Genomic DNA, 49,489 nt, shown 5'->3' with positions numbered 1-49,489 from the left:
AGCGCCACCTTGCCAAGGTGGAGGTAGCGAGTTCGAGCCTCGTTGCCCGCTCCAGATCGATGCCCACACGAAAGTGTGGGCATCGAAATCTAAAAAAAGTGTGGACTTTTCCGGAGAGTTCGCATATAATATAGAAAAGCTGGTGACATAGCCAAGTGGTAAGGCAAGGGTCTGCAAAACCCTGATTCCCCGGTTCAAATCCGGGTGTCACCTCCATAAAAATAACCACACCGTTAGGTGTGGTTATTTTTATGGAATCCTGGGATATTTCAAATGCTCGGGGCAAGTGAATTGCCCCTGCGCCAAGGTTTTGGCCTGTGGCCAAAACGCTTGTACGGCGCAAACGCGCCGCCCCGCCGTGCGGGGACCCGGTCGTGTCCGGCATCTATACTTTGCTGACAAGACAAGAAGAAAGACACGCTGAAAAGCGTGTCTTTCTTCTTTTTATCGAAGAGAAGCGTGTCGGATGGGAGAGATGCAGCGGGCAGATTGCTTTTTGACTGGGAACGGGATATAGTGATTTTATGGAAAATCTTGCTGTCCAGTATGCTGTGCTGGGGAAAGAGAGGAGATTTCTATGGAAGAGAACGTAAGAAGAGAACGAATCCGGGGGATTCCACAGCCGGGTGAACTGCGGACGGTGTCGGCAGCTTTGCTGGCGGCGGGGCCGGTGATCGATCAACTGCTGGCCGGAGTGATCGAGGACTATCGGGCCAGGGGGTCGCTCTTTTTATGCCTTTTGGCTGTGGCCGGAGGTATCCTGCTGCTGACGGCCCGGAACCGGAAAGCAGCGCTTGCTGCCGGTGGAGTACTGACATTGCTGAGTGCTGCCGTATTGACCAATCAGCTGGCAATACTGGTGTCTCTGGCTGCCTGGGCGATCTCTTTCCGGGGAGTATCCTGGAACAAAATCCCGGGGGCTGTTCCGGACCGGCTCCGCATGCCGGTACTGAACCTGGCTGCCGCAGTACTGGCGGCAGTGAGCGGACTTTTGTGCCTGCAGGAGATTCACTCTCTTCCCATTCGGCTGCTTCCCACAGTGATATCGGCGGCGGGCGCCGTACTTCTGTGCGGTAATGTGGAGGCGGAGACGTTCCTGCCCCGGCAGCGGGAGCAGCAGAACGGTCAGAGAATCCGGTACCGGTCTGTCCCCGGAGCCGGCGCACTGCGCGCGCTGGGGGCGGTGCTGATCCTGGCCTGCGGTGTGTGGCGGATCATCAATCTCATCGGGCTGATGAGCTCATTCGATGTGCCGGTGCTGAACCTGCTTTGGCCTGTACTGACCGCTGCGGCAGGCGTTTTTCTGCTGCTGCGCGATCAGAGGGAGAGGTGGCTTCTGCCTGCTGCGGCGGTGCTGACGGTCTGTCAGGTGCGGGAACTGTTGAGCCTGCGGCAGATGGTCCTGTATTCGGATCAGATGAGCACCGTCCTTCAGCAGACCCAGCGGGCGGCCCTGCTGTTCGGCTGCGAGCTGCTGGTGCTCATCAGTGCGGTGGGCGTGACATGGAATGCCCCGGTGGGAAAGCGGCAGGTTCCGGTGCTCAATGTGATCGCGGCGGCACTGGCGGCCGTTGGCGGAATCTGGGAGGCGTTTTATCAGATCTCCGCCGTCGCAGGGCATATGGATGGAGCAAACATCCGGAATTTGCTGCTGGCTCTGCTGCTGTACATAGGGCTGGTGCTGCTGAACCTCTCAATGGAGGTCCGGGAGTTGGCGGCAAGAGAGCGGAAGATGGACGGAGAAAAGTACCGCCACGGTCTGTCCGGCTTTGTCCACGGGTTTTACAGCGACGTGGGAGGCAAATTACAGCTGCTGGCCAAGATCTGCGGCTTGATCTATTTGATCCTGGGCGTCGTAGGTGCTTTTGTGATGGCATTGAGTGTCGTACTGCTGTTGCTGCAGCTCTTTGGACTGATCCCGCCCTACTTCAGCCCGGTATCTGTGCTGCTGAGCGGACTGATTACGGTGGTGAGCGCTCTGATTCTGGCGGTGGGCACCTGGCCGCTGTATGCCTTTGGGCAGATGGCCGCCAATGTGCATGCCATACGCAAGAGTGGGGTGGACCATGCCGGTGCCGGGGAGGCCGCTGTTTTGCAAGCCGGTGCGTCTGCGGACGGTGATAACCCCGACGAGCTGCCGGAGCTTTGATGGGAGGGGCACCATGAGTGATCGCTATATCCGGCGCTTTGCGCTGCCGGAGCGGCTGTACACCGCCGGTGCGCCGGTGGTGCTGGCAGCCGGTGTACTGCTGGAGGACACCAAGCTGCCCCGGCTGGTGGCTCAGCTGAAGTGGAAAAGCATTGACGACCTCCGCATCACGTCGCTGACGATATCAGTCCGCTGCCTGGCCGGAGACGGCGCCGGGACAATGTTTACCTATGCGGGATTGGGCGCTGTCCGGGGGCAGGCTTTTGGCCGGTACACGGCGGTGGTACTGCCCTGGGGAGACCAGCAGAGCATGGACGTTCGGGCGGTGTCAGCGACCTTTGTCGATGGGAGCGTGTGGAAGGCGGCGGAGGATGCCCGCTGGGAGAGCCTTCCGGCCTTTATCGCCCTGGATAAGGCGGTGGAGGAGCCGGAGCTGCTGGCGCTGAGCCGGGGCCTTCCCAGCAGCCGGTATGCCTATTGGAGCGACAAGAGCCTCTGGTACTGCCCCTGCGGCGGCGTGAACCGGTTGGTGGAGTCCCGCTGTCACCGCTGCGGCTGTCAGAGGGATACTGCCGAGCGTCTGGCTACTGCTGCAGGTCTTGCAGCGCTGCGGCAGGAGCGGGCGGAAGACCAAGCGCGCCAGGCCCGGGAACAGGAGCGCCGGGAAGAGGAGGCCCGGGCGCAGGCGGAAGAACGCCGCGAAGCGGCCCGACAGCAGATGGAGGACCTCAAATCCCGGCTCCATCTGAAAAAGACCCCGCCGGAGTCGTCCGGTGGTGTGTCGGGGACACCTGACGAAACGTCAAAAACACCTCCTGCTCCACGTTCCGCCGGGGCACCGGCGGAATCCGCTCCCCTGCTTTCCAACGGAGCGGAGCCCGCGCCATACCCCGAGGAATCCTCCCTCCCGGAAGAGAAATCCTCTGCTTGCGGGAAAACCGCCATCTCCGGCAGTGCTGCCGGGCGTACAAAGAAGCCCGGTGCGGGGAAAAAGCGCGGCAGGATTGCAGCGGTCGTTGCGGTGGCCCTGCTGGCCGTGGCTGGGGCGGTGCTGCTGCCACGTCTGGGCGGCGGTGACGGCATTGGCGCGCAGGAGCTGCATGTGACCGCCCCCGGTGACGGAGAGACCGTGACCTTTACCGTGGAGGAGGACACGGAGGGCGTATGCACCGTTACGCCGGAGCTGGTGCGTGAGCAGTTCCCGGAGGTGGAGTACATCAACCTGGAGGGCGTTCCCAACATGGGCGGAGACATCGACACCTACCTCATCGACAGCTTCCAGATGGCCATGCTGGTCACCAGCCGGGGCCAGTGGGGCTCCGAAGGGGAATGGGGCAGCTTCAATGCCAATACGGACCCGGACAGCCCTTTGTGTCTGCTGCTCTTTGACAGCAACACCCACCTGATGGGCCACGCCGTAGGCGTGCCGGAAAAGGCGGGAAACGGAACCTGGCAGTTACAGGTGACGCTTTGCGACTACGACTTCACGGCGCTCTATGAAGAGCAGATGGCCCTGTTCGACGCCCAGCGGGAAGAGACCTTTGCAAACTATATTGCCCCGGAGGACATTGAAAACTCCGGCGCCAAGTATTTCCTCACCGGCTACGATACCAGCCGGGGCCCCACGCTGCTGCCTGGCGATTCCCAGGCATATCACCTGTGGGCGGAGTACACCTCTCCGTATGTAGAAAAGCACAGCCGGGAAATGGACCGGCTCCATTTCCGGCTCCCCCGGGATGACCGGTGGCGCTGTTTTTTGCTGCTGGACGGCGACCATCAGCTGCTGGGCTATACCATGATGGACTCCACCGGCAGCGGCGGACAGGCCGGCGGGGACAGCGATATTACGCCCACCGGCTCCGTGGAGCTGGTGCTTGAGGAAAAGAGCGACGGGAACTGCGAGATCACCGAGGAGCTGCTGCACCGAGTGGTGCCGGAGATGTCCTTTTTCAACTTTGAGGGCTACGCGCCGGATCTGGGCGGCGATGTGAAGGCCTATGTGACCGACAGCCTTCACATGGCCTGGCTGGTGACCTCCGGCGGCACGGCAAACGGAGGGCACCTGTCTGCCACCTGGAATCTCTCGGAGGACCATATCTTCACGCTGCTGCTCTACCGGGACCTGACCACCCTGTGCGGCTACTTTGTGGGCGCCCCGGAGAATTTGGGCGGCGGAAAATGGCGTATGGAGATCACTCTGTGCGACTACGATTTTACAGCTTTGTACCAAGAGCAGTCCGCAGGCTATACGGCCTCGCCCCAGCTGCCGGAGATCTCCCAGTACGACCTTGCCTCCTGCGGTGCGGCCTTTTACATCGAGCCGGTTTCCCAGCTCTCCGGCAGCGACGATTTTACCAACCGGGTGCGCCTCCAGAGCCTGTGGAGCCGGGCTACTTCGCCCTATATCAGCCGGTTCTGCGCGCCCATCACGGACCTGCCCAACAGCGCCCGGCACGCCGCAGCGGAGCGGCCCCAGGTGTATTTGCTGCTGGACGATGCCATGCAGTACATGGGCTATGTGACCGTCACAGACGGGGAGCGGGTAGAGAATATGGAGTTTTCCTTTCCCTCCGGGGTCCGTACCGGCGCGTCGCTGGACCTGACGGCGGATGGGGAGTACTGCACCGTGACGCTGGAGCAGGTGCAGCAGATGGTGCCCCAGGCCCGGTTCATGGAGTTTCGGGGCATGCCGGACCTGGGCGGCGTGGAGGAATATCTGAAAGTCAGCGACCAGATGGCCTGGCTGGTGGCCTCTGACGGGAAACGGTCCATGAATCAGACCTCCGGCCGGTTTTCCGTTCAGGGCGGCCGGGCCCCATTCCGGGTGCTGCTTTTGTACAGTGACGCGACCACCTTATGCGGCTATTCCTTCGGCCAGCCCCGTCATCTGGGCGGGGACAGCTGGCGCATGGAGATCACCCTTTGCAACTACGACTTCTCCAATCTTTATGAGCAGCAGAAAAACGCCTTCTCCCAGGCGGCGCTGCCGGAGTACATTGCCCCGGAGCAGGTGGAGCGCAGCGGCGCGGCCTGGTGCGTGGATGGCTTCTATCTGAGCGATGATGGAAATTTCTCCCGGGCGGTGCAGCAATACGGCCTTTGGAGCCGGGAACAGTCCGTGGGAAAGGAGCGATTCTGCAAGCCGGTGGAGGATCTGGATGTGCTGATGCCGTCGGGGCGCTCTGATGGCGAGACTGTCTATGCCTATGTGCTGCTGCTGCTGGATGAGCAGTATGACCCGGTAGGCTACACCATTCTGACCAATTGAGAAAAACGCCCGGGCCCCATAGGCCCGGGCGTTTCTGCGCATATCAAAGTGTGCCATCCTTGGGCACGTCATGGCCGGACGTATGGTTCTTTCGCTCCAGGAAGGGGAGTTGGACGCCCTTCTTTTTCAGGCGGCGCACCACTACGATGGCCGCCACGGCCAGGATCACCAGCCACACCCAGCCGTAGGCCAGTATGACCAGCAGGTCCTCTGCAAAGTGCAAGAAGCCCCGCCCACCGGAAGCAAGGGCCGCGGCCAGCCGTCCGCCAAGCGTTGCGGTGGGCTCTTCCACGTTGGAGAGCTTGCCCACCTCCTGCAAGGAGATGGTGACCGTGGCGTAGTCCACCTGGGCGTCATAGTGCTGCAGCGTGCCGGAGAGACTGTCGATCATCTGCTCTGTCTCGGAAATGGCGGACTCGATGGTGATGATGTCGGCCATGTTCTCCGCCTGGGCCATCAGGCTCTGGAGCCGCTCCAGCTTGATGCGCTGGGTCTCCAGGCGTCCGGCGGTGTCGTAGTAGGACTCGGTCACATCATCCACGTACTCCTGGGTGTAGAGCAGGTGGCACAGCTCTCCCGCCTGGGTGAGAAAATCACGGTACTTCTCCACCGGTACCCGCACGGTCAAATCCGCGTAGCGGTAGGAGCTGGAGTGGTTGCTGACGGACGAGGACGATATCCATCCCCCGCAGCTGTCCACCAGCTCCGTCAGGGAGGAGACGGCCTCGTCAAAGCCGGTGGTCTCCAGCTCCAGCGAGGCGGTATAGATGCGCTTGGAGCCCTGTACTGCATTGCTCTCTTCTCCACTGCCCTCTGCGGCGGGCATCATGCTGCCATTGCCGGTACCGTAGTCTGCCGACGCGTCCATGCTGTAGCTTTCCGCTGGTGCTTCTGCTGCGGCTGTCTCCTGGGGCATGGAGGCGGCGGATTCGCTGCCGCAGCCGGATAGCAGGCCCGTGGCCAGCACCAGCATAAGCACCCAGACAAAACCCTTCTTTTTCATGGTGAACCCTCCTTTTTATGGTGTGGAAAGACCCTTTCAACCGTAGAGACGGGAAAGGTGGAAAATGGTTCCGCCTGTTGGCGGGGCAGACAAACTTTTTTGGAAGCGGTTGCCTTTTTCCGCGGTTGGCAGTACAATAGGAGCGCAAATATTACCTCAGAGGGGAACTACATCATTTGGAGGAGATCGTCATGACATACAAAGAAGTACTCGATCAGGCCCGCACCTGCATGGGCCCCTACTGCAAGTCCTGCCCTGTCTGCAACGGCCTGGCCTGCAAGAATACCGTGCCCGGCCCCGGTGCCAAGGGCATCGGCACCGGCTTTATCCGCAACTATCAGAAGTGGCAGGAGCTGTGTGTGAACATGGACACCATCTGCGAAAATAAGCCGGTGGACACCTCCTTCACCCTCTTCGGCCAGAAAGTGGACATCCCCGTGTTCGCGGCCCCCGTTGGCGCCGTTACCAAGCACTACGGCGACAAGTACACGGACCTGGAGTATAACGACATTCTGGTGCCTGCCTGCGCCGAGGCCGGCATCGCCGCCTTCACCGGCGACGGCACCGATCCCGCGGTTATGGAGGGTACGGCCAAGGCGCTCGTCAAGACCCACGGCTGCGGCGTCCCCACCATCAAGCCCTGGAACTTGGAGACCGTCAAGGAGAAGCTGGACCTGGTGAAGGCCGCCAATCCCTTTGCCATTGCCATGGACATCGACGCCGCGGGACTGCCCTTCCTGCAGAACATGACCCCGCCCGCCGGCAGCAAGACCGTGGAGGAGCTCAAGCAGATTGTGGCCTGGGCGGAGAAGCCCTTCATCCTCAAGGGCATCATGACCGTTGCCGGCGCCAAGAAGGCCCTGGAGGCCGGTGCCAGCGCCATCGTGGTGTCCAACCACGGCGGCCGCGTGCTGGACCAGTGCCCCGCCACCGCCGAGGTGCTGCCTGCCATCGTGGACGCCGTGGGCGACAAGATGACCGTGCTGGTGGACGGCGGCATCCGCACCGGTATGGATGTGTTCAAGGCCCTGGCCCTGGGCGCCGACGCGGTGCTCATTGCCCGTCCCTTTGTGAACATGGTCTACGGCGGCGGCGCCGAGGGCGTGAAGATCTATGTGGAAAAGCTCAAGGCCGAGCTGGCCGATACCATGGCCATGTGCGGCGCCCACTGCCTGGCGGACATTAACCGCTCCATGATCTACGGCTACTAAGCTGGGGATCACCCAATTGATGCAAAAGCCGCCCTGTGCCTTTGGCACAGGGCGGCTTTCTTCAAAAAGGCGGGGCCGCTTACGCGGCCCCGCGGAATGAGAGCTTACAAAATGGGAGACTGGAGGTTCTCGTCCTTGATGCCGTGCTTTTCCACGTATCCGGTGAGCATCAGCGTCAGCGCGCCGTCGCCGGTGACGTTGCAGGCAGTGCCGAAGCTGTCCTGCAGGGCGAAGATGGCCAGCATCAGGGCGGTGCCGGCGTTGTCAAAGAGCAAAATGCCGGTGATGAGGCCCAGGGAGGCCATGACCGTGCCGCCGGGGACACCGGGGGCGCCGATGGCAAAGATACCCAGCAGCAGGCAGAAGAGGATCATGGTGCCCAGGCTGGGCAGGGCTCCGTAGAGCAGCAGGGAGATGGTCATGACGAAGAACACCTCCGTCAGAACGCTTCCGCACAGGTGGATGTTGGCAAACAGGGGAATGCCGAAGCTGACCATGTCCTCCCGCAGCACCTTGCTCTTGCCGGCGCAGCGCAGGGCAACCGCCAGCGTCGCCGCGCTGGACATGGTGCCCACGGCGGTCAGGTAAGCCGGGCCGTAGTGGCGGAGGACCTCCCAGGGGTTCTTGCCGGAGTAGGCACCGGCCAGCAGGTACAGCACCGCCAGCCAGATGTAGTGACCGGCCATGACGATGAGGATGATCTGCAAAAAGGCGGGCAGCTGCCGGGTAATCATACCCTCATAGCTGAGGTTGCAGAAGGTGGTGGCGATGTAGAACGGGAGCACGGGGATGATGATCTTGCTGACGATATCCAGCACGATGGCCTGGAATTCTGCCAGCAGCTCAATGGTGCGCTTGGACTTGGTCCAGGTGGCGGCAAGACCCAGCAGCACGGAGAGCACCAGGGCGCTCATGACGCTCATGATCTGGGGAATGTCCAGCTGGAACACTACACCGGGCAGTTCCTTGAGGCCTGCCACACTGGTGTCAATGGACAGATGGGGGATCAGCGCGTAGCCCGCGCCCATGCTCATGAAGGCCGCGCAGATGGAGGAGACGTAGGCGATCACCACGGCCACACCCAAGAGGCGGGAGGCGTTGGCGCCCAGCTTGGTGATGGAGGGCGCAATGAATCCGATGATAATCAGCGGCACGCAGAAGTTGATGAGCTGGCCCATGATGTACTGCAGGGTGACAACCACCTTCATCACGTTCTCCGTGAATACGGTACCGCACAGCACACCCACAAGGATTCCCAGAATCAATCGGAACGGGAGACTGCCAAAGAGCTTTTTCATACGAACGTTACCCCTCTCATATACACATTTTTTCGCACCCCGCGGGCGCGGCGGATCTTGCCCCTCCTTCCCTGGTTTCCAGCGGCCCGGCCGCTGTGATTTTATTTCATCATACTCCTTCCGCCTGGCGGAGTCAACGGCATTTCCGCCGGGGGGAGAGGCCGCGGAACCGCTGCTGGCCCAGGCGGAGCAAAGAGGCGGCGCACAGCGCAAATGGTTGAAAAAACCAGAACCAAATGGTATGATACGAAAATATGGAACAGGGCCGCTTTCGGCGAAACAGCAGGGCTGGCTGGAAAAAGGAGGACCATCTGCATGAAAAAGGTGGAAGAGCTGGACGCGGCGCGGGTGGTGTCCATGCTGGCGGTCATTGCCATTCATGTGACCGCCCCTTATATCGGGGCGGGGAGCCGCTTTTTGCTGGGCGGGATGAACCTGGCGTATGTCATGAACCAGGCGGCCCGGTTTGCCGTGCCGCTGTTCGTGCTGCTCTCGGGTGCGTCGCTGGGACTGGGAAAGCCGCTGCCGCCTGCAAAGTTTTACCGGCGGCGGTTCGGGAAGCTGGGGATTCCCTACGTGTGCTGGTTTGTGGCCTATACCCTGTATGAAAACCAGTCCCTGACCCCCGGCATTCTGGTGCGCCGGTTTTTGCTGGGACAGGCGGCGCCCCACCTGTATTTTATTACGATTATATTCCAGCTGTACCTGCTCTATCCGCTGCTGCGCCGGTGGATGGAGCGGTCGACGCCCGGCTGTCTGCTGGGCGCGTTTCTCGTCACCTACGGGGTGGAAAAGCTCATCGTGGTGCAGCGTGGGGGATTTTCCGTCATCCCCGGCCCCCTGCGGCCCTATCTGTGGCAGCTGTTTCCCACGTGGCTTTTCTACTTTGTGCTGGGCATGGCGGCCACCCGGGAAAACCTTGGCCGCCTGCAGCAGTTTGCGGCCCGGCACAGAGCGGCCATTGCTGCGGCGGCGGTGGTGTTCACCGGATTATATGTGCTGGAGAGCAAGGCCACCGGGGACATTGAGGCCATCAAGAGTACGCTCAACGTCCATACCCCTCTGGTGCTGCTGGCAGTATTTGCCCTGTGGCCGCCCCTGGCTGCCCATCTCAGGTGGCTGCGGCCGGTGACGGCGTTTCTGGCCCGCCATTCCATGACGGTGTACTTCGGCCATGTGCTGATTCTCACGCGGCTGCGGATGGAGCCGGTGTTTGCCGTCGGCATGCGGGGGATGCTGCTGCAGCTGGCGGCGGTGACGGCGCTGGCCATACCGGGTGCCTGGTGCGTGGATACAGCTGTGGGCGCGGTCCGGTCGGTATTTCTGCGTCAGAGCCGGGAGAAGATCTCAGCCCGGTAATCAAAAAGAGCCCTGCGGCATCTGCCGCGGGGCTCTTTTCAGATTCGGGTAAAGACGTGAATGCGGAAGTCCGTGCGGACAGTAAGCGTCTCCAGCGCCGCCAGACGGTCCACGCCGTCCCTGGGGGTTTTCCAGAAGTAGGGAGTCATCTGGAACAGGGCGTGGATGTCCTCCTGGGAGGGAAGCGTCACTGCGTGCTCCACCGGCACGATCTCCTCATACCGGAAGCCGGGATAGGGCGTCTCCTTTTCCTCGTTGGGATAGGGAGTGTCATAGAGCACCTGCTTCATCTCCCAAAGGTGCATGGGGCCGGGCACCACGTAGAAAAAGGAACCGCCGGGGCGCAGAACCCGGGAAAATTCCTCAATGGCCAGGGGAGAAAAGCAGTCCAGCAGCAGATCCACGGACTGGTCCGCCACCGGCAGATGATAGGAGGAGGCCACGGCGAACTCAATGTCCTTCTCCGCCTTGGCGGCATAGCGCAGGATGAACTTGGAGATGTCGATGCCGGCCATGCGGGGCGCTTTCCCCGCCTCTTTGAGGGCACGGTACACGCCGCCGGTGTAGTACCCTTCACCGCAGCCGGCGTCCAGCACGGCGGGAGCGGAGGCGGTATGGCGCACCGCCAGGTCGCACAGGGTGTCTCGCAGAGGGGCGTAGTAGTCCTTGGACAAAAATGCCCGGCGGGCTGCTGCCATGCCCTTGTCGTCGCCGGGGGCGGCGGAGTGCTTGCGGTTGGGGGGCAGCAGATGGGTGTAGCCCTCCCGGGCGGTATCAAAGCTGTGGCCCTGGCTGCAGCACAGGGCGCCTCCGGCGCGCTGCAGCGGCGCACCGCAGATGGGACAACAGAAAAAGCTCATGCGATACTCCTGGTTACGTCATTGATCCATTTCCGGCTGCGCAGGCGGACGATGCCCCAGGGACACTTGAAGAAGTTCTCCGCATACAGACCGAGGCACACGAAAATCAAAGGGGCGTCCAGCACCAGCGCTGTCAGGGCGGCCAGAGGCACCGCCGTCAGCCACAGGGGCACCAGGTCGATGACGGAGGCCATGGCGGCGTCGCCGCCGGCCCGGAGCACACCGGTGATATTGGAAATGTCAAAGGATTTGAGAGGCATGGTGAGCAGGTACACCACGCACATGGTGGCCGCTGCCTCCGTGGCCGTGGGGGACAGGGAGAACAGGGGATAGAGGTAGGGAATGAACACCCCGGGCAGCGCGATGCCCAGGGCGGCACCCAGCAGTACGCCCAGGCCCAGAGCCACCAGCAGCAAACACCAGCTCAGATCATAGATCTCGTCCTTGGAGGCGCCCTCGCCGATCCGTTTGCCGATGATGACGGCGGTGGCTCCCGCCAGACCGAAGCAGGAGACGGTGGAGAACTTGTCGATGTTGCCCATGATGGCGTAGGCGGCCAGCATGTCCGCGCTGATGGCCATGTGGCCCATGATGACGGTCATCATGGTGGTGCCCAGCCCCCAGAGCGTTTCGTTGAGCAGTACCGGCGTGGCGTACTTGACGTACATACGCACTGTGGCGGCACCGGGCCGGAACAGGGCGCGGGGAATCAGCGGGACCCGACGGCTGCGGGCGGCGTAGCACACCACGATCAAAAACTCCACGATGCGGGAGGTCAGTGTGGCAATGGCGGCGCCGGTAACGCCCAGCGCCGGAGCGCCCAGATTGCCGAAGATAAAGCAGTAGTTCAAAAAGGTATTGAGCAGCATGGACGTGGCGAACACCAGCATGCCGAACAAGGGGTTTTCCGCGCTGCGCTGCATGCTCACATACACGCTGCTGACGGCGTTGAAGATGTAGGAAATGCCCACGATGCGCAGATAGGGGGAGCCCTCAGTGATCAAAAGGGCGTTGTCGGTCACCAGAGAGAGAATCGTCTGCGGGAAAAAGAACATGGCTGCCGCCGTACAGGCGGCGATGGTAAAGCCGGCGTACATGGCGATGCCCATGCAGCGGTTGATGGCCAGCATGTCCCCCTTGCCCCAGAACTGGCTGACCAGAATGGTCAGTCCGCTCATGAGGCCGAAGATAATGACCTGAACCAGGTAAATGGGGGCGTTGGCGGCGGTGACGGCGGAGAGCTGGGTGTCTCCCAGCAGACCTACCATGAAAGTGTCCACAAAGCCCAGGGAGGTGGTAATCAGGTTTTGCAGGATCAGCGGCAGAGCCAGCAGGAAAAGCCGCTTATAGAAGCCGGCCGGGCGGCGGAGATAACGTAACATGTCGGGTTGTTCCTTTACTTGGTTATCGTATGGTCCCGGCTGCTCAGAGCATGGGCATGCGGGTGTCGTGGTGGCGGGCAAGGGCAGCGGCGCACGCGTCGATGTCGGCGGTGGTGGTCTCCGGGCCGAAGCTCAGACGGATGACGCTGCCGGCGGTCTTTTTGGGCAGCTTCAGCGACGCCACCACATGGCTGGGCTTGCCCTTGTGGCAGGCAGAGCCGGCGGAGATGCAGATGCCCTGGCTGCCCAGGTCGTTGACGATGTTCTGACTGGGCCAGCCCACCATAGCGATGGACAAAATGTGGGGCGCGTCCCCCTGGCCGATCAACTGCACATCCGGCAGCTGGGCAAGCTTTTCACGGGCGTAGTCCCGGATCTCCTCCAAATGGTGGGGGTGCTCCTTCAAAAACGCCTGGCGCAGCTCCACCGCCTTGGCAAAGCCGGCAATCTGGGCGGTGGCCTCCGTGCCGGAGCGCAGTCCGCTCTCCTGACCGCCGCCGGGCAGCAGGGGCCGGGGATTGCGGACCCGCTGGCCGATATACAGCGCACCGATGCCCTTGGGACCGCCGATCTTATGGGCGGAGATGGTGACAAAGTCCGCCCCCAAGGACTTGGGGGTGAACGGGACCTTCATAAAGCCCTGAACAGCGTCGGTGTGCAGCAGCGTCTGGGGATTTTTGGCGGCCAGCCCTTTTGCAATTTCGGTGATGGGGTACACGCAGCCAAGCTCGTTGTTGACCAGCATGCACGAAACCAGGGCCGTATCCGGCCGGACGGCGTCCAGAACGGCCTCGGCGCTGATGCGGCCCGTAGCAGGCTCGGGAGCCACATAAGTGACCTCCCAGCCCTGCTTTTCCATCCAGCGGCAGCTTTCCAGCACGGCGCTGTGCTCCACGGCGGTGGTGACGATGTGTTTGCCCACCCGGCGGTTTTGCCAGCAGCCGGCGGTAATGGCCCAGGCGTCGCCCTCGGTGCCGCAGGAGGTGAAGTACAGCTCTCCGGTCTGGCAGCCCAGGGCCTTTGCCACAATGGCCCGCCACGCCTCTACCTGCTTTTTCATCTCCAGCCCCATGGGATATTGGGAACTGGGATTGCCGAAGCGCTCCGTCAATACCGCATACATCTCGTCCGCCACGGCCCGGGGGACCGGTGTGGTGGCGGCGTGATCCAGATAAACCATAGCAAGGCTCCTTTCATTGGGGGTTGCCCAACGGAGAAAATCAAAGTATAATGAATAAAAAACAGCCTAACCATTATATAAAGAATTCCAGGAAAGTGCAAGGAGATTCCATGAAAGTTGCCTTTTACACCTTGGGGTGCAAAATGAATCAATATGAGACCCAGGCCATGGAGCAGCTGCTGCGCGGCCGGGGCCACCAGGTGGTGGACTTTGCGGACGCGGCGGATGCCTATGTGGTCAATACCTGCTCCGTCACCGCCGTCAGTGACCAGAAGTCCAGGAAAGTGCTTCACCGGGTGCGGCGGGAGCATCCCGGCGCCCTGCTGGCTGTATGCGGGTGTTATCCCCAGACCCACGCCGAGGAGATGCGGACGCTGGATGTGGACCTGATTTCCGGCACCGGCGATCGGGCGGGGTTTCTGGACCTTCTGGAGGAGGCCGCCCGGGAGCGGCGGCTCATCGAGTCCATTGACCGCTCCTTTGACCGGCGCACCTTCGAGGTGCTGCCCGCCGGCGGAATGGACAACCGCACCCGTGCCATGCTGAAGGTGGAGGACGGGTGCGTAAACTTCTGCTCCTACTGCATCATCCCCTACGCCCGGGGGCCGGTGCGCTCGGCACCGCTGGACGTGGCGGTGGACCAGGCCCGGCAGCTGGCACACCAGGGGTACCGGGAGATTGTCATCACCGGCATTGAAATCTCCTCCTGGGGCCAGGATCTCAAGTGCGGCAAGAGCCTCATCGACCTTTTGGAGGCGGTGGCGGCGGCAGTACCCGGCGTGCGGCTGCGGCTGGGCAGTCTGGAGCCCCGCACGGTCACGGAGGAGTTCTGCCGCCGGGCGGCGGCCATCCCCACGCTGTGCCCTCAGTTCCACCTTTCCATGCAGAGCGGCTGCGACGCCACCTTGCAGCGCATGAACCGCAAGTACGATACGGCGCGGTATTTTCAGTCCGTGGAACTTTTGAACCGTCATTTCCACCGCCCTGCCGTCACCACGGATATGATCGTGGGCTTCCCCGGTGAGACGGAGGAGGAGTTTTCCACCACGCTGGACTTTATCCGTAAGTGCGGCTTTGCCCAGATGCACCTGTTCCCCTACTCCATCCGTCCCGGTACGCCGGCGGCCAAGATGGAGCAGGTGAGTCCCCAGGTCAAAGAGGAACGGGCCCGCCGGGCGGCCCAGGTGGCCGCCGGGATGCACCAGGCGTATCTGGAGAGCTGCGTGGGCGAGGTATACCCGGTGCTCTTCGAGCAGCCCAAGGACGGCCGCTATTCCGGACATGCCCCCAACTACATGGAGGTATTGGCCGACGGGGAGAATTTGCACAATGAGGTCCGTTCCGTCCGCATCACCGGCACCGACGGGCGGGTGCTGTTCGGAAAGATCGAGGAGTGAGCCCCTTGAAAAGCCATTTTTTTGCCTACATTTTTCGTATGCGTTTTATCCAGCGCTGGGCGCTCATGCGCAACACCGCGCCGGAGAACGTTCAGGAGCACAGCCATCAGGTGGCGGTGCTGGCCCATGCCCTGGCGGTGATCCGCAATGAGCGTTTCGGCGGCAGCGTGGACGCCGGGGCCGTGGCGGTGGCGGCGCTCTACCACGACGCCGGCGAGATTTTTACCGGCGATATGCCAACGCCCATCAAGTATATGAACCCCGCCATCCGCACGGCCTATAAGGACGTGGAGGCGGTGGCGGCCCGGCGGCTTTTGGACATGGTGCCGCCGCAGCTGCAGGCGGCCTATGCGCCTGTGCTGGAAGTGCGCGACGGCGAGACGGCGGCACTGGTGAAGGCGGCGGACAAGCTGTCGGCGTACATCAAGTGCCTGGAGGAGCTCAAGGCGGGCAACGGGGAGTTCCGCCAGGCGGCGGAGCAGACCCGCGCGGCCCTGGAGAGCTACGGTCTGCCGGAAGTGCAGTATTTTATGGACACATTCCTGGACAGTTTCTCTCTGACGCTGGACCAGCTGAAGTGACCTGGGGAGGAGAGAGATATGGAATCGCAGTTTGAAAAATTATTGGAGACCCGGGCGGCATTGGAGTGCGCTCTGGTGTATCTGGCGGCCCAGAAGGCCGTGGCGGCGGACGGCGACAAGCTGCGCCAGCCCCTCAGCTACGCCATTGCCCGGGATGTGGACTATCAGCTGGAACGGGACTTTGACTTTCACCTGGCGGTAGCGGATATTGCAGACAACGAGTACCTGCGCCGCAGCCTCCAGAGTCTGATGGTACAGATCACCGAGTACCTCAGCCGCAACCGGGCCCTGCTGCCGGAGGTGGATGACCAGTCCGCCAGCCAGCACTGGAACATCATGGTGGCCATCCTTGCCAACGAGCCGGAGCGGGCCGAGCAGATCATGCGCTCCCACATGCAGTACGTGACCAGGCTCTACACCCGGGAGCTGAACCGGGGACATTTGTAAAGAAAAAAGCAGCCTCCCATTTTCAAATGGGAGGCTGCTTTTTTGTTCAGGCGCTTTTCCGGCTGAATATGTGCAGGCACAGGCCTACGACAAGTCCCAGACAGGCGGGGATGACCCATCCCATGCCCAGGGAGAAGAAGGGCAGTACCCGGGCGGCAGGTTCCAGGATCATCTGGGTGTGGAGCAGTTCCTGGGCACCTGCGGGCAGGGAGCGGAGAAAATCCAGCGCGGCGGCCAGGGCGGTGGGTACCGTTACGGCCACGAACACCCGCCGGTCATAGCCGAACCACCGGCCGGTAAGGCCCAGCAGCGTCAGGGTGATGGTCAGGGGATAGAGGAACATCAACACCGGCAATGACAAGAGAATGATCTGACTGAGTCCGAAGTTGGCCACAGCGAAGGAGAACACGCAGAAAATCACTGCGTAGGTCCTGTAGCTCAGGGAGCGGGGGAACAGCTCTTCAAAGGTGGCGGCGCAGGAGGTGATGAGGCCGATGGCCGTTTTCAGGCAGGCCACGGTAACGGTGATGCCCAGCAGCACGCCGCCCAGAGTGCCGAAGTAGTGGGTGGCGATCCGATAGAGGGCTTCGCCGCCGTCAGCGCAGATGCCGTATACTGCCCGGGACTGGGCGCCCACCACTGCCAGCATCACATAGATGCCCGCCATAAGCACGGAGCTGAAAAATCCCGCCTTGACCGTGCTGACGGAGATGGCACCCGGGGACTGGACGCCGAGCCCGCGGATGGCTGTGATGAGCACGATGCCGAAAGCCAGGGCCGCCGGGGCGTCCATGGTGTTGTAGCCGTCCAGAAAACCCTGGAAAAAACTGGTTGTCGCGTAGGCGCCGGTGGGCTCCGAGGCGCCCACGGCACTCATGGGCTGGACCAGGGCGGTGACGGTGAGAATGGCCAGAAACACCAGAAACAGCGGGTTGAGGATCTTTCCCACCCAGGTGAGAATGCCGGAGGGACGCAGGGAGAAGTACAGCACAATCAAAAAGAACAGCGCCGAGAAGATGCACAGGGCGATCTGCGTGTGCTCCTGGGGCAGCAGGGGCTGGATGCCCACGGAGAAAGAGACTGTGGCCGTGCGGGGAATGGCAAACAGAGGCCCTATGGTCAGATACAGCAGGCAGGTGAAAAAGTAGCTGTATTTGCGGCCCACCAGGGAGCTGAGCTCAAAAAGACCGTCGCTGCGGGAAGCACCCAGAGCCGCGATGCCCAAAAGCGGCAGTCCTACGCCGGTGAGGCAGAATCCGGCGGCGGCAGCCCATACGGCGGAGCCGGACTGCTGTCCCATGTGGACGGGGAAGATCAGGTTGCCGGCCCCGAAAAACAGGCCGAAGAGCATGGAGGAAAGGAAGAGATATTCCTTTCCCGTGAGTTTTCTGTCCATGTTGGTCTCCTCTCAAAATTCTTTAGTTCAGGCTGTCGCCTTTCTGAGTGAAAAGCCGCGTCACCTGCTCTGCTGTGGCGGGACAGGTGGAAAGGGTGGGGTCCCGGGAGAGCAGTTCCTCCGCGGCGGCCTGAGCCTGCCGCAGAAGCTGGGTGTCGCAGCCCAAGTCGGCTACCTTCAGTCCCGGCAGTCCGTGCTGGCGCTGGCCGAAGAAGTCGCCGGGGCCCCGCAGCCGCAGATCCTCCTCGGCGATGCGGAAGCCGTCGTTGGTCTTTGTCATGACCTTGAGACGCTGGCGGGTTTCCTCGTGTTTGTTGTCCGAGATCAAAATACAGTAGGACTGGTGACTGCCCCGTCCGACCCGGCCCCTCAGCTGGTGGAGCTGGCTGAGGCCGAAGCGATCCGCGTTTTCCACCACCATGACGGAGGCGTTGGGCACGTCCACGCCCACTTCGATGACGGTGGTGGATACCAGAATGTCCGCTTCGCCGGCGGAAAAGGCCGCCATGACCGCCTCCTTTTCCCGGGGCTTCATCTTCCCGTGGACCACCGCCACGCGCAGGTCCGGGAATACCTCCTGCCGCAGTTTTTGGGCGTAGGCGGTGACGGCCTTGCGCTCGTCGCCCGGCTGGTCTGCTTCCTCCACCATGGGGCAGACGATGTAGGCCTGCCGTCCCTCGTCTACCTGCTTGTGCAAAAAGGCGTAGATCCGGGGACGGTAGCTGCCGGGTACGGAGAAGGTCTCCACGGCCTTGCGGCCGGGGGGCAGCTGGTCGATGACGGATACATCCAGGTCGCCGTACAGGATCAGTGCCAGCGTTCTTGGAATGGGGGTGGCGGACATGACCAGCGTGTGGGGATGGGTGCCCTTGGCAGCCAGGGAGGCCCGCTGGGCTACGCCGAAGCGGTGCTGCTCGTCGGTGACCACCAGCCCCAGGTCGGAAAACTCCACCCCCTGGGACAAGAGCGCGTGGGTGCCGATTACAAAGCCGATCTCCCCGGCGGCCAGCTGGGCGCCGACGGAGCGCTTTATTTTGGCGGAGGTGGAGCCGGTCAGCAGCGCGCAGCGGACGCCCAGTCCCTCCAGCAGGGGGGCCAAATTTTCGTAGTGCTGCTGGGCCAGGATCTCCGTGGGGGCCATCAGCGCCGCCTGACGGCCGCCCTTGACCATGAAATAGGCGCAGGCGGCGGCCACCATGGTCTTGCCGGAGCCCACGTCGCCCTGACACAGCCGGTTCATGGGCCGGCCGGAGCGCATGTCTGAAAGAGCCTCGTCCACACAGCGGCGCTGGGCGTCGGTAAGGGTGAAGGGAAGGGCGGCATAAAAAGGAGCCATGTCCACATCACGGCAGGGAGCTACCTCCGCCACCTCCCGCCGGCTGCGGAGCCGGGCCAGGCCTAATGAGAAGAGGAACAGCTCCTCAAAGGCCAGCCGTCTGCGGGCCAGCTCCAGTGCCTCCGGCGAGGCGGGAAAGTGGATGTTCTCATAGGCAAAGCCGATGCGGCACAGCTGGTGGGACTGCCGCACGTCATCAGGCAGGGCGTCGGGCAAAATAGAGGTGCACGCGTCCAGCCCCTGGCGGATGGACCGGGAGAGCATCAGCTGACTGACCCCAGCGGTCAGGGGATAGATGGGGACGATGCGTCCGGTCTGCTCCCGGCGACCCACCGGCTCCACCACCGGGGAGGCCATTTGCTTGCGCAGCAGGTTTCCCTCAGCCCGGCCGTAAAAAAGATATGTCTCGCCTTGGCGGAGGCTGTCTTTAAGCCAAGTCTGATTGAAAAAGGTCACGTCCAGCACGCCGCTTTCATCCACCGCCCGGACCTTGATGAGGTCCATCCCCTTGCGGATGTGGGACAGCGTGGGCGGCGCGGCCACCATGGCCTCCACGCAGGCGCTCTCTCCCGCCTCCAGATCGGCAATGCGGCGGACGGCGCTGCGGTCCTCATAGCGTCGGGGGAACCAGGAGATCAGGTCGCCCAAGGTGGAAATGCCCAGTTTGGCGAGGCTCTTGGCCCGCGCCGGTCCGATGCCGTGGATATACTGTACGCTGGTGTCCAGATCCGCCATAGGGGTCCTCCTCTCCCAAGTGAGTAGATTTTTATTATATAATAAAATTTTCAGAAAGACAACGTGTCTTTTCCGGACGGACACAGACACGGTACAGCCCAATTTTGTAACGAATGGGGACGATGTGCGTCCCTTGGATGAGGGAGGTGAGCGGGTGGAGGATTTTGAGGCGGTGTACCGCCAATACTTTGCGGACGTATACCGCTATGTGCTGGCGCTGAGCCGGGATGTCCATACGGCGGAGGAGGTGACCCAGGAGACGTTTTTCAAGGCGCTGACTGCCATTGACAGTTTCCGGGGACAGTGCCCCCTGCGGCTGTGGCTGTGCCGCATCGCCCGCAACCAGTACCTGACGCTGTGCCGGGAGCGGGCCAAATATTCGCAGGACGATGCGGAGCGGGGAGACGGCGGCATTGAAGAGGGGTTTGCCCGGCAGGAGACGGCCCGGCAGCTGCACCGGCTGCTCCACGGTTTGCCGGAGCCTTACAAAGAGGTGTTTTCCCTGCGGACGTTCGGAGAGCTGCCATTTTCCCAGATCGGGGAATTGTTCGGCAAGACGGAGAGCTGGGCGCGGGTGACGTATTTCCGGGCCCGGGCAAAATTGAAGGAGGGATTGGATGGACTGTGAGATCATACGGGATCTGCTGCCCCTTTATCACGACGGGGCCTGCTCTCAGGCTAGCCGGGCGGCGGTGGAGGAGCATCTGAAAACGTGCCCGGCTTGCCGGGCGGAACTGAGCGCCATGGACGCGCCCTTGCCGGAGGCGGAGCCGCTTGTCCCCGACGAGGCATCGCCGGTGCGGGCCATTTCCCGGGAGTGGAAAAAGGACCGGCGCCGGTCGTGGTGGAAAGGGGCGCTCATCGCAGCGGCGGTGTGCGCGGCGCTGGCGGCAGCCGGGTGGTTTCTGACCGACTGGACGGTGATCCCCATGACCGGGGAGGAGTATACGGTACAGGCATACCGGCTGCAAAGCGGGGCTGTCGGTGTGGAGTGGACGTATGAAGAGGGAGAAAAACTCTGGACCTGCCTGACCTGGAAGGTGCAGGAGGATGGCCTCCACTATTATTTGAAGCGCACCATCCTTCGGACGGAGCTGCTGAATCTCGATAACAAGAGCTATCGCACGGGAGGCGCTGCCCTGTTCAGTGACTTTTCCAACACAAGCCAGGGACAGGAGGCAGTGTATTTTGGACTTGGTGAGGATGCCGTCCTGCTTTGGCGGGAGGGAGAGACCGTGGCGCTGGACCAGGCTACTGAGGCGCAGGAGGCTGCGTGGGCGCCGGCGCAGCAGCCGCCCCGGGAGGCCTCTCGGACGCCGTAAGATCGAATCTAAAAGAAGCCCGCCGGCATTGCCGGCGGGCTTTTCTAATCTATATATTAAATCTTTCGGTTAATATAATCTACAAATCGGAAGGTGAGACCGTTTTCCGTAATGGGTTCACTCTCGTGCTCCACTTCCCAGCCGGGCAGCTTGTCCAGGTTGGGGAAGAAGGTGTCGGCCCCCTCGGCCTGGGCGTCCACCCGGGTGAGATACACCCGCTTGCAGCGGGAGAGCAGCGCCGTATAGACGCTGCCGCCGCCAATGACCCACAGCTGATCCGGGGAGATCTCCCCGGCGGCGTCCACGGCCTCTGCCAGGCTGGACACCACGGCGGCTCCCTCGATGGTCAGGCCCTTCTGGTGGGTGATGACGATGTTTTTTCGTCCGGGCAGGGGGCGGCCGCCGGGGAAGGACTCCAGAGTCTTGCGGCCCAGGATTACAGCACCGCCCATGGTCAGAGAGCGGAAGCGCTTCATGTCCGTAGGCAGGGAAAAGAGCAATCCGCCGTCCCGGCCAATGGCCCAGTTGCGGTCTGCGACAACAATGGCGTTCATGGCAAAACCTCCTCAGATGGCAATGGGAATCTTCTCGTCGAAGGGGGCGGGGGTGTAGCCCTCCAGGGAGAAGCTCTCGGGTGTGAACGCGTAGAAATCCCGGATGGAATCATCCATGGAGAAGCGGGGCGCCGGCGTGGGGGTCTGGGTGAGCATTTTTTCCACAATGGGCACGTGCCGGTCGTAAATGTGGGCGTCGGCAATGACGTGCACCAGCTCACCGGGAACCAGGCCGGAGACCTGGGCGAACATGTGGACCAAAATGGCGTACTGGACCACGTTCCAGTTGTTGGCGGCCAGCATGTCCTGACTGCGCTGGTTCAAAATGGCGTTGAGGACGTTGCCGGAGACGTTGAACGTCATGGAATAGGCGCAGGGATACAAGTGCATCTCGTGGAGATCCTGAAAATTATAGAGGTTGGTCATGATGCGCCGGGAGGCCGGATTGTGGGAAAGGTCGTAGAGCACCCGGTCCACCTGGTCCATGTCCCCTTCCGGATAGTGATGCTTGACGGAGAGCTGGTAGCCGTAGGCCTTGCCGATGGAGCCTGTCTCGTCCGCCCACTGGTCCCAGATGTGGGCGTCCAGATCGTGGATGTTGTTGGACTTTTTCTGCCAGATCCACAAAAGCTCTTTCAGGGCCGTTTTCCAGTAGGTGCGGCGGATGGTGAGGATGGGGAACTCGGATTGCAGGTCGTAGCGGTTGACGATGCCGAATTTTTTGATGGTGTGGGCGGGGGTGCCGTCGGCCCACCGGGGGCGGACTTCCCGGTCGGTGTCCCAGACGCCGTGGTCGAGGATGTCGCGGCAGTTCTGGATAAAGAGCGTATCGGCAAGGCTCATGAAGAGAACCTCCTTCGTTTTTCATTTCTCCTAAGTATAGCAAATTTTTCAAAAGGTGTATACAAAAAGTTTTGTGGTGCCCACGGAGGTTTTTACGAAAGAAAGAGAGAAATATTTGTATGGTTTGTGTGAAATTCCGGTTGAGAAATTGTAAAATGTGCGGTAAGATAAAGCCCGTTCGTGAAAGGGGGAGTGCTTTGTGCCGGATCAGAGCGAGGCGGGAAAGCGCGGGTATCTCCATGAGGACTTCCGCCTGTTCCATCTGAAGGATACCCGGGCCCAGAAGCTGGACTACCACTACCATGAGTTCGACAAGCTGATTTTATTGCTGGGCGGCAAGGTGTCCTACGTGGTGGAAGGCGTCACCTATTTCCTGCGCCCCTGGGACGTGCTGCTGGTGCAGCACAATATGATCCACCGGCCCATCATTGACCCGGCGGAGCCCTATGAGCGGGTGGTGGTCTGGCTGGGACGGGACTGGCTGCGCAGCCGCAGTGACCCTGGCGAGGGGCTGGACACCTGCTTTGAAACGGCCCGCCAGCGGGGGTTCCACCTGCTGCGCTTCGGCGCGGAGCGACGGCTGCACTATATGCAGCTTTTTCAGCAGCTGGAGCAGTCCCTCCACTCCGGGGAGTTCGGCGCGTCCAGAATGGCCGACACCTTGTGTCAGCAGCTGCTCATCTCGGTGAACCGGGATATCCTGCGGGACCGCACCGCCCAGGAGCAGCGGGACAGCTACCGGGTGGACCCGAAGATGGACGAGATACTGCACTACATTGCCGAGCACCTGACGGAGGAGCTGACGGTGGACACCCTGGCAGGGCGGTTCTACCTGAGCCGGTATTACCTGATGCACCGGTTCAAGGCAGTCACCGGCTACACGGTCCATCAGTATATCAGCCAGAAGCGGCTGCTGCGGGCGGGAGAGCTGATCCGGGGCGGAATGCCGGTGATGAAGGCGGCGGAGCAGGCGGGCTTTTCCGAGTACTCCACGTTCCTGCGGGCCTTCCAGAATACCTTTCACATGAGTCCCCGGGAGTTCCGGTGACAGGCGGACCGATTTTCATACGAGAGAAGCGAGCAAATGGAAGAAAAACGATTGACAGTGGAATTCAGCAAGGAGGATCTGCATCGCCTGATCGTCCCGCTGGTCATCGAGCAGCTCCTGGCCATTACGGTGGGCCTGTGCGACTCGGTGATGGTGTCCCAGGTAGGCGAGGCGGCTATCTCCGCCGTGTCCCTGGTGGACACGGTGAACGTCCTTTTGGTAAACGCCTTTTCCGCCCTGGCTACCGGCGGCGCCGTAATTGCCGGGCAGTATCTGGGGCGGCGGGAGCAGGCCAAGGCGGGACACGCCGGTGAGCAGCTGCTGCTCTTTATGACCGAGGTGTCCCTGGCGGTGATGGTGCTCTTCTACCTGTGCAAGGGCTTTGTACTGGGCGTGGTGTTCGGCCAGGTGGAGCCGGACGTGGCCGCCTACGCCAACACCTATTACATGATCGTAGAGGCATCCATTCCGTTTTTGGCAGTCTACAATGCCGGCGCGGCGCTGTTCCGGGTCATGGGCAACTCCAAGATCTCCATGTGGGTTTCCCTGGGCATGAACCTGGTCAACGTGGTGGGCAACAGCATCCTGATCTTCGGACTGCACCGGGGTGTGGAGGGCGTGGCCATTCCCACCACGGTGTCCCGGATGGTGGCTGCGGCGGCCATGCTGATTCTGCTGCGGCGGAAGGATCTGCCCCTGCAGGTGGAGAGGATCTCCCTGAAACATGACCGGTATGTGGTCAAGAACATCCTGCGTTTCGGCGTACCCAACGGGCTGGAGAGCGGCATGTTCCAGCTGGGCAAGATATTGCTCCTTTCCACGGTGTCCGTTCTGGGCACCGCCTCCGTGGCGGCCAATGCCATCGGCAACACGGTGACCACGTTCCAGTGCGTGCCCGGCAACGCCCTGGGCCTTGCCATGGTGACGGTGGTGTCCCGGTGCATGGGGGCGGGCAGCTATGAGCGGGCCCGGTACTACACGAAGAAGCTGCTGGCCCGGACCTACATCTATATGGCCGGGACCATCACACTGGTGCTGGCAGTGCTGCCGCTGATTTTGAAGCTGTACAGCGTCTCTCCGGAGGCCACGGACTATGCACGCACGGTGATCTGGATGCACGGAATCGTGGGCGCACTGCTCTGGCCTGCGGCCTTCACGCTGCCCCAGGCCCTCCGTGCCGCCGGCGACACCCGGTTTACGCTGCTGGTGTCCAGCGTGTCCATGTGGACCATGCGGGTGGGCTTCGGCATTCTGCTGGGCCGTTACTGGGGGTTCGGCGTGGTCGGCATCTGGATGGCCATGTTCATCGACTGGCTGGTGCGGGTACTGTTTTTCGTACCCCGCTTCCGGGGCCACAGGTGGGAGTCCATGGGACTTCAGGACTGATTCCATACAGCAAAACGTGCCCTGCGGAACTTCCGCAGGGCACGTTCTTTTTCATGATTCGCCGGGTTTTACCTGGAAGGAGAGCCGGTATTTCCGGGGCGGCATCCCTACAAATTTGGAAAATTGCAGGTCAAAGTAGTTCTGGGTGTCATAGCCCACCATCTCGGCGATGCGGGAGATGGGCAGGTCTGTGGAGATGAGCAGGTTCTGGGCCTCTCCGATCCGGCGGCGGAGCAGGTACTGCCGGGGAGCGATGCCGCAGGACTCCTTGAAGGCGTGGGCCAGGTAGTAGGGACTGGCATGGAGGGCCTGGCCGATCTGCTGTAAGGTCAGCGGCTCGGTGTAGTGGGCGTCGATATAGTCCTTGACCCGCAGGCCCAGGGCGCTTTGCTCCGTCTCCACGCTCTGGCGGTGGGGCACCGTCCCCGTCAGATAGAGAATGCGTCCCAGCAGCGACAGCAGCAGGTGGTGACAGAAGGCCTCGCAGCCTGGCGCGTCGGCGGACAGATAGCGGTACATCATGTCGTAAAGCGTCCAAAGATCCTCGCACTCCGCCCCCACGTGGTACACGGCGGGGGCATCGTCGGGGATCATGGCCCCCGGCCGCAGTCCCGGCAGATGCAGCCCGCTGAAGGCGGCGCAGCAGCTGTCGATGGCGCTGTCGGCGGCGGGGGAGAGCTCGTCGTGGACGACCCCGCTGTTGAACAGCAGCAGATCTCCGCTGTGCACATCGTAGGTCTGCTCACCGATGAGGAAGCGGGCATTGCCGCTGCGGATGAGCATGGCCTCCGTAAAGTCCGGATGGGCGTGGAGCAGGCGGGGACGGGCCTGGTCAAAGGGCTCCCGGCGGCTGATATACAACAGCCTGGGCATGTTTTCCGGTGTGAACACCGGCTGGAAGTCCCGTTTGACAAAGCATTGTACTTGTAGATCCGGCATGGTGCATCTCCTTTTCTGGGGAAAATCAGCGGCCACCGCAAGATTTTATAAAATGGGAAAGACTGCCGACCGGCTGTGGCCGGACAGAGATCGGCTTTCCGGGGCAAAAAGAATGCTGGATGTTATTTTACACAAAAAACACAGCAACTTTTTGACGAATTGAGCAGGTAAACGATTTTTTGCAAGTTGGCAAGAACCTCAATGTCTTTCCCAAGCGGCTGTGGTATCATACAGACAACATCAAGGAAGAAGGAGGTGCCCGATATGCTGTACGCGATTGTTTCTCTGGTCGTACTGGGTGGCGCCATGGCTGTCAACAGATAATGGATCTGTTGCCAGCCTAAAAAGCTGAATGATTCAAGGAGGCTCTCTCAGAGAGCCTCCTTTTTCTTTTTACCGGGCAGCCAGACGCAAAATGGCCTCCATCTCGTCGGGGCCGATTTTCACGAAGCCGCCGAAGGGGAAGCCGTTCGGCTTTTCGGCCCGGTGGGCCACCATGGCGGGAATGTCCTTGGGGTCGGCGCCGATTTCGGCAAAGGTGGTGGGCATGCCCAAAGAGCGGAAGAAGGACCGCAGATGCTCCACACCCTCCCGGGCGGTGCGCTCCGGGCAGGCATAGTCCATCTCGCAGCCGAACACGCGCTGGGCGAACTGGGCAAAGCGCATGGGATTGTGGGGCAGCACGTACTCCATCCAGGCGGGCATCACCACTGCAAGGCCGGCACCGTGGGCGCAGTCGTAGAAGGCGGAGAGCTCATGCTCCATCTGATGGCTGGCCCAGTCCTGGTCCCGGCCCACGCCGCAGGAGTTGTTGTGGGCCAGCATACCGGTCCACATGAGATCGGCCCGGGCGGCGTAGTCATCCGGGTTGGCGATGGCCCGGGGCGCGGCGTCCACCACCGTGCGCATAAGGGCCTCGCACAGGCGGTCCGTCAGTGCCACGTCGGCGGTGTTGGTGAAATAGCGCTCACAGATGTGGGCCAGCATGTCCACGGCGCCGCTGGCGGTCTGATAGGCGGGCAGGGAGCAGGTGTAGCGGGGATTGAGGATGGAGAACTTGGGACGGATGGCATCGCTCTTGGGGCAGCCCCACTTGAGGTTGCCTGCCTCCTGGGTGATGACGCAGCTGTCGCTGCCCTCGCTGCCGGCGGCGGAGATGGTCAGCACGGTGCCCACGGGGAGCGTGGTGGTGATGGGCGTCTTGCCGGTGAAGAAGTCCCAGAAGTCCCCGTCGTAGCCGGCGCCCATGCCGATGGCCTTGGCGGTGTCGATGACAGAGCCGCCGCCCAGGGCCAGCAGGAAGTCCGCACCCTCCTTCCGGCAAAGGTCGATGCCCTCGTACACCTTGCCGCTGCGGGGGTTGGCGTGGACGCCGGAGAGCTCCACATAGGGCAGCCCCGCCTGGGTCAGGGAGGCGGTGACGGCGTCGTAGGCACCGTTGCGCTTGACGGAGCCGCCGCCGTAGACCAGCAGTACCTTCGTGCCGCCGAAGCGGCGCACCAGCTCGCCGGTCTTTTTCTCTTCTCCGTCGCCGAAGGCGAAGAGGGTGGGTGCGTAGAATGTAAAGTTATTCATGGGGAGATGCTTCCTTTCCTAAAAAATCGTATAGACAAGTGCCTCAATAGCCCCGCTTCCGGTCCACCAGATGGGCAAGGGGCTCTCCGGCGGCATAACGGGCCAGATTTTCGCAGAACATATCCACGGTCATGTCGCAGGTGTAGCCCAGGGACATATTGCCGGCCACATGGGGGGTGAGCACCAGATTTTTGGCACTCCACAGGGGATGATCCTCCGGCAGGGGCTCGGGCACCATCACGTCCAGGGCGGCGCCGGCGATGCGCTCGGAGTTGAGGGCCTCCACCAAGGCATCCTGGTCGATGGCACTGCCCCGGCCCACGTTGATGACGAAGGCATCCCGGGGCAGCAGGTCCAGCCGCGCACGGGAGAGAATGCCCGCCGTCTCCGGCGTACCGGGCAGGGACATGACCAGCACATGGGCGTCGGGCAGCACCGTGTCCAGATCGGAGATGGGCACCACCCGGTCATAGACCTCATCCGGGCAGCGTCCGGAGCGGTTGACGCCGGTAATGGATGCGGCACCCAGGGCACGGAGCTTGCGGGCGAAGGTGGTGCCGATGTCTCCGGTGCCCAGCAGGGTGAAGTCGCTTCCCCGGATGGAGCGCACATGCAGCTGGTTGGACCAGCCCCGGCGCTGCACCACCTGGGCGTACTCGGGCATCCGCCGCATGAGCATGAGGGTCACCATGATGAGATGCTCGGAGATGGTGACGCCGTAGGCCCCGGCGGAGTTGGTAAGCATGCAGTCGGGATTGGCAAAGATGCCGTCATTTTTGCAGTAGGGGTCCGCTCCGGCGAAGGAGCAGCAGTACCACTGCAGTGAGGCGGGCGCCGCCCGCAGAAGCTCGGGGGAGTGGGCGAAGAGCACCTCGCAGTGCTGCAAACATTCCCGGGCCTCATCAAACTGATCCAGGGTGAAAAAGTGGGGCACGAAGCCGGCCTTTTCTGCCGCGGACCGGATCTGGGATTTGTGGGCATCGGTCAGGTACTCCTGATAGATGCAGATATCGCGGGACATAAGAAAACCTCCTTTGGTTGATCGCTTGAGTTCAGTCGCCGGACTCGGCCAGGCACACGTGCTCAGCGGCCCGCATGCCGTCCGCCGCGGCGGAGAGAATGCCGCCGGCGTATCCGGCCCCCTCTCCGCAGGGGTATAGCCCCCGCAGGGCGGACTGATATGTCTCGTCCCGGGGAATGCGGACGGGGGAGGAAGAACGGCTCTCCACGGCGGTGAGCACGGCGTCCGGATCGTCGTAGCCCCGGAGCTTGCGGCCCAGGACCGGCAGGGCCTGGGCCAGGGTGTCTGCCACGAAGGGGGGCAGACACTGGTGCAGGTCCGTCCAGGTGACGCCGGGGCGATAGCTGGGGCGTACCCGGCCGGGACCGGTGGAGGGGCGTCCCGCCAGGAAGTCCTCCACCCGCTGGGCAGGGGCACGGTAATCGCCGCCGCCCAGGGAAAAGGCCGCCTCTTCCAGCTTCCGCTGAAACGCCACGCCTGCCAGCACGTCGCCGTCGCCGCCGAAGTCCTCCGGCGTGACGTTTACCAAAAAGCCGCCGTTGATGTTCTCCTTGTCCCGGGCGAAGGCGCTCATGCCGTTGGTGACCACCCGGCCTTCCTCCGAGGCGGCGGCCACCACCTCACCGCCGGGGCAGACGCAGAAGGAGTAAGCCGCACGGCCGTTTTCCAGGTGACAGGAGAGTTTGTAGCTGGCGGCGGGCAGGCCGGGGTGTCCGGCATAGCGCTTGTACTGGGCGGCGTCGCAGTCGCTTTGCCGGTGCTCGATGCGCACGCCCACAGCGAAGGGTTTGGCCTCCATGGGAACCCCCAGATCCCGCAGCATGAAAAACGTGTCCCGGGCAGAGTGGCCGGGGCAGAGGATCAATCGGCGGCAGGGCAGCGTCTCCAGACCGTGGGGGGTTTCCACGGTGATGCCGGTCACGGCACCGCCCTCAGTCCGGATGCCGCAAAGACGGTGCTCAAAGCGGATATCCGCCCCCAGGGACAAAAGCTCCTGCCTTAGGCCTACCAGGGCGACGTGGAGAAAGTCGGTGCCCACATGGGGCTTGGCGTCAATCAGAATATCCTCCGGCGCGCCGCATGCTACCAGCGTCTCCAGAATGAAGCGGTGGCGCACATCCCGGGTGCCGGTGTTGAGCTTGCCGTCGGAAAAGGCACCGGCGCCGCCCTCCCCGAACTGCACGTTGGACCCCGGGTCCAGCACGCCGGTGCGCCAGAAGCGCTCCACATCTTCCTTGCGCTGTTCCACGCTGCGGCCCCGCTCCAGCAAAATCGGCTTCATGCCCGCCCGGGCCAGCACCAGCGCGGCGAACAGGCCTGCCGGTCCCGCGCCTGTCACCACCGGAGGAATGTCGGGGGCGGGACGGGGCTCGGGCAGCGTGTAGGACGGCACCGGCACCGCACGGGAGACCTTCTTGCTGTGGCAGCGTTTCACCACTGCCGCCTCATCCCGGACGGAGACCTCCACCGCGTACACCAGGCGCACGTCCTCCCGGGCGTCCACACTGCGCCGTACCACCCGAAGATCAGTCAGGTCCTTTTCCCGTACCTTTAAAATTCGGGCGACTTCCCTGGTCAGCCCCTCCATACCGTCTCCCGGCGAGAGCTTGACGTTTTCCACTTTCAGCATGGCGTTGCTCCTTTTCAGCCACAGATTTCATCTGAAATATCATACCACAGTTCTCTCCGGCGGCAAACACCTTTTTGACGCCGCACCCGCCGGAGATTCGTTCAAAGTTCCTTTAAAATGTTTTCAGGCATTTTTAAGCTTGCCACCCTATACTGAAGCCAGACAAACGGAAAGAGTTCATAAAACGTGCAAAACCGTTTCACACATTCGACATGATTTCCTGTTATTCTCTGTTCTGCAAAAGAGAAATACGGGATACATAATAGGAGGAATCGATTATGTATAACGACGAACAGAATCTGTATCACTACACATACCGCAAAGACGGCAGCGAGCCCCAGGGCGAGAAGATGGAGCCCGTGGAGTCCGTGCCCGGCGGTGACACCGGGAAAAACGAACCTGTCCAGGAGATGAAGCCTGTGAAAAAGAATCGTCTTGGAGTCAAGATCGCGGCGCTGGGCCTTTGCTGTGCGCTGCTGGGCGGTGCCGTGGGCGGCGGCGTGGCCTGGGCTGCCGGCGGCAGTTCCACCAGCATCAATGTTTCCAGCCGTCCCGCCACAGAGGTATCCCTCAAGACTGTGGACGGCAAGACGGAGATGAGTGACGCGGAGGTCTATGCCGCCAACGTCAACAGCGTGGTGTCCATCAATACCACGGGCACCTCCGGCACCAACTTCTTCGGTCAGCCGGTACAGACCGCCTCCGCCGGCTCCGGCTTCGTCCTCACCAAGGACGGCTATATCGTCACCAACTACCATGTGGTGGAAGGGGCCGACACCGTGAAGGTCACCATGTACAACGGCGATGAGTACGATGCCAAGTATGTGGGCGGAGACGAGGACTACGATATCGCCGTCATCAAGGTGGAGGCAGATGATCTCCAGCCTGTCACCGTGGGCGACAGCGACACCCTGAATGTGGGCGACCACGTGCTGGCCATCGGCAACCCCCTGGGCGAGCTGACCTTCTCCATGTCCGGCGGCATGGTCTCCAGTGTGAACCGTGCCATCAACGTCTCCGGCACTCCCTTCAACATGATCCAGACCGATACGTCCATCAACCCCGGCAACTCCGGCGGCCCGCTGCTCAACAGCTACGGCGAGGTGGTGGGCATCGTGTCCGCCAAGTACTCCAGCGACTCCAACAGTGAGACCGTGGAGGGCCTGGGCTTCGCCATCCCCATCAACGACGTGATCGCCATGATCCAGGACATCATGACCAATGGCTATGTGACCAACAAGCCCTATCTGGGCATTACCGGCGGCTCCATGACCGAGCAGATGGCCGCCCAGTACCGCTACGATGTCACCACCGGCGTATTTGTCTACTCTGTGGAAGAGGGCAGCGCCGCGGATAAGGCGGGCCTCAAGATGGGCGACGTGATCACCAAGGTGGGCGACACGGACATTGCGACCATGGATGATCTCAACGTGGTGAAAAAGCAGTACTCCGCCGGCGACACCGCCACGTTCACCATCTACCGGGACGGCAAGGAAATGACGGTGGATGTCACGTGGGACGCGGTGCCTGCCCAGGACCAGTCCAACGACAGCTCCCAGACCCAGACGGAGCAGAACAGCACCCAGGACGGCAGCGCCGTGGACCCCTACGATCTGTTTGACTACTTCTTCGGCGGCCGCTACAACGGCAACGCCTATCGTCAGGCGGGCTGAGAAAGCCTCTTTCCATCCGCTGAGGGCGGTCTGCGGCAATCGCTGCGGAAATGCAAAACCGCCGTGCGACAGGGGAGCGGAAAGTTTCAGAATAGAGACAGAATAAAAAAACAGGGCACATCTTGTTACAAGATGTGCCCTGTTTTCGTCTTATAACATGAAGTGCCGCAGGCGCCTGTGCACCTTGCGGAATTTACCGGGAGAAATTCAGCCCGTTCAGGAAATGATACAGGCAGACAAGCGAGGAGGAGACATTCATGAGATCCATGCGGCGGTGGGCTGCGGTTTTGACCTTGGTGCTGGCAATCCATCTGATGCTGCCGGCCCGGGCGGGGGCTGTGAAGCTGGTGGCCATCACATTTGACGACGGGCCCAACAAGACCTGGACGCCACAGGTGGTGGAGGCGCTGAACCAGCGCGGTGTGAAGGGCACCTTTTTCATGGTGGGCGGCTGGGTGGCCACCAAGGAGGCACTGGTGCAGCAGATGATCCAACAGGGGCATCAGGTGGCCAACCACACCTGGGAACACCTGAATCTGAAGGGGCTTTCTGCGGACGAAGTGCGTACGCAGGTGGAAAAGAGCCGTGAAAAGCTGGCGGAGGTCACCGGACAGAACAATTTCCTGGTTCGGACGCCCTTCGGCGTGCGGACGGATACCGTGCGCGCAGCCCTGAATGCGCCGCTGATCCTGTGGAGTCAGGACCCGGCCAAGGGACAGCAGGTGCCGGGGGACAAGATGGCCCGCTCGGTCATCAGCACCATCCGCGACGGCGACATCATTTTGCTTCACGACAGTACCGAGGCCAATCTGGATGCCGCCTGCCGCATTATTGACGCGCTCCAGCCCAGGGGATATGACTTCGTGACGGTGGACGAGCTGTTCCGGCTGCGGGGTGTGACGCCGCAAAACGGCGTGATTTATAAAAGCGTACCGCCTCAGGGCGGCGATCCCCAGGCTTACGATGAAAGCCGCCTGCAGGAGCACTGGGCCTTTCCCGCCATCTCCGTCATGGAGGAGAAGGGAATCATGACCGGAGACGACAGCGGATGGCACCCCAACCGCTATCTCAGCCGCGCCGCTGCGGCGGAGGCCCTGTGGCGGGCGGCTGGATGCCCGAAGCCGGACAGAGTGTCCGATTTCCGGGACGTGCCCCGAAACGCCTGGTACGCCCAGGCGGTAGACTGGGCGGAGGAAACCGGCGTATCCAGGGGCACGGGCTGGGGATGCTATTCTCCGTCCGGTGCGGTGACCCGGCAGCAGTTCTATGTCATGGCGGACCGGCTGATCCGGCAGACCAAGACGGTGGGAACAGCGGGAACCGCCCGGCGCTATGAGGACAGCTTCCGGGTCAGCGGCTGGGCCTGCGACGCGGTCGACGACATTACCGGCCTGGGCTTTTCCTCCGTCAATGACCGGGAGCTGCTCCGCCCCGGTGATCCCATCACCCGGGGGGAGGCGGCGGAGCTTCTGGCCTGGTACCTGACACTGCAATAAGACGACCAAAGGAGAGATCTCCGCGCCTGAGACGGCGCGGAGATTTTTGTATACAGGGAACATTTCCGGGGACAAGACCGTGTTATAGTTGAAAGCGCTTTTGAAAACCAAGGGCAGGAGGGGAGATATGCAGCAGCGGGAGGAATTTTTGCGCGTGGCCATGCGGGAGCACGGGGACGCGGTATATCGGCTGGCGCTGTGCCGGATGCAGAACGGCTCCGACGCGGAGGATGTATATCAGGATGTGTTTTTGCGGCTATTCCAGCAGCCGGACCGGAGGTGGGAGCCTGCACACCTGCGGGCGTGGCTGCTGCGCACCACCGTGAACCGGTGCACAGATCTGCACAGGCGGAAAAAGCTCCATCCCCAGCTTTCTCTGGAAGCGCTGAGTGAAAAAGCGGCGGAGCAGAGCGGTGCGTCGGAGCTGTGGGCCGCCGTGGGGCAGCTGCCGCCGCCCATGCGCACGGTGGTGCACCTCTATTATGGGGAGGGCTATCAGACAGAGGAGATCGCAAAGCTCCTCCGGTGCCCGGCCGCCACCGTACGCACCCGGCTGCGCAGAGCCAGAATCAAGCTGAGAGATCTGTTGGGAGGGGACGAATATGAAGCAGAATCCGTACCGTGAGATGGTCAATCACATCCATGCTCCGTCGGAACTGAGCGAGCAGGTACTCCGCGCAGCCGCGAAAGAGGTCAGCACCGGAAAGCGGCGCTTTGCCCGGGGCATACGCTATGGCGTGTGCGCAGCCTGCGCGGTGCTGGCGGCACTGGCGCTGGTTTTGTATCCGCAGCCGGAGGGAACGGGCTCCGGGGTGGGCCTGGGCCTGACCGCCTACGCCGCGGATACCGGCACGGCCTACGGTGCCGGGGCCAACGCCACGTTGGTGTTTGCAGCGGAGTCAGACCTTCCCGGAGAAGACGGATGCTATACCGGGAGCCTTTTCCAGGTGACCGGGGAGAATGTGGAGACGCTCACCCTTTCCCTGAGCCGGGGAGAGCTGTACCGCTGGCGGGACGGCGAGACGGTCCGGCTGGGACAGTTGGTCACAGAGAATTACGATCCTGCAGTGCGCTACGGGTTTTGGGTGGAGGACGGCACGACACCGGCCGGCCTGGACACCCTGGACGGGGCGGTGCTGACCGTCACGGCTGCATATGCGGACGGAGCGGAGGAGAGACAGACATACGACCTGTCCACGGGGCTTTTGCGCCGGGAGCAGACGCCGGACGGTGCCCGGCTTCTGGAGCCGGCGCTGACGGGGGACGTGGGTGCTTTTTCCTATGGGATCTATGCCGCCTCCGCCCAGGAGAGCCGGTTCTTCCAGTGGCCGGTTGCGGGGGCGGATACCGTCAGCATGAGCAACCCCTTCGGCGCGGTGGGCAAGGCCACCGGTGCCGTCCACCACGGCATCGATATCCCCGGCCGCAGCGGTATGTCCGTTACGGCTGCGGCGGACGGCACCGTGCGGGAGACCGGCTTTGACCCGGAGCGGGGGAACTATCTGGTTCTGGATCACGGCGGCGGGCTGACCACGGTGTATGCCCAGTGCCGGGAGGTGCTGGTGGAAGAGGGGCAGTCCGTCCGGGCGGGCGAGGCGGTGGCCTGCCTGGGCTCTGCGGGCATGTCCACCGGTGCGCACCTTTGCTTCCAGGTGTGGCAGGACGGTACGGCGCAAAACCCGGTGGCCTATTTTGAAAGCAGTGTGCGCCGCCAGCTCAAAATGGCATAAAACGCGGCATTCCCCGGAACAACAGGTTCCGGGGAATGGTTTTTCTACGGCTCCGGCAGGCGGAAGATCTCCTCCACCGGGGCACCCAGCAGCCTGCCAAGGCGCATGGCCAGGCCCAGCGTGGGGTCGTATTTGTCGTTTTCGATGGCGTTGATGGTCTGGCGGGTGACGCCCAGGGCCCGGGCCAGATCTTCCTGAGTCAACCCCGCCGCCTTGCGCAGTGCGCGGATGTTGTTTTCCATCAGAGGGCCAGCTCCAAGATGCTGCCCAGCAGCCAGATGGACAGCAGGACGATGACGACCACGACGACCATGGTTTTCCACAGGGCACCCTCTGCCTCCGTATCCCCTGCCCTGGCCCGGCAGATCAGGATCGCTGTGTCATGAACCCCCTCCTGCGTAATCAGGAGCAAAAGCGGCAGGTTGATGCGGCCCAATATTTCCTGCCTTGCCAGACCGGCCCTCCAGCCCCACAGTACCTCAGCCGCGCACCAGAGAAATAAAACGGCCTCACTGTACCGGTAGGCCCACCGGGCGGCCGTCCGCTCGATATGCACTTCCATCTCGTCCATTTTCTTACGCTTCATGAAAAGCTCCTTCCACCCTGCGATTTGGCGTTTCCCCATTGGATCTTCCGGGGTCATGTTCCCAAGCACCAGGCCAGCAGAGCACTCAGCACTACCAGCGCCGCCGCCATGACGGCGCACAGGACCAGACTGCGTCTGCCGTCCTGGTCGCCCACCCGAATTTTTCCGGCCTGGACCGCAAAGAAATAGATGAGGTTCTGGAAGATGAGCAGATACATAGGGGCGGTCATGCGCCCGGTGCGGATACTGCCCCAGATCCCCCACACCGCCAGCACCAGCACGTCTGCCAGCCAGGCCCACCGCAAGGCCCGCAGCTGGATATGAAGCTCCATCTCATCCATCTTCCTCATCGGGAGCACCTCCTTCAAAATGTCAAAAGTTTTTTACATTTTTAATTTATACCTGTACTAACAAAATGTCAAGAACTTTTTACATTTTCTTTTCCTTGCACTTTCCAGTGGAAAATGGTACAATACAGAGTCGAAAATACGGCAAAGGAGATTTGCTTTTTATGAAATTAGGTATCGTAGGACTGCCCAACGTGGGAAAATCCACCCTGTTCAACGCCATTACCAATGCCGGTGCCGAGAGCGCCAACTACCCCTTCTGCACCATTGACCCCAACGTGGGCATGGTGGCCGTGCCCGACGAGCGTCTGGACAAGCTGGCCGAGATGTATGAGCCGGACAAAAAGACCCCCGCCGTCATTGAGTTTGTGGATATCGCCGGTCTGGTGAAAGGGGCCAGCCAGGGCGCGGGCCTTGGCAACAAGTTCCTGGCCAACATCCGGGAGACGGATGCCATCGTCCATGTGGTGCGCTGCTTTGACGACGAGAATATCATGCACGTGGTGGCCGATGCGGGCACCAATGTGCCTGTGGACCCCAAGGGCGACATCGAGACCATCGACCTGGAGCTCATCATGGCGGACCTGGAGATGGTGAACCGCCGGATCGACCGGGCCACCAAGGCCGCCAAGGGCGACAAGAAATTCCTCCACGAGGTGGAGGTGTTCAAGGGCCTGGCCGAGCACCTCAACGCCGGTAAGTCCGCCCGAACCTACGAGTGCTCCGACGAGGACATGGCCCTCATTGCCACCTCGGATCTCCTGAGCCTCAAGCCCATCATCTACGCTGCCAATACCGATGAGGAGGGCTTTACCCATCTGGATGCCAACCCCTATTACCAGCAGGTCAAGGCCATCGCCGATGCTGAGGGTGCCCAGGTGCTGCCCATCTGCGCCAAGCTGGAGCAGGACATCGCCGAGCTGGAGGGCGAGGAAAAGCAGATGTTCCTGGAGGAACTGGGGGTGGAAGAGTCCGGCCTGGACCGACTCATCAAGTGTTCCTACGCGCTGCTGGGCCTCATTTCCTTCCTGACCTACGGCAAGGATGAGTGCCGCGCCTGGACCATTAAGAAGGGCACCAAGGCGCCCCAGGCCGCCGGCAAGATCCACTCCGATATCGAGCGTGGCTTCATCCGGGCGGAGGTCATTGCCTTCGAGGACATGATCAAGTGCGGCAGCGTGAACGCGGCCAAGGAAAAGGGCCTGCTGCGCAGCGAGGGCAAGGAGTATGTGGTCCAGGACGGCGATATGATCTACTTCCGCTTCAACGTCTGAGCCATGACCGGAGAAGAGAGACTGGCGGCCTACGACCGCATGTATGCCGACCTTCTGAAAGAGCGGGACAAGGTGCTTGCAGACATGGACAAGCTCCGGGCCGCCGAGAAAAACCGGGGCGCCACCTACCAGCAGTTGCTGGCCCAGAAGCTGACGGTACAGAATCTGATCGGCCGGTTTGAGATCTACGGCATCCGGGAAGAAAAGTAAAAAACATCCCCCGAAGCTGCGGCTTCGGGGGATGTTTTTTATTCGTGAATTTTCAGCTCCAGCACGTCGGGCCGGGCATAGTGGCCGCAGCCGTCGAATTCCATGCGGCTGGCGGGCACCTGCTCCATATCCAGATCGGCGTAGATGATGGCCTCTTTGTCCCACACGGGCTCGGTCACATAGTGGCCGTAGGGGTCCACCACGCAGCTGCCGCCCCGGCAGACAATGTCACTCAGCCGGGCGATCTCCTCGGGGCAGTGCAGGTCCTTGGGATACATGTCCCGGGTGAAGTACATGTCGCAGTTGATGAAGAAGCAGTGGCCCTCGATGGCGATGTGGCGGATGGTGGCCTGCCACTCCTCGTTGTCATTGGTGTTGGGAGAGAGGTAGAGAGTCACACCCTTTTCGTACAGGGCCACCCGGGCCAGAGGCATGTAGCTCTCCCAGCAGATCATGCTGCCCATGGGCCCCCAGGGGGTCTGGGCCATGGGGAAGTAATCCCGGTTGGCGTCGCCCCACACCACCCGCTCGGCGCCGGTGGGCTTGAGCTTGCGGTGAACGGTAACCAGTTCACCCTCCGGAGAGAATACCAGGTTGGTGTTGTAGAGCGTAGCGGACAGGGCGTCCCGCTCGCTGACGCCGATGCTTACCCAGGCGTTTGCGGCCTTGGCTGCCTGCCCCAGGCGCTCCGTCTCCGGGCCGGGCACCAGAATGGAGTTGTCATAGTAGACCTTCCAGTCCTTGCGGCCGTCCGCGTTGCGGCTGCCCACGGTAAAGCCGAAGGTCATGCCGTAGGGATAGCCGGGGATGAACAGCTCGGGGAAGACGATCAGCTCGGCGCCTTTGCCGGCGGCCTCGGCAATGAGGCCCAGGGCCTTGTCCGTGCAGGCGTCCTTGCAGAACATAACGGGGGCGGCCTGCACCACCGCGATCTTGCACACGGGTTTCAAGTCTTTCATGGGGGCTCCTTTCCTTCGCCCGTATCCCGGGCGGGGTGTTGTCTTGTGCCGCCGGCTGCCCCGGCAGCAGGTCTGTTCCTATCCTACCTGATTCGGCCTGCCGGCGCAAGAGGAGCGTACAGGCTTTTGCAGGAAAAGAAGAAAATAAAAATTATGAAGCATTGATTTTCATATTGACTTTCATAAAATTAAAGTTTATATTCATTTTATGAAAGGCGGTGGGGTGATGACATCGATTCCGGAATGGATGGAGGGACTGGAGGACGAGGATCTGTCCTTCATCAAAAAATTCGTGCTTGCGTCAGGGTCGCTGAAGGAGGTGGCGTCGGTTTACGGCGTCAGCTATCCCACGGTGCGGCTGCGGCTGGACCGGCTCATCCAGAAGATCCAGCTGGCGGAGTCCGCGGAGCCGGATGAGTACGTGGCGCTGGTCAAGCGTCTGGCCGTGGACGACAAGCTGGATGTGGAGACGGCCAAGCTCCTGATCGGGGCCTATCGAAAAACGAAGGAGGGAACGTAAGATGGCGTTTGCGGCGAGAGCGACGATCGTTCTGGCGGTGGTGATGCTGGTATTTGTGGTGGGCGGCATTTTCCTGGAGATCTTCCTGGCACGAAGAAAAGCAAAATGGCCTGGGCTGGTGCTGCCAGGACTGACGTTTTTGTATGCCCTGGTCTTGGCCTGCAATATCTCGGCCGTGGGAGAGGGCTTCCCGTGGGCGGCTTTGCTGGGGACTCTGGTGCTGGGCAATATCCCCACCGTCATCCTGCTGGCCATCTACTTTGCCTGTCGGGAAAAGCAGGGAAGAGACAGGGAGCAGGACAAAATGCGCATTGAGGATCTTTGAATCCCGGATGCAAAAAAGAGGCGCTTCCCATGGGAAGCGCCTCTTTTTCATTTACCAGACTGCCACCTGGCCGTCGCTGCGGGGCTCGCTGGCACCGCACAGGACGCCTTCGTCGTTGCGCCAGATGATCTCGCCGCGGCCGAAGCCGATGGGGTCGGCCTTGACCACGATGTCGTGGCCGGCCCGCTGGAGGGCCTGGGCCAGATCATTGGGGAAGGACTGCTCCACCTCAATGGTGTTGCCGCCCACCCACTGCCAGCGGGGGTGATCCAGGGCCGCCTGGGGGTTCATGCCGTATTCCACGGTGTTGAGCACCACCTGCAGATGGCCCTGGGGCTGCATGAAGCCGCCCATGACGCCGAAGGGTCCCACGGGCTTGCCGTCTTTGCACAGGAAGCCGGGGATGATGGTGTGATAGGGCCGCTTGCCCGGAGCCACGCAGTTGTCGCTCTCCGGGTCCATGGAGAAGTTGTTGCCCCGGTTCTGCATGGCGATGCCGGTGCCCGGCACCACCACGCCGGAGCCGAAGCCCATGTAGTTGGACTGGATGTAGGAGATCATGTTGCCCTCACCGTCGGCGGCGCACATGTACACCGTGCCGCCCCGAATGGGGTCCCCGGGCTCAGGCAGCCGGGCCCGGTCACCGATGCAGGCCCGGCGCTGGGCGGCATACTCGTCGCTGAGGAGCCGCTCCACGGGCACGGTCATGTAGTCGGGGTCAGCGACATAGCGGCGGGCGTCGGCAAAGGCCAGCTTCATGGCCTCCAGCTGCAGATGGGTGCTGCGGAAGGAATCCACAGGACCCAGGTCCAGCTCCTTGAGGATGTTCAGTGCCATGAGGGTGGAGATACCGTGGCCGTTGGGCGGGATCTCGCAGACGTCGTAGCCCTTGTAGTTGACGGAGATGGGCTCCACCCACTGGGGCTGGTAGGCCGCCAGGTCCTCTTTGCGCAGGAAGCTGTCAAACTGACGGAAGTAGGCATCGATCTTGTCGGCCAGGGCGCCCCGGTAGAAGCTCTCGGCATTGGTGGCGCCGATCTCCCGGAGCGTGGCGGCATGGTCCTTCAAAACCAGCACGTCGCCGGGACCCAGGCACTTGCCGCCGGGCAGGAAGGTATCGAACCAGCCCTGGACGCTTTTGTCCGTCTCAATGGCCTTGCTGAACTTGGCAAGGTTTCTGGGCCAGCCGCTGCCCACGGCGGGCTGGAGCACATAGCCCTCCTCGGCGTACCGGGCGGCGGGCTCCACCACCTGGGACAGGGGCAGACGGCCGAAGCGCTTGGAAAGGGCGGCCCAGCCGGCGGGGGTGCCGGGCACGGTGACCGGCAGCATGCCCAGCACGGGCATTTCCTTGAAGCCCCGGGACTGGAGCGCCTCCAGTGTCATGGCGGCGGGAGCCGGGCCGCTGGCGTTGAGGCCGTAGAGCTTGTCCTTCACCCACACCAGGGCGAAGGCGTCGGAGCCGATGCCGTTGGCGGTGGGCTCCACCACCGTCAGCGCGGCGGCGGTGGCGATCATGGCGTCGATGGCATTGCCGCCCTGCTTGAGAATTTCCAGACCCGCCTGGGCGGCCAGGGGGTTGGCGGTAGCCACCATGCCCCGCCGGCCGTAGACCACGCTGCGGCGGGAGGCATAGGGGTAGGACATGGCGTCAAAGGAGAAATTCATGGGATCATTGCTCCTTTCTCACAGAATGGAGGCAAAGATGCCTGCCACGATGATGGAAAGGGTGGTGACGGAGGCGAGACCGGCCACAACGAAGCGGGGCATGATCTTGCCCAGGACGTACTCCTTTTCCTCCTCGTTCTCCGCCAGGGCCAGGGCTACTTCGTTGGAGATGAGATAGGTGGAGGGGAAGCCCAGCATCTGGCACATGGCAATGCCGAAGGACAGGCTCCGGGAGCCCATGATCTTCCAGCAGGGCAGCACGCACATGATGACCAGAGAGGCAATGATGGTGGCGGCGAAGATGACCACCACATAGAACGCCAGCGTGGCGATGTCGCCGATGGAGATGTTGGCCAGAGCGGGAATGATGGCGGCGAACACCACCATGGTGATGAGGCCCGAGGCCTTGCCCTTGTCCAGCACCTTGGAGGGGATCAGACCCGTCTCACACAGCACCACAGACAGCACCAGGGCGATGATGGAGTAGTTGATGGGAGTGACGGTGCCCAGCCACACGGAGATGAAGCCGCCGAACACGGTGATGAAAATGCAGGTGTTGGAGGTATAGAACCGGTCGTGCTTTTCGCAGAACTTCACCTTCTGCTTGCCGTCCTTGGGAGCGGGGGAAGCGGAGAGGGTGATGCCCTGGGCCTTCTTCTCCCGGTACTCGGCCAGCAGATGACGGGCCTCGATGAGGCCGCAGCGGGAGACGATGGGCGTGCCCACGAACTTCTGCACGGCAAAGACCACGGCAGGCAGCATGGCGGCCAGGGTCAGGCCCTTGGCCACGGCGGCGTCGGTCATGATCTGGGTGGCCACCAGAGCGCCGTTGATGACGGGGATGCTCACCAGAGCGGCGTCCCGGCCGATCAGGGGGATCACCAGCAAAATGCCGATGACGGCGGCGGCCATACCGATGACGGAGGTGACCACGGTGCGCCATTCATCCAGCAGCTGGCGCAGGTTGATCATGGTGCCCATGTGGAACACCAGCATGGGGGTGGCCCAGCTGGAGGCGGCGGTCAGGCCGGCCTGGTCAATGATGTCAGAGGGGATGACCTTAAACAAGAACAGCAGCAAAAAGCTGATCAGAACCACGAAAATGGACGACAGCTTTGCCTTGGTCCAGATGCCGAGCCAGTCACCGATGACGAACAGACCCAGCACGATGGAAAAATAGAGCATATACCCAAGCATATGTTTCCCTCCCGTATGTGTTTTTTTGATAATGGGTTATCGTTGATGATAAAGTGCCGGGCGGAAAAAATCCAATAGTCCCTGCTGATAATTGATAAGAAAAACAAATCGTTTTTGAAAAGTGTGTGTTATAATGTAAAAAAATCCTTGAGGAGCGGACAACATGGAGCTGTATCAATTAAGGTATTTCGTCAAGGCGGCGGAGATGGAGCATATGACCCGGGCGGCCCGGGAGCTGAATTTGTCGGAGCCGGCCCTCAGCCGGGTGATCCGGCAGCTGGAGGAGGAACTGGGGACCAAGCTCTTCGAGCGGCGGGGGCGGAGCATCGTGCTCACAGAGAGCGGAAATCTGCTGCAGACCCGGGCCAATGAGATGCTCAAGCACATGGATGACATCCGGGCGGAGCTGCGGGGCATCCAGCAGGAACACCAGCCCGTGCGGCTGGTGGCCCGTGCGGCGGCCAGCCTGCTGCCGGACCTGCTGACCGGGTTCTGCGGGCAGAATCCGGACGTGGCTGTCAGTGTGGTGCAAAATGACAACAATATGATCCGCAATCAGGAGTACGACCTGATGATCGGCTCCACGCTGATCCATCCGCCCAAATACTCCAGTGTGGAGCTGGTGGAGGACCCCTTCCGGGTATGGCTGCCCCGGGAGCACCCTCTGGCGGCGGGCGAGTCGGTCCGCCTGGCCGACCTGACGGGACAGCCCATGATCGGCCTGACGCCCAACCGGTTCATCAGCGCCATCTTGCAGCAGGTGCTGGAGGAGTTCAGCGTGCGGGTGCGCCGGCCTATTTACAGCGACGACCCGCTGATGATCCGCAATCTGGTGGAGCGGGGGATGGGGTTTGCCATCGTGCCGGTCTACACCCTGCGGACCCAGGACAAGGCGGGCATCCGGGAGCTCCCCATCCAAGAGAGCGTGCCCTGTTTGCGTCTGGTGCTCTCCTGGAAGAAGGAGTCCTATCAGCCCGAGCCGGTGCGGCGGCTGCGGCGGTTCATCGTGGAGTATTTCCGGGATCTGTCCCGGTCCGGAGAGACGTAAAAGGACCCGGCCCTGATGCCGTAAGGCATCAGGGCCGGGTCCTTTTCGCATGTTTATTCCCGCGCGCGGGGCAGGTTCCAGCGGTAGTGGGCGGAGAGAAAGCGGATGAGCACCACCGCGCCGGCGCCGGTGAGGATGGCGGCCACCTCGCCCGCCGGGCGCCACAGCCCGGCACATAGCAGCGCACCGGCCAGGGAGGCGCAGGCGTAAATGTGCTTGACGAAGATGTAGGGCATGTCGCCTGCCATCACGTCCCGCAGTACGCCGCCGCCTACACCGGTGACCACGCCTACGAATACCAGCAGAAACAGCGTGGGCTCGGGAGTGGAGCTCCAGGCAATGCGGATACCCACCACGGTGAAAATCCCAAGGCCCAGAGAGTCCAGAACCAGCATGGAAAGATCATAGAGCCGCTGGTCCCACATAAGCAGGCGGCGGATCCGGGGTAAAAACAGCACCAGGGAAGTCACCAGAGCCACTATGGCATAGATGGGGCTGAGAAAGGTGGCCGGCGGGGTGTTGCCCAAGATCACATCCCGGATGACGCCGCCGCCCACGGCGGTGGTCAATCCCAGAATGCACACGCCAAACAGGTCCATGCCCTTTTTCAGTCCGGTCATGGCGCCGGAGGCGGCGAAGGCCATGGTGCCCGCCAGTTCCAGAATCAGAATGAATGTCTCCACGCGGCACCTCTTACACGCCGCCCTGACGTACCATCTCCATAAAGGCGCTGGCCGCCGCCGTGGGGGCCACGTCCCGGAGGGTGCACATGTCCACGCTGCGGGCGGGGATCTCAAAATCTGTTTTCAAAAGACGGATGTCTCCGCTGCCCAGGGCGTCCTGAACAAATTCCAGGGTGACGCCCGCCACGCCCAGTCCGATTTTGGCCAGGGATACCAGCAGCTGCCGGGAGGAGAGCTCAATCTCCGGCGTGAGGGACACACCGCTTTTCAAAAACTCCTGCTCCAGAAACACCCGGCTGCTGGCCTTGCGCTCCAGCAGGATCAGGGGAAAGGCGGCGATCTCCTGACGGGTGTAGCGGTGGCCGAAGTCACAGGGGTAGCCGCTGCCCGCCACAAAAGCCGAGTGGGTGGCAAAGCAGGGCCAGCACTCCAGGGCGCTGTCTGACGGGGAGGAGGCAAAGGCAATGTCCACGGCGCCGGACTTGAGTAAGCTGAGCACTTTGGCGCTGCGTCCGCTGACGATCTTGAGCCGGATGCCCGGGTGCTGGCGGTGGAAGGCATCCAGATAGGCGGTGAGGAAGAAGCTGGTCACCGTGTCGCTGGCGCCGATGACCAGCGTGCCCAGCAGCAGCTGCTGGGCCTGGGAGAGCTTGTCCTCTCCGGTGGCGATGAGCCCCAGGGCGCTGCGGACATACTGGTAGAGCATCTGTCCCTCTCCGGTCAGGGTAACGCCCCGGGGGCTGCGGGCGAACAGCCGGGCCTGCAGGGCGTTTTCCAGCTGCTTGACGGACTGGCTTACCGCCGACTGGGAAATATAGAGATTCCTGGCGGCCACGGAGATATTGCCGGTCTCGGCAACTTCCTTGAACACGCGGTACAGCTCCAGCTTCACTGCCATGGGGGTTCCTCCTGTAATCAGAATCGCTTATTGCACGCTCCCCATTATAAGCAAGAAGACGGGGAAAGGCAACGGGCCTGCAAAAAAATTAGGGAAGCCTTTGCGAAAACCACGGGGATTTGCTATACTGATACCCAATTGAATGAAAAGGAGCTTTGCTATGCGCTGGGACAACATCATCTGGGACTTCGACGGGACGCTGTTCGATACCTATCCGCCCATGTGCCGGGATTTACAGTCGGTGATGGCGGCGCTGGGCGTTCTGCTGCCTCTGGAGGATCTGCTGGCGCATTTTACCCGCTCCCAGGGAGCGGTGCTGGACTACTGTGCCGCCCAGGCGGGGGTGGACGCGGCGGAGGTGGACCGGGTGTACCGGGACTATGTGGCCAAAAACGGACAGCCCAGGGCGCTGCCTTTCCCCCATGCGGAGGAATTTCTGCGCCGCTTTCAGGCGGCGGGAGGACGGAACTTCATCTTCACCCATCGCAGTGGTTCCGTCCACCAGTATCTGGCCGGGGCGGGCCTGACAGAATATTTTCAGGACGTGGTGTCCGCCACCACCCGGTTTGCACGCAAGCCGGACCCGGCGGGGAATCTCTACCTCCTTTCGGCCCACGGCCTGGACCCCAGCCGCACGGTGGCGGTAGGCGACCGGGAGCTGGACATGCTGGCGGCAAAGAACGCGGGCATCGACGGATGCCTGTTTACGCCGGACGGAGCAATGGACGGGGACACCTGTGCCCGGTGGCGCATCCGCTCCCTGGCGGAGCTGGACGCCCTGGTGGGACTGCCGGAAGAGGAGGCACGCTGATGGAATATCACATTCTGGCGGTGGGCGACGTGGTGATGGAGCCGGGCCTAAAGCACCTGGAGCGTCACCTGCGCACACTGAAAAAACTGAAAAACATCGCATTCACTGTGGTCAACGGCGAAAATGCCGCCGGTGTGGGACTGACGGAGGAGCAGGCCTGGCGTATTTACGATGCCGGCGCCGATGTGGTGACGCTGGGCAACCACGCCTTTGGGAAAAGCCAGATCGGGACGCTGCTGGACGAGGCATCCTGGTTGCTGCGGCCTGCCAATTACGCCGCCCGGACGCCGGGCCGGGGCTGCGGCATCTACGATCTGGGCCCGGTACAGATCCGGGTGATGAATCTCATCGGCCGGTGCGATCTTGCCTGGGGAGCGGACAACCCCTTTACCACGGCCGACCGCCTGCTGGAGCGGGACAAAGCCGCCTTTACCCTGGTGGACTTCCACGCGGAGGCCACCAGCGAAAAGCTGGCCATGGGCTACTATCTGGACGGCCGGGTCAGTGCCCTTTGGGGCACCCACACCCATGTGCCCACCGCCGATGAGCGGGTGTACCCCAAGGGCACCGGCTACATTACGGACCTGGGCATGACCGGGGCGGCGGAGTCCGTGCTGGGCATCCGGCCCGAGCAGTCGGTGGAGGGCTTTTTGGGAGGCCTGCCGGGCCGCTACCAGGCACCCCAGGGACCCTGTAAGCTCCAGGGTGCCATTTTTACGCTGGACAGCACAACGGGACTGTGCACCGCCGTGGAGCGGGTGGACATCCGCTGAGCATAGAAATCCCTGTGAAAGGTAAGGAGAAAGCAATATGTCAATTGAAAAAGTGAGAGCGTATTTCCGAAATTTGGGTATGGAAGAGCGGATTCGGGAGTTTTCCGTCTCCTCCGCCACGGTGGAGCTGGCGGCGGTGGCCGTGGGCGTGGAAGGCGCCCGGATCGCCAAGAGCCTGAGCTTCAAGGTGGACGACCATCCCATTATCATCGTGGTGGCCGGTGACGCCAAGGTGGACAACAGCCGCTATAAGGCCTATTTCCACACCAAGGCCAAGATGCTCACCCACGAGGAAGCCCACGAGCGCATCGGCCACGACGTGGGCGGTGTGTGCCCCTTTGCCCTGCCGGAGGACGTGAAAGTGTACCTGGACGTCTCCCTCAAGCGGTTTGAGACGGTGTTCCCTGCTGCCGGCAGCGACAACAGCGCCATTGAGCTGACCTGTGAGGAGCTGGAGCGGTGTGCCTCTAACTTCGTGGAATGGGTGGACGTGTGCAAGGGATGGCGTCCGGAAGAGCAGCAGGCGTAAGGCATGTTCCAGTTTCTTCACGGGGCGGACTTCCATCTGGACAGCCCCTTTTCCGCCCTGCCGCCGGAGCAGGCGGCTCAGCGGCGCCGGGAGAGCCGGGCCATGGTGGGCCGGCTGGCGGACTATGTGAATGCCAGAAACATCCCGCTGGTGCTGCTGGCCGGCGACCTGCTGGACTCCGGCAGCGTCTACCGGGACACTGCCGAGCAGCTCTCCGCCGCCCTGGGCCGTATGAACGCCCAGGTGTACATCGCTCCCGGCAACCACGATTTCTACGTGCCCGGCGGACTGTGGGACACGGTGGCCTGGCCGGATAATGTCCATATTTTCCGTTCCGGGCACATGGAGGCCATGGAGGTCCCCGGACTGGGCGCCGTGGTCCACGGGGCGGCCTTTACCGCTCCCGAGCAGGCGGACAGTCTGCTGACGGGCTTTTCCGCCCCGGCGGACGGAAGGGTCCACCTGGGCCTTTTGCACGGGGAGGCGGAGCCCTCTGTCCGGCGCTATGACCCCATCGCCAAAGAGGAGATCGCCGCCAGCGGCCTTGCGTATCTGGCTCTGGGCCACATCCACAAGCGGGCGCAGCCGCAGCGCTGCGGCAGGACGCTGTACGCCTGGCCTGGCTGCCCGGAGGGGCGGGGCTTTGACGAGACGGGGGAAAAGGGCGTCTTATGCGGCACCGTATCGGGCGACGGCGGCGTAACGCTGGAGTTTGTCCCCGTTGCCCGCCGCCGCTACGAATACCTGACCGTGGACGTTACGGGGCAGGAAGTTTTCAAAGCGGTGGAGCAGGCGCTGCCCGGCGGCACGGAAAACGATCTTTACCGGCTGGTGCTCACCGGTGAAACCGGTTCTGCCGGCGTGGATGTGCGGGCGCTGGAGGCGTCCCTTGCAGGGCGGTTCTATGCTCTGGAGGTGCGGGACGAGACGCGCATGGCAGAGGATGTGTGGGCCCGGGCCGGGGAGGAATCCCTGCGGGGGCTGTTTCTGCGCACGCTGCGGGAAAAGCTGGATGCCGCCCCCGATGACGAGGCCCGGCGGCGCATTACCCTGGCGGCCCGGCTGGGACTGGCGGCCCTGGATCACAGAGAACTGGAGTAAAGTACCATGAAACGAATCCTTTTGATCGGCACGGGCGGGACCATTGCCTCCGCGGTGACGGACAGCGGCCTTGCGCCGGAGCTGACCACGAGCCAGCTGCTGGAGCACCTTCCGGAGGTGTCTGATATCTGCCGGGTGGAGTGCATGCAGCTTCTGAACCTGGACAGCACCAATGTGGGGCCGTCCCACTGGAAGCTCATGAGCCAGTGCATCCGCCGGTATTACGACGATTACGACGGCTTTGTCATTACCCACGGCACCGACACCATGGCCTATTCCGCCGCGGCGCTGAGCTACCTCATCCAGCAAAGCCCCAAGCCCATTGTGCTGACAGGGGCCCAGAAGCCCATGGGCTTTGACTCCACCGACTCCAAGGTCAACCTCACCGACGCGCTGTGCTGCGCCACAGAGGATGTGCCGGGGGTGTCCATTGTCTTCAACGGAAAGGTGATTCTGGGAACCCGGGCGAAAAAGACCCGGTCCAAGAGTTTCCGGGCCTTTTCCAGCATCAATTTCCCGGTGCTGGGAATTTTGCGGGACGGCGTGCTGCTGCAGTTCATCCGCCCGGAGTGCGCCGATGCCCCGGTGTTTTACGACGACCTGGACGACCGTGTGGCGCTGATGAAGCTGGTGCCCGGCGCGGACCGGCGGCAGGCGGACTTCCTGCTTGAGCACAACGACGCGCTGATCATCGAGAGCTTTGGTGTGGGCGGACTGCCGGAAAACGGCGGCTTTTTTGAGTGCGTGCGGGACTGGATGGCCCGGGGCAGGACGGTGGTGATGACCACGCAGGTGGAAAATGAGGGCAGCGACCTGGGCGTGTATCACGTGGGACACCGGCTGAAAAACACGCTGGGGGTCCTGGAGGCCTATGATATGACCACGGAGGCGGTAACGGCAAAGCTCATGTGGATTCTGGGCATCACGAAGGAGCGGACCGAAGTGGAGCGGCTGTTCTATACCCCGGTGGCCAGGGATATCCTGTGGCCGGGGGAGTAGGCGCCGCCCCGGTCCGGCACAGGTTCCCGGGAAGAAGAAAAATGTGCTCTTGACAAGGACAGCACACCGTGCTATAGTGAGTCTCGATTTCAAAAAGCGTTGAAGAGGACGCTGCCCGGGAATGACACCAGAGAGGGACCGCCGCTGGCTGTAAGCGGCCCTTGCCGGAACCGGAGCATGCCACCGCCTCGGAGCTGCCCACCGAAATGTAGGCTGGGACGGGTTCTCCCGTTATAGAGGACACGAGCGGCATCTTTTTAGGATGCAAGCAGGGTGGAACCGTGGAATACGTTTTCGTATCTCACCCCTGATCTTTCAGGGGTGAGATTTTTTTTCACCCCTCAAAACAAGGAGGAAATCAACATGTCTGAGGAAAACCTGTATACGTTTGAAAATGAGGAGTACCGCCGCACGTACTGGCATACCTGCTCCCATGTGCTGGCCCAGGCCGTCAAGCGGCTCTATCCCGAGGTGAAGCTGGCCATCGGCCCGTCCATTGAAGAGGGCTTCTACTATGATATGGACTCTCCGTTCCCCTTTACCCCCGAGATCATGGAGAAGATCGAGGCGGAAATGCGGAAGATCTGCAAGGAGAAGCTGAAGCTGGAGCGCTTTGAGCTGCCCCGGGAAGAGGCCATCAAGTTCATGGAGGAAAAGAATGAGCCCTACAAGGTGGAGCTGATCCAGGATCTGCCGGAGGACGCCCACATCTCCTTCTACAAGCAGGGCGAGTTCACCGACC

46 protein-coding genes, 1 tRNA gene and 1 pseudogene are annotated in these 49,489 nt (G+C 62.1%); 27 read left to right on the top strand and 21 right to left on the bottom strand.

The genetic code is table 11. The annotated features are described in order from the left end of the window. The first annotated feature begins 141 nt into the window (after positions 1-141). The 3 genes from QZS13_RS04315 (at position 142) to QZS13_RS04305 (ending at position 5,417) form a co-directional block, all read left to right on the top strand. Positions 142-216 (top strand) — tRNA-Cys (locus tag QZS13_RS04315). Between the two features lie 361 nt (positions 217-577). Continuing rightward, the gene (locus QZS13_RS04310) at positions 578-2,149 is read left to right on the top strand and encodes a hypothetical protein (protein ID WP_295585935.1); all 1,572 of its coding nucleotides are present in this window, start codon (positions 578-580) and stop codon (positions 2,147-2,149) included. Positions 2,150-2,162: 13 nt separating this feature from the next. Next, positions 2,163-5,417: a hypothetical protein gene (locus QZS13_RS04305; protein WP_295585932.1), complete on the top strand. Its 3,255-nt coding sequence runs from the start codon at positions 2,163-2,165 to the stop codon at positions 5,415-5,417. 43 nt (positions 5,418-5,460) lie between these two features. On the opposite strand, the gene QZS13_RS04300 is transcribed toward QZS13_RS04305, so the two are convergent. Further along, positions 5,461-6,420 carry a DUF4349 domain-containing protein gene (locus QZS13_RS04300; protein ID WP_295585929.1) on the bottom strand — a complete coding sequence of 320 codons (960 nt, stop codon included), beginning with the start codon at positions 6,418-6,420 and terminating at the stop codon, positions 5,461-5,463. Between the two features lie 191 nt (positions 6,421-6,611). Between QZS13_RS04300 and QZS13_RS04295 the strand changes: the two genes are divergently transcribed. Continuing rightward, positions 6,612-7,631: an alpha-hydroxy-acid oxidizing protein gene (locus QZS13_RS04295; RefSeq protein WP_295585927.1), complete on the top strand. Its 1,020-nt coding sequence runs from the start codon at positions 6,612-6,614 to the stop codon at positions 7,629-7,631. A 104-nt stretch (positions 7,632-7,735) separates the two neighbouring features. On the opposite strand, the gene QZS13_RS04290 is transcribed toward QZS13_RS04295, so the two are convergent. Next, positions 7,736-8,929, bottom strand: a complete 1,194-nt coding sequence (locus QZS13_RS04290) for a dicarboxylate/amino acid:cation symporter (RefSeq protein WP_295585925.1) — start codon at positions 8,927-8,929, stop codon at positions 7,736-7,738. A 315-nt stretch (positions 8,930-9,244) separates the two neighbouring features. On the opposite strand from QZS13_RS04290, the gene QZS13_RS04285 reads away from it, so the two are divergent. Continuing rightward, positions 9,245-10,288 (top strand): acyltransferase, encoded by a 1,044-nt coding sequence (locus QZS13_RS04285; protein WP_295585922.1) that lies wholly within the window; start codon positions 9,245-9,247, stop codon positions 10,286-10,288. Between the two features lie 38 nt (positions 10,289-10,326). On the opposite strand, the gene QZS13_RS04280 is transcribed toward QZS13_RS04285, so the two are convergent. Genes QZS13_RS04280 through QZS13_RS04270 form a run of 3 tightly spaced genes read right to left on the bottom strand, consistent with a single transcriptional unit; the run spans position 10,327 to position 13,710 of the window. Beyond that, complete coding sequence (locus tag QZS13_RS04280; protein ID WP_295585919.1) at positions 10,327-11,148, bottom strand: putative RNA methyltransferase; 822 nt, start codon at positions 11,146-11,148, stop codon at positions 10,327-10,329. Continuing rightward, positions 11,145-12,530, bottom strand: a complete 1,386-nt coding sequence (locus QZS13_RS04275) for an MATE family efflux transporter (RefSeq protein WP_295585916.1) — start codon at positions 12,528-12,530, stop codon at positions 11,145-11,147. Before QZS13_RS04275 ends, QZS13_RS04280 begins: the two co-directional genes overlap by 4 nt. A gap of 43 nt (positions 12,531-12,573) precedes the next feature. After that, positions 12,574-13,710, bottom strand: coding sequence for a cysteine desulfurase family protein (locus QZS13_RS04270; protein WP_295585914.1), 1,137 nt, complete (start codon positions 13,708-13,710; stop codon positions 12,574-12,576). A gap of 110 nt (positions 13,711-13,820) precedes the next feature. Here QZS13_RS04270 and mtaB point away from each other — a divergent pair, with 110 nt between their 5' ends. The 3 genes from mtaB to QZS13_RS04255 are packed head-to-tail and all read left to right on the top strand — an operon-like array spanning position 13,821 to position 16,135. After that, on the top strand, positions 13,821-15,107 hold the full coding sequence (gene mtaB, locus QZS13_RS04265) for a tRNA (N(6)-L-threonylcarbamoyladenosine(37)-C(2))-methylthiotransferase MtaB (RefSeq protein WP_295585911.1): 1,287 nt from the start codon (positions 13,821-13,823) through the stop codon (positions 15,105-15,107). A 5-nt stretch (positions 15,108-15,112) separates the two neighbouring features. Continuing rightward, complete coding sequence (gene yfbR / locus QZS13_RS04260) at positions 15,113-15,688, top strand: 5'-deoxynucleotidase (RefSeq protein WP_295585909.1); 576 nt, start codon at positions 15,113-15,115, stop codon at positions 15,686-15,688. Between the two features lie 18 nt (positions 15,689-15,706). Next, entirely contained in the window at positions 15,707-16,135 is a 429-nt protein-coding gene (locus QZS13_RS04255; RefSeq protein WP_295585906.1) for a FadR/GntR family transcriptional regulator, read from the top strand. A gap of 46 nt (positions 16,136-16,181) precedes the next feature. On the opposite strand, the gene brnQ is transcribed toward QZS13_RS04255, so the two are convergent. Beyond that, entirely contained in the window at positions 16,182-17,531 is a 1,350-nt protein-coding gene (brnQ, locus tag QZS13_RS04250) for a branched-chain amino acid transport system II carrier protein (protein WP_295585904.1), read from the bottom strand. Positions 17,532-17,553: 22 nt separating this feature from the next. Beyond that, entirely contained in the window at positions 17,554-19,602 is a 2,049-nt protein-coding gene (gene recG, locus QZS13_RS04245) for an ATP-dependent DNA helicase RecG (RefSeq protein WP_295585901.1), read from the bottom strand. Between the two features lie 154 nt (positions 19,603-19,756). Between recG and QZS13_RS04240 the strand changes: the two genes are divergently transcribed. Both QZS13_RS04240 and QZS13_RS04235 read left to right on the top strand, forming a co-directional pair. Beyond that, positions 19,757-20,230, top strand: a complete 474-nt coding sequence (locus tag QZS13_RS04240; protein WP_295585898.1) for an RNA polymerase sigma factor — start codon at positions 19,757-19,759, stop codon at positions 20,228-20,230. Next, positions 20,220-20,924 carry a zf-HC2 domain-containing protein gene (locus QZS13_RS04235; RefSeq protein ID WP_295585895.1) on the top strand — a complete coding sequence of 235 codons (705 nt, stop codon included), beginning with the start codon at positions 20,220-20,222 and terminating at the stop codon, positions 20,922-20,924. The genes QZS13_RS04240 and QZS13_RS04235 overlap by 11 nt, the downstream gene beginning before the upstream one ends. A gap of 56 nt (positions 20,925-20,980) precedes the next feature. Here QZS13_RS04235 and QZS13_RS04230 read toward each other — a convergent pair whose 3' ends face one another. Both QZS13_RS04230 and thyA read right to left on the bottom strand, forming a co-directional pair. Next, complete coding sequence (locus QZS13_RS04230; RefSeq protein WP_295585892.1) at positions 20,981-21,478, bottom strand: dihydrofolate reductase; 498 nt, start codon at positions 21,476-21,478, stop codon at positions 20,981-20,983. 12 nt (positions 21,479-21,490) lie between these two features. Then, a complete protein-coding gene (thyA, locus tag QZS13_RS04225) occupies positions 21,491-22,321 on the bottom strand; it encodes a thymidylate synthase (RefSeq protein WP_295585889.1) in 831 nt (276 codons plus the stop codon). 199 nt (positions 22,322-22,520) lie between these two features. On the opposite strand from thyA, the gene QZS13_RS04220 reads away from it, so the two are divergent. Both QZS13_RS04220 and QZS13_RS04215 read left to right on the top strand, forming a co-directional pair. Continuing rightward, positions 22,521-23,369 carry an AraC family transcriptional regulator gene (locus QZS13_RS04220; protein ID WP_295585887.1) on the top strand — a complete coding sequence of 283 codons (849 nt, stop codon included), beginning with the start codon at positions 22,521-22,523 and terminating at the stop codon, positions 23,367-23,369. 36 nt (positions 23,370-23,405) lie between these two features. Further along, complete coding sequence (locus tag QZS13_RS04215; RefSeq protein ID WP_295585884.1) at positions 23,406-24,755, top strand: MATE family efflux transporter; 1,350 nt, start codon at positions 23,406-23,408, stop codon at positions 24,753-24,755. A 51-nt stretch (positions 24,756-24,806) separates the two neighbouring features. Here the strand turns inward: QZS13_RS04215 and QZS13_RS04210 are convergent, their stop codons facing one another. The 4 genes from QZS13_RS04210 to QZS13_RS04195 all read right to left on the bottom strand — a co-directional run bounded on the left by QZS13_RS04210 (position 24,807) and on the right by QZS13_RS04195 (position 29,920). Further along, a complete protein-coding gene (locus QZS13_RS04210; protein WP_295585881.1) occupies positions 24,807-25,694 on the bottom strand; it encodes an AraC family transcriptional regulator in 888 nt (295 codons plus the stop codon). Positions 25,695-26,087: 393 nt separating this feature from the next. Further along, a complete protein-coding gene (locus QZS13_RS04205) occupies positions 26,088-27,269 on the bottom strand; it encodes an iron-containing alcohol dehydrogenase (RefSeq protein ID WP_295585877.1) in 1,182 nt (393 codons plus the stop codon). A 43-nt stretch (positions 27,270-27,312) separates the two neighbouring features. After that, positions 27,313-28,290, bottom strand: coding sequence for a D-2-hydroxyacid dehydrogenase (locus QZS13_RS04200; protein WP_295585874.1), 978 nt, complete (start codon positions 28,288-28,290; stop codon positions 27,313-27,315). Positions 28,291-28,321: 31 nt separating this feature from the next. Further along, complete coding sequence (locus QZS13_RS04195) at positions 28,322-29,920, bottom strand: NAD(P)/FAD-dependent oxidoreductase (protein ID WP_295585872.1); 1,599 nt, start codon at positions 29,918-29,920, stop codon at positions 28,322-28,324. A 278-nt stretch (positions 29,921-30,198) separates the two neighbouring features. Between QZS13_RS04195 and QZS13_RS04190 the strand changes: the two genes are divergently transcribed. The 4 genes from QZS13_RS04190 (at position 30,199) to QZS13_RS04175 (ending at position 34,819) form a co-directional block, all read left to right on the top strand. Further along, positions 30,199-31,593: a S1C family serine protease gene (locus QZS13_RS04190; protein ID WP_295585868.1), complete on the top strand. Its 1,395-nt coding sequence runs from the start codon at positions 30,199-30,201 to the stop codon at positions 31,591-31,593. A 257-nt stretch (positions 31,594-31,850) separates the two neighbouring features. Beyond that, the gene (locus tag QZS13_RS04185; RefSeq protein ID WP_295585866.1) at positions 31,851-33,089 is read left to right on the top strand and encodes a polysaccharide deacetylase family protein; all 1,239 of its coding nucleotides are present in this window, start codon (positions 31,851-31,853) and stop codon (positions 33,087-33,089) included. A 127-nt stretch (positions 33,090-33,216) separates the two neighbouring features. Further along, positions 33,217-33,714 (top strand): RNA polymerase sigma factor, encoded by a 498-nt coding sequence (locus tag QZS13_RS04180; protein ID WP_295585864.1) that lies wholly within the window; start codon positions 33,217-33,219, stop codon positions 33,712-33,714. Beyond that, the gene (locus tag QZS13_RS04175) at positions 33,692-34,819 is read left to right on the top strand and encodes a M23 family metallopeptidase (protein ID WP_295585861.1); all 1,128 of its coding nucleotides are present in this window, start codon (positions 33,692-33,694) and stop codon (positions 34,817-34,819) included. Before QZS13_RS04180 ends, QZS13_RS04175 begins: the two co-directional genes overlap by 23 nt. 44 nt (positions 34,820-34,863) lie before the next feature. Here QZS13_RS04175 and QZS13_RS04170 read toward each other — a convergent pair whose 3' ends face one another. The 3 genes from QZS13_RS04170 to QZS13_RS04160 are packed head-to-tail and all read right to left on the bottom strand — an operon-like array spanning position 34,864 to position 35,755. After that, the gene (locus QZS13_RS04170; protein ID WP_295585858.1) at positions 34,864-35,061 is read right to left on the bottom strand and encodes a helix-turn-helix transcriptional regulator; all 198 of its coding nucleotides are present in this window, start codon (positions 35,059-35,061) and stop codon (positions 34,864-34,866) included. Continuing rightward, positions 35,061-35,405 carry a hypothetical protein gene (locus QZS13_RS04165; RefSeq protein WP_295585856.1) on the bottom strand — a complete coding sequence of 115 codons (345 nt, stop codon included), beginning with the start codon at positions 35,403-35,405 and terminating at the stop codon, positions 35,061-35,063. Before QZS13_RS04165 ends, QZS13_RS04170 begins: the two co-directional genes overlap by 1 nt. Positions 35,406-35,458: 53 nt before the next feature. Then, entirely contained in the window at positions 35,459-35,755 is a 297-nt protein-coding gene (locus QZS13_RS04160) for a hypothetical protein (RefSeq protein WP_295585854.1), read from the bottom strand. A 161-nt stretch (positions 35,756-35,916) separates the two neighbouring features. Between QZS13_RS04160 and ychF the strand changes: the two genes are divergently transcribed. Both ychF and QZS13_RS04150 read left to right on the top strand, forming a co-directional pair. After that, positions 35,917-37,026: a redox-regulated ATPase YchF gene (gene ychF / locus QZS13_RS04155; RefSeq protein ID WP_295585851.1), complete on the top strand. Its 1,110-nt coding sequence runs from the start codon at positions 35,917-35,919 to the stop codon at positions 37,024-37,026. Between the two features lie 3 nt (positions 37,027-37,029). Further along, complete coding sequence (locus QZS13_RS04150) at positions 37,030-37,236, top strand: hypothetical protein (RefSeq protein WP_295585849.1); 207 nt, start codon at positions 37,030-37,032, stop codon at positions 37,234-37,236. Between the two features lie 38 nt (positions 37,237-37,274). Here QZS13_RS04150 and QZS13_RS04145 read toward each other — a convergent pair whose 3' ends face one another. After that, the gene (locus QZS13_RS04145; protein WP_295585847.1) at positions 37,275-38,195 is read right to left on the bottom strand and encodes a carbon-nitrogen hydrolase family protein; all 921 of its coding nucleotides are present in this window, start codon (positions 38,193-38,195) and stop codon (positions 37,275-37,277) included. A gap of 226 nt (positions 38,196-38,421) precedes the next feature. On the opposite strand from QZS13_RS04145, the gene QZS13_RS04140 reads away from it, so the two are divergent. After that, positions 38,422-38,715, top strand: a complete 294-nt coding sequence (locus tag QZS13_RS04140; protein ID WP_295585845.1) for a DUF2089 family protein — start codon at positions 38,422-38,424, stop codon at positions 38,713-38,715. A gap of 1 nt (position 38,716) precedes the next feature. Next, positions 38,717-39,040, top strand: a complete 324-nt coding sequence (locus QZS13_RS04135; protein ID WP_295585842.1) for a hypothetical protein — start codon at positions 38,717-38,719, stop codon at positions 39,038-39,040. A gap of 51 nt (positions 39,041-39,091) precedes the next feature. On the opposite strand, the gene ggt is transcribed toward QZS13_RS04135, so the two are convergent. Next, a complete protein-coding gene (gene ggt / locus QZS13_RS04130; RefSeq protein WP_295585839.1) occupies positions 39,092-40,708 on the bottom strand; it encodes a gamma-glutamyltransferase in 1,617 nt (538 codons plus the stop codon). Between the two features lie 18 nt (positions 40,709-40,726). Continuing rightward, positions 40,727-41,905 (bottom strand): permease, encoded by a 1,179-nt coding sequence (locus tag QZS13_RS04125; protein WP_295585837.1) that lies wholly within the window; start codon positions 41,903-41,905, stop codon positions 40,727-40,729. Positions 41,906-42,068: 163 nt separating this feature from the next. Here QZS13_RS04125 and QZS13_RS04120 point away from each other — a divergent pair, with 163 nt between their 5' ends. Then, entirely contained in the window at positions 42,069-42,953 is an 885-nt protein-coding gene (locus QZS13_RS04120; protein WP_295585835.1) for a LysR family transcriptional regulator, read from the top strand. A gap of 53 nt (positions 42,954-43,006) precedes the next feature. On the opposite strand, the gene QZS13_RS04115 is transcribed toward QZS13_RS04120, so the two are convergent. Together QZS13_RS04115 and QZS13_RS04110 are read right to left on the bottom strand one after the other, a co-directional pair. Next, positions 43,007-43,636: a trimeric intracellular cation channel family protein gene (locus QZS13_RS04115; RefSeq protein ID WP_295585833.1), complete on the bottom strand. Its 630-nt coding sequence runs from the start codon at positions 43,634-43,636 to the stop codon at positions 43,007-43,009. Between the two features lie 10 nt (positions 43,637-43,646). Continuing rightward, positions 43,647-44,534 carry a LysR family transcriptional regulator gene (locus QZS13_RS04110; protein WP_295585831.1) on the bottom strand — a complete coding sequence of 296 codons (888 nt, stop codon included), beginning with the start codon at positions 44,532-44,534 and terminating at the stop codon, positions 43,647-43,649. Positions 44,535-44,694: 160 nt separating this feature from the next. Here QZS13_RS04110 and QZS13_RS04105 point away from each other — a divergent pair, with 160 nt between their 5' ends. From QZS13_RS04105 to QZS13_RS04080, 6 genes and pseudogenes are all read left to right on the top strand, one after another. Continuing rightward, positions 44,695-45,345 (top strand): HAD-IA family hydrolase, encoded by a 651-nt coding sequence (locus QZS13_RS04105; protein WP_295585829.1) that lies wholly within the window; start codon positions 44,695-44,697, stop codon positions 45,343-45,345. Further along, positions 45,345-46,118, top strand: a complete 774-nt coding sequence (locus QZS13_RS04100) for a TIGR00282 family metallophosphoesterase (RefSeq protein ID WP_295585827.1) — start codon at positions 45,345-45,347, stop codon at positions 46,116-46,118. The genes QZS13_RS04105 and QZS13_RS04100 overlap by 1 nt, the downstream gene beginning before the upstream one ends. Before the next feature lie 37 nt (positions 46,119-46,155). Further along, positions 46,156-46,647: a YbaK/EbsC family protein gene (locus QZS13_RS04095; RefSeq protein WP_295585825.1), complete on the top strand. Its 492-nt coding sequence runs from the start codon at positions 46,156-46,158 to the stop codon at positions 46,645-46,647. A 3-nt stretch (positions 46,648-46,650) separates the two neighbouring features. Continuing rightward, positions 46,651-47,748 carry a DNA repair exonuclease gene (locus QZS13_RS04090; RefSeq protein ID WP_295585823.1) on the top strand — a complete coding sequence of 366 codons (1,098 nt, stop codon included), beginning with the start codon at positions 46,651-46,653 and terminating at the stop codon, positions 47,746-47,748. 6 nt (positions 47,749-47,754) lie between these two features. Then, positions 47,755-48,747: an asparaginase gene (locus tag QZS13_RS04085; protein ID WP_295585821.1), complete on the top strand. Its 993-nt coding sequence runs from the start codon at positions 47,755-47,757 to the stop codon at positions 48,745-48,747. Positions 48,748-49,110: 363 nt separating this feature from the next. Further along, positions 49,111-49,489, top strand: a pseudogene (locus QZS13_RS04080) (threonine--tRNA ligase); the annotation flags it as partial.

This window comes from uncultured Oscillibacter sp. (genome assembly GCF_900546705.1).
Lineage (GTDB): Bacteria > Bacillota > Clostridia > Oscillospirales > Oscillospiraceae > Oscillibacter.
The sequence above is the reverse complement of the archived record's forward strand: the minus strand, read 5'-3'. Positions and strand labels throughout refer to the sequence as shown.

Coding starts and splice junctions, on each gene's coding strand:
- QZS13_RS04310 (WP_295585935.1), top strand. CDS start 578: ATGGAAGAGAACGTAAGAAGAGAACGAATCCGGGGGATTCCACAGCCG.
- QZS13_RS04305 (WP_295585932.1), top strand. CDS start 2,163: ATGAGTGATCGCTATATCCGGCGCTTTGCGCTGCCGGAGCGGCTGTAC.
- QZS13_RS04300 (WP_295585929.1), bottom strand. CDS start 6,420: ATGAAAAAGAAGGGTTTTGTCTGGGTGCTTATGCTGGTGCTGGCCACG.
- QZS13_RS04295 (WP_295585927.1), top strand. CDS start 6,612: ATGACATACAAAGAAGTACTCGATCAGGCCCGCACCTGCATGGGCCCC.
- QZS13_RS04290 (WP_295585925.1), bottom strand. CDS start 8,929: ATGAAAAAGCTCTTTGGCAGTCTCCCGTTCCGATTGATTCTGGGAATC.
- QZS13_RS04285 (WP_295585922.1), top strand. CDS start 9,245: ATGAAAAAGGTGGAAGAGCTGGACGCGGCGCGGGTGGTGTCCATGCTG.
- QZS13_RS04280 (WP_295585919.1), bottom strand. CDS start 11,148: ATGAGCTTTTTCTGTTGTCCCATCTGCGGTGCGCCGCTGCAGCGCGCC.
- QZS13_RS04275 (WP_295585916.1), bottom strand. CDS start 12,530: ATGTTACGTTATCTCCGCCGCCCGGCCGGCTTCTATAAGCGGCTTTTC.
- QZS13_RS04270 (WP_295585914.1), bottom strand. CDS start 13,710: ATGGTTTATCTGGATCACGCCGCCACCACACCGGTCCCCCGGGCCGTG.
- mtaB (WP_295585911.1), top strand. CDS start 13,821: ATGAAAGTTGCCTTTTACACCTTGGGGTGCAAAATGAATCAATATGAG.
- QZS13_RS04255 (WP_295585906.1), top strand. CDS start 15,707: ATGGAATCGCAGTTTGAAAAATTATTGGAGACCCGGGCGGCATTGGAG.
- brnQ (WP_295585904.1), bottom strand. CDS start 17,531: ATGGACAGAAAACTCACGGGAAAGGAATATCTCTTCCTTTCCTCCATG.
- recG (WP_295585901.1), bottom strand. CDS start 19,602: ATGGCGGATCTGGACACCAGCGTACAGTATATCCACGGCATCGGACCG.
- QZS13_RS04235 (WP_295585895.1), top strand. CDS start 20,220: ATGGACTGTGAGATCATACGGGATCTGCTGCCCCTTTATCACGACGGG.
- QZS13_RS04230 (WP_295585892.1), bottom strand. CDS start 21,478: ATGAACGCCATTGTTGTCGCAGACCGCAACTGGGCCATTGGCCGGGAC.
- thyA (WP_295585889.1), bottom strand. CDS start 22,321: ATGAGCCTTGCCGATACGCTCTTTATCCAGAACTGCCGCGACATCCTC.
- QZS13_RS04215 (WP_295585884.1), top strand. CDS start 23,406: ATGGAAGAAAAACGATTGACAGTGGAATTCAGCAAGGAGGATCTGCAT.
- QZS13_RS04210 (WP_295585881.1), bottom strand. CDS start 25,694: ATGCCGGATCTACAAGTACAATGCTTTGTCAAACGGGACTTCCAGCCG.
- QZS13_RS04205 (WP_295585877.1), bottom strand. CDS start 27,269: ATGAATAACTTTACATTCTACGCACCCACCCTCTTCGCCTTCGGCGAC.
- QZS13_RS04200 (WP_295585874.1), bottom strand. CDS start 28,290: ATGTCCCGCGATATCTGCATCTATCAGGAGTACCTGACCGATGCCCAC.
- QZS13_RS04195 (WP_295585872.1), bottom strand. CDS start 29,920: ATGCTGAAAGTGGAAAACGTCAAGCTCTCGCCGGGAGACGGTATGGAG.
- QZS13_RS04190 (WP_295585868.1), top strand. CDS start 30,199: ATGTATAACGACGAACAGAATCTGTATCACTACACATACCGCAAAGAC.
- QZS13_RS04185 (WP_295585866.1), top strand. CDS start 31,851: ATGAGATCCATGCGGCGGTGGGCTGCGGTTTTGACCTTGGTGCTGGCA.
- QZS13_RS04180 (WP_295585864.1), top strand. CDS start 33,217: ATGCAGCAGCGGGAGGAATTTTTGCGCGTGGCCATGCGGGAGCACGGG.
- QZS13_RS04175 (WP_295585861.1), top strand. CDS start 33,692: ATGAAGCAGAATCCGTACCGTGAGATGGTCAATCACATCCATGCTCCG.
- QZS13_RS04170 (WP_295585858.1), bottom strand. CDS start 35,061: ATGGAAAACAACATCCGCGCACTGCGCAAGGCGGCGGGGTTGACTCAG.
- QZS13_RS04165 (WP_295585856.1), bottom strand. CDS start 35,405: ATGAAGCGTAAGAAAATGGACGAGATGGAAGTGCATATCGAGCGGACG.
- QZS13_RS04160 (WP_295585854.1), bottom strand. CDS start 35,755: ATGAGGAAGATGGATGAGATGGAGCTTCATATCCAGCTGCGGGCCTTG.
- ychF (WP_295585851.1), top strand. CDS start 35,917: ATGAAATTAGGTATCGTAGGACTGCCCAACGTGGGAAAATCCACCCTG.
- QZS13_RS04150 (WP_295585849.1), top strand. CDS start 37,030: ATGACCGGAGAAGAGAGACTGGCGGCCTACGACCGCATGTATGCCGAC.
- QZS13_RS04145 (WP_295585847.1), bottom strand. CDS start 38,195: ATGAAAGACTTGAAACCCGTGTGCAAGATCGCGGTGGTGCAGGCCGCC.
- QZS13_RS04140 (WP_295585845.1), top strand. CDS start 38,422: ATGACATCGATTCCGGAATGGATGGAGGGACTGGAGGACGAGGATCTG.
- QZS13_RS04135 (WP_295585842.1), top strand. CDS start 38,717: ATGGCGTTTGCGGCGAGAGCGACGATCGTTCTGGCGGTGGTGATGCTG.
- ggt (WP_295585839.1), bottom strand. CDS start 40,708: ATGAATTTCTCCTTTGACGCCATGTCCTACCCCTATGCCTCCCGCCGC.
- QZS13_RS04125 (WP_295585837.1), bottom strand. CDS start 41,905: ATGCTTGGGTATATGCTCTATTTTTCCATCGTGCTGGGTCTGTTCGTC.
- QZS13_RS04120 (WP_295585835.1), top strand. CDS start 42,069: ATGGAGCTGTATCAATTAAGGTATTTCGTCAAGGCGGCGGAGATGGAG.
- QZS13_RS04110 (WP_295585831.1), bottom strand. CDS start 44,534: ATGGCAGTGAAGCTGGAGCTGTACCGCGTGTTCAAGGAAGTTGCCGAG.
- QZS13_RS04105 (WP_295585829.1), top strand. CDS start 44,695: ATGCGCTGGGACAACATCATCTGGGACTTCGACGGGACGCTGTTCGAT.
- QZS13_RS04100 (WP_295585827.1), top strand. CDS start 45,345: ATGGAATATCACATTCTGGCGGTGGGCGACGTGGTGATGGAGCCGGGC.
- QZS13_RS04095 (WP_295585825.1), top strand. CDS start 46,156: ATGTCAATTGAAAAAGTGAGAGCGTATTTCCGAAATTTGGGTATGGAA.
- QZS13_RS04090 (WP_295585823.1), top strand. CDS start 46,651: ATGTTCCAGTTTCTTCACGGGGCGGACTTCCATCTGGACAGCCCCTTT.
- QZS13_RS04085 (WP_295585821.1), top strand. CDS start 47,755: ATGAAACGAATCCTTTTGATCGGCACGGGCGGGACCATTGCCTCCGCG.